The organism is Thermomonas carbonis (genome assembly GCF_014396975.1).
Classification (GTDB): domain Bacteria; phylum Pseudomonadota; class Gammaproteobacteria; order Xanthomonadales; family Xanthomonadaceae; genus Thermomonas; species Thermomonas carbonis.
Genome location: NZ_CP060719.1, coordinates 450572 through 495000 on the forward strand (window position 1 = coordinate 450572; position 44429 = coordinate 495000).

Here is a 44429-nt window from a genome sequence, read left to right on the forward strand (position 1 = left end):
CAAGCAAATAGCCGGCATTGAGGATTGACAATGCCATCGAGCCGGCATTGGCTCCGACAAGGGCCGCGGGCAGGTTGGTCATCAAGCCGCGAGTGATGCTGGATGCGGAGAGGACCGGAGCCGGCAACGGCGGCTGACCTTCCAGTGCACGCTCCTGGTTTTCCACTTGCCAGTCACGAATCGAGTTCGCATTCGCAATCTGGGTCGCCACATCGGCGTTGCGATTGACCGAGTTGGTGCCAAGGTCACCGCTGAAATAGGCATTGTCCTTGCTGCCGCTGATACCGAAGCGTGCGCCCAACTCCCTAGCCACGTTTTCGTTGGCGATCACGATGCGGGCTTCGATGACAACCTGATCAACCGGCTTGTCGAGCTGCTGGACCAGGTTGCGGATGTTTGCCACCCGTTGCGGGATATCGATCGCCAGCAAGGTATTGGTGCGCTTGTCGTAGCTCAGGCTGCCGCGAGGCGACAGGAAACCGCGATCCTGCTGGCCGCCGCCACTGGCACCGCCACCACCACCTCCGCCGCCGGCACCTTGGCTGCTGAGGCTTTGCTCCGTCAGGAGTTTGGCGATGTCCTCGGCGCTCGCATAGTTGACCGGGATGTACTCGGTCACCGTCTCCGCGCGATTTTCGAGGTTGATGCGTGCATCTTCCTTGTCCTGCTCGAACTGCGCGATCTCTTTCTGCGGTGCGACCCAGACCACGTTGCCGCTGCGACGCTTGTCCAGCGACTTGGCCTGCAACACGATGTCCAGCGCCTGATCCCACGGCACATTGATCAGGCGCAGGGTGACATTGCCCTGCACGGTATCGGCGGCCACGATGTTGAGGTTGGATTCCTCGGCGATCAACTGCAGGACGGTCCGCACCGGCACATCCTGGAAGTTGAAGGTCACCGGCTTGCCGCTGTAGCGAACCGTTGATGCACTGGTGACAGCACCCATCGCGGTAGCACCCATCGCCGGAGCAACCGACTTCGGCTTGGCGACGCCCGCCGTGCTGGCGCGCGGCACGATCTCGACGATGTATTCGTTGCCGCTCTGGTAGGCCATCGACTCGAATTCGCCCTGCGTGCCCAGCACGAGTTGCGCGCCGCTGCTGGTGGCACGCGCATCGATACGCTGCACTGGCGTGGCGAAGTCGGTCACGTTGATCGGGCGCTGCAGGGCCGCTGGCAACTGCGCGTTGCCGATATCGACCACGACGCTGTTACCCATCTTGCGAAGATCGGGAGCTGCACCCGCGCCGGAGAACCGGAGCACGAGCTTGCCCGAACCGCCATCGCCGCGCTTGAAGTCGATTGCAGCTACCGTGACGGCATCCGGCGTGCGCTTGGCCGGATCGGCCATCGCTCCAGTGGCGGACTGGCCCATCGCGACCAGCGTGGTGACAGGCAGGGCACTCGCGCCCGCGGCATAGAGGCCGACGGCAAGCCCGATTGCGCAGGTACCGAGGGAAAGGGGGCGCCGGAGAGGACGCTGTTGCTTGGCGTTGGTGGCGGTCATCGGTCTATCCCCAATCAATTGTCTTCGAGCAAGATGGTCGCCGGCCGTTCGAGCCAGCCACCCGCGCCATCCGGAACAAGTTCGACCAGTTCGACCCGGTCTTCGTTAATGGCGGTCACCCGCCCATCGCTTTGCCCAAGGTAGGCACCTGGCTGTACGCGGTAGGTCACCTTGTCGGGGGCCATCACCAGCGCGACCAGATTCTTGCCGTTACCCAGCGTGCCGACCATGTCGAAGCTGTCGAGCGGGAACTGCTCGAGTGTCTGCTTGCGCCGGCCAGCATCCGGACGGGGGCCGCTGCCCTCGCCACCGTTGAACATTTCGCTGAAGGGGTCGCGCAGATTCTGCGCGTCGTACTCGAAGGTCTCGAACTGCTGCATCACCGGCAGTGGATCAAGCGGCGGTGCGGGTTTCGCCCTGACTTCGGCAACCCAATTCTCGAGATCGCCCTTGCTGCCGCCACAGGCCGCCAGTGCGGTCGCCAACGCTGCGATGCCGGCCCAGCGGCTACTCTCGCGAAAGTATCCTTTCATGCGCATGTCAGACCCCTCCCTTGGCGGGCGTCGCTGCCGGCGCGGGCGCTGCCGCTGCAGGCGCGGCTGTCTCGTCTTCGTCGAGGTATCGGTACGTCTTCACGGTTCCTGCCAGCTCAAGCGGACTGTTAGGCCCGATCCGGGCATTCGGGTTGGTCTTGACGTCTTTGGGCTGCAGCGAGATGTCATGCATGGTCATGATGACCACACGCGGCAGCGAAGCGACGCCGCTGACAAAGGCACCGAACTGGTGATAAGTCCCCACCATGCGAAGTGCGATCGGCTTCTCGGCGTAAAACTCCTTCTTGGTCTCGCCAGCGGGCTGGAACAGCTCGTTCTGGATGCCCGTCGCCAAGGCAGTCTGCGAGATGTCCACGATCAGATCCGGCATCTCGGTCTTGCTGGGCAGCTGGCGCAGCATCTGTTGCAGCTGCTGCTCCATCTGCGCCAGTTGCTGTTTGAGCGGCTCCAGATTGGAGGCCCGTCCCTGCTTGTTCTCGAATTCGGTACGCAGCTCGGTTTCCTGGCCTTCCAGCTTCTCGAGCTCGGCCTGCTTGCCGCGAACGAACAACCACCATCCCAACAGGATGATGATCAAGGCCAGAATCACGCAGAACCCCATCTGTGCTTGGCGAGGCCAGCCACCGATGTTGTTGATGTCCAGTTCTTTCAGGTTGATTTTCTTGTTGGTGCTCACGGGGCGGCTCCTCCTGCGGCAGGCGCGGCTGCCGCAGCGGCAGGCACAGTGGCCTCACCACCCTCGCCTTCTTCCTTCGGCGCGTTCGGATTGGCCAACGTGACCTTGAGGGTGAACTCGTACGGCAACCCGGGGTTTGCTCCCTTCGCCTCGATGATGTTGAGATCCGGCTTGGTCATCCAACCCGAGCTTTCGAGGGTGCGCATGTAGGTGGACACTCGCGCATTGGATTGCGAGCGACCGCTCAAAGTGAGGATGTCGCCCTCCTGCTTGATCGCGGTAAGCGTCACGCCATCCGGGATGGTGCGCACCAGCGAATCGAACAGGTGAACCATCTGCGAGCGATTGGACTGCAGTTGCTCGATGACTTCCTTGCGCGCCAGCAGCTTGGACTTCTTCTGGTCGAGCTCTTCGATTTCCTTGATCTGCGTGTCGACCTTGGCGATCTCGGCGCGCAGGTATTCGTTGCGTCCGTTCTGACTGCTGATCCGCCCGTTGTAGAGACTCACAATCAGGAAGGCGACCAGGATGCCTGCCAACGCCGACAAGCCCAGCATGCCGGCGAATTCCTTCTGCCGGGACTTGCGGCGCTCGGCGCGCCACGGAAGGAGATTGATCCGTGCCATCAGTCGAAGCTCCTCAGTGCGAGCCCGCAGGCGATCATCAGCGCCGGGGCATCCTGCGCCAGCGCATGCGCCTGCACGCGCGGGCCGAGGGTCATCTGCGCCAGCGGATTGGCGACCACCGTCGGGATCCCGAGTTGTTCCTCGACCATCGCGGCGATGCCGGGAATGGACGCGCAACCGCCAGCCAGGACCACGTTGTCCACCCGGTTGAACTCGCTGCCGGCGTAGAAGAACTGCAGCAGTCGGCTGACCTGCTGGACCATGGCTTCCTTGAACGGATCCAGGACCTCGATCTCGTAGCTTTCCGGCAGCCCGCCCTGGCGCTTGGCCAAGCCTGCTTCTTCGTAGCTCAGGCTGTAGCGGCGCATCACCTCGTCGGTGAGTTGCTTGCCGCCGAACACGTTCTCGCGCGTGTAGATGCTGCGACCGCCGCGAAGCACGTTCAGCGTGGTCATGGTGGCACCGACATCGACCAGCGCGGCCAGGCCATCCCGCGGCACGTTCAGGCTGCCCGCCATCAGGGCGTAGGCATTCTCGATGGCGAAGGCTTCGACATCGATCACCTTGGCGGTGAGCCCGCCCAATTCCAGCGCGGAGGCGCGAACCTCGACATTCTCCGAGCGCGAAGCCGCCAGCAGCACCTGCACCATCTCGCTGTTGCCGGGCATCGGCCCCATCACCTCGAAGTCGAGGTTCACTTCCTCGATCGGGTACGGGATGTAGTTGACCGCCTCGAGTTCGATCTGGGATTCCAGATCGTCCTCGTTGAGATCGGCCGGCATCGGGATCACCTTGGTGATCACCGAGGAACCGGAGACCGCGGCGGCGGCATGCTTGATCCGCGAGCCCGAGCGCGCCACGGCGCGGCGGATCGCCTCGCCGACAGCCTCGACTTCGACCAGGTTCTTTTCCACCACCGCATTCGGCGGCAGCGGTTCCACGGCGTAGTGCTCGACCCGGTAACGGTCACCGGTACGGGCAAGCTGAAGCAGCTTGACCGCAGTCGAGCTGATATCCACGCCGATCAACGGCGGTTGTGTTTTCGTCACCAGACCCACGGTATCTCCCCTTCCCACGGGCGCTTACGCGCACTAGGTGCTGCAGTACATGAATAACGGACTTTTCACGATATGGCAACCGGCCCCTTGGTTCCCACCCCGCAAACACCCTCTCCACCGCACCCGGCACCCGGGTTAACGGAAGCCTTGGGGGAAACCGGTCGCCCCCTGTAGGCCCGGCATCACGAATGCCTACTCTATACTCCGCGGCCTGCTCGGCTGCAATCGGAATTCGCCCCAATGCCCCGCCTCCCCCGCATGCTGCGCTGGTTTTTGCTGGGCGTGGTCGCACTTTGCCTGATCGGAATGCTGTCGGTCGGTATCCTGATCTACGTGGTCAGCGCGCGCTTGCCGGACGTGCAGAGCCTGCGCAACACCGAGCTGCAGGAACCGCTGTACGTCTATGCCGCCGATGGCCGGCTGATGGGCCTGTTCGGCGAAATGCGCCGCTATCCGGTGGATATCGCCAAGGTCCCGGCGCGGGTGAAGCAGGCTTTCCTGGCCGCCGAGGACGCCAATTTCTACGAACACAACGGCATCGACGTCAACGGCGTGGCCCGAGCCGTATGGCTGCTGGCCAAGACCGGCGGACAGGAACGCGTGGCCGGTGGGTCGACCATCACCCAGCAAGTCGCCAAGCAGTTCTTCCTGAGTTCCGAGTACAGCTTCCGTCGCAAGTTCGCGGAGATGCTGCTGGCGATGAAGATGGAGCGCGAACTCGGCAAGGACGAGATCTTCGAGCTTTACCTCAACAAGAGTTTCTTCGGCAATCGCGCTTACGGCGTGGCTGCCGCGGCCGAGTTCTATTACGGCAAGACCCTGGACCAACTGACCCTGGACGAAGCCGCCACCCTGGCCGGCATCCCCAAGTTCCCGTCCAGCGGCAACCCGCTGAGCAACCCGGAACGCGCGCGGATCCGTCGCGACAACTACATCCTGCCGCGCATGGCCGAACTCGGCCATGTCAGCAGGGCCGACGCCGACGCAGCCCGCGCGGTGCCGATGCACGCCAGCCCGCACGAACGCCAGATTGAGGTCTATGCGCCCTACGTGGCGGAAATGGTGCGCCAGCAGATGATCGAGCGCTTCGGCGGCGACGTGCTCACCAAGGGCTACCACGTCACCACCACCATCGATCCGTCGCTGCAAGCGGCGGCCGACAAGGCGGTACTCGACGGTTTGCGCGTCTATGACCACCGCCACGGCTGGCGCAAGCCGGAACAGGGCGTCGAGATCCCGGCGGGCGCGGACAGCGCCGCCATCGCCAGTCTGTTGCGCGGCACGCCGCCGCAGGGCGGCCTGCTGCCCGCGGTGGTGACCGGCAGCGAAGGGGCCAGTTGCGCGTGGTGCTGGCCGACGCCAGTGAGCTGAGCCTCAGTGGCAGCGCGATTTCGTGGACCGGCAAGTCGGCGGCGGGACTGGCCCAGCGCGGCGACGTGGTGCGCGTGCGCCGATTGCCTACTGACAAGCCCGATGCCGCCCCGCAATGGGCGATCGACCAGTTGCCGCGCGGCCAGGCCGCATTGGTCTCGCTGGATGCCGACAACGGCGCGATCCGCGCATTGGTCGGCGGCTTCAGCTTCGCCGGCAACAAGTTCAACCGCGCTACCCAGGCCCGCCGGCAGCCGGGTTCCAGCTTCAAGCCGTTCGTGTATGCGGCGGCGTTCGAGCGCGGCTTCAATCCGGCCTCGATCGTGCTGGATGCCCCGGTGGTGTTCAAGGATCGCCGCGGGCACATGTGGCGCCCGCAGAACGACAGCGGCAATTTCGCCGGCCCGATGCGCGTGCGCGAGGCCCTTGTACAGTCGCGCAACCTGGTGTCGGTGCGCCTGCTCGATGCGATCGGGGTGGAATACGCCCGGCGCTACATCAGCCATTTCGGCTTCGATGAAGCCAGCTTGCCGCCAAATCTGTCGATGTCACTGGGCACCGCCTCGCTGACCCCGCTGTCGGTGGCCCGCGGCTACACCGCGTTCGCGAATGGCGGCTTCCTGACCACGCCTTGGGTCATCGCCCGGGTGCGCGACCGCGATGGCAAGGATGTCTTCACCGAAAAGCCGCCAACCGCCTGCCCCGGTTGCGCGGTGACCACGATCCCGGGCCAGGCTGCGCCCGTGGCCGCGCCGTCGAAGGTGGACGGATTCGACCTCGGCCCGGCTGCAGGCACCGCGACAGCCACGCCTGCCGTCACGACGGCCAGCACCGGCAAGCAGCCCGAAGCGCAACGCCCGCGCGAGCCCAAACCCATCGATCCCGAAATGGTCGTCGCCCCGCGCGCGATCGACCCCCGCGTGGCCTGGCAGCTGCAGTCAATGATGCGCGACGTGGTCAAGCGCGGCACCGCGACCGATGCCAAGGTGCTCGGCCGCGAGGACGTCGGCGGCAAGACCGGTTCCACCAACAACCACCGCGACGCCTGGTTCTCGGGTTTTGGCGGCCCGGTAGTAACCACGGTGTGGGTCGGCCGCGACGATTTCCGTTCGCTCGGCTACCGCGAATACGGCGGCAAGGCCGCGTTGCCGATCTGGATCAGCTACATGAAGACCGCGCTGAAGGATCAGCCCGAGCGCAACCTCGACCCGCCCGACGGCATGGTCAAGGTCGGCGTGGGTGCGAACGGCCGCTTGTTGCCCGCCGGTGGCGGGATCACCGAATGGGTGAAAGTCGAGGACCTGGAGCGCATGGAAACAGACTTAGGACCCGAAGAAGATCCGAACGCGCAACCCGCGGAAGAAGCCTTCGACATCTTCTGATCGGCGCGATGGCGGGGTCACACCCGCTCGGCTACAGTCCGGGCAGGCCATCCCGGGATTGCGCGATGCCGAACAGCCGCCAGCCCCCCGATTCCCATGCGCACATGCATGCGCAGACCCGCACCCGCGAACGCCGTCAGCGGCTTGCCCACGAAGCCGCACGACTGATGGCCGAGGGCGGCATCCGCGACTACCACCAGGCCAAGCTCAAGGCCGCGCAGCGACTCGGCATCCACGACGATGCCTCGCTGCCGCGCAACCGCGAGATCGAGGACGCCCTGCGCGAATACCAGCGCCTGTTCGCCAGCAGCGGGCAGCCGGTCGAACTGCGCCGCCGGCGCGAGGCCGCGCTGCGGGCGCTGGACTTCTTCCGCCAATTCGATCCGCGCCTGGTCGGCACCGTACTGGACGGCACCGCCGACGCCAATGCCGCCGTCGCCCTGCACCTGCACGACGACGATGCCGATGCGGTCCCGCGCTGGCTGGAGGAACACGGCGTACCGGCGGAAGCGCGCAGCCGCCACCTGCGCCTGGACCGCGACCGCGAGGGCGACTTCCCGGTCTGGCTGTTCAGCGCGGAAGGACTGAGCTTCGACGTTACCGTACTGCCCGCCGACGTACTGCGCCAGGCACCGCTGTCTAGCGTCGACGCAAAGCCGATGCGCCGCGCGTCGGCATCGCAACTGCAGGCGCTGCTGGCCGAGGACGAGATCGCCGGCTACGAAGATTCGTAAGCGCGTCCCCGCAGGAGGGGCTTCAACCGCGAACGCCTGGCATCGAGGCTGAAAGCCCCTGCCAGTACCCGCATTGCCCGCAAACGGAAACGCCCCGCACCGCGGGGCGTTTCCGTCGAATCGAGCCGACGCGATCAGCGCCCGTTGATGCCCACGTAATCGCGGGTCGGCGCGCCGGTGTATATCTGGCGCGGACGACCGATGCGGTTCTCCGGATCCTCCTGCTGCTCCAGCCAGTGGCTGACCCAGCCGGCGGTGCGGGCGATCGCGAACATCACGGTGAACATCTCGGTGGGGATGCCCAGCGCCTTGTAGATGATGCCGCTGTAGAAATCGACGTTCGGGTAAAGCTTGCGCTGGACGAAGTACTCGTCCTGCAGCGCCGCCTCTTCCAGGCGCACCGCCACTTCCAGCAGCGGGTCATCGACGTTGAGCGCACCCAAGACCTCGTGGGTCATCTTGCGCACCAGCGCCGCGCGCGGGTCGTAGTTCTTGTAGACGCGGTGGCCGAAGCCCATCAGGCGGAAGCCCGACTCCTTGTCCTTGGCCTTGTCGATCGCCGACTTCACGTTCTCCGGGCGGCCGATCTCGGCCAGCATCTTCAGCACCGCCTCGTTGGCGCCACCATGCGCCGGACCCCACAGTGCAGCCACGCCGGCAGCCACGCTCACGTAAGGATTTGCGCCGGTGGAACCGACCAGGCGCACGGTCGAGGTCGACGCGTTCTGCTCGTGGTCGGCATGCAGGATGAACAGCAGGTCCATCGCCTTCGCGGCGACCGGATTCAGCTCCAGCGGCTCGCTCGGCACTTCCATCATCATGTGCAGGAAGCGGGTGGTGTAGTCGAGGTTGTTGCGCGGATAGCGGATCGGCCAGCCGATCGAATAACGATGGCAGGCGGCGGCGATCGTCGGCACCTTGGCGATCAGGCGGATCGCGGCCAGCCGGCGCTGTTCCGGGTCCTCGAGGTCGAGGTCGTTGTGGTAGAAGCTGGCCAGCGAACCGAGCATGCCGGTCAGCATCGCCATCGGGTGGGCGTCGTGGCGGAAGCCGTACAGGAAGGTGCGGAAGGCCTCGTGCATCATCGTGTGATGCGTGACCTCGTGCTCGAACTTGCCGAGCTCGCCTTGGGTCGGCAGTTCGCCGTGCATCAGCAGGTAGGCGACCTCGGTGAAGGTCGACTTCTCGGCCAGTTGTTCGATCGGGTAACCGCGATACAGCAGCACGCCGGCATCGCCGTCGATGTAGGTGATCGCCGACTTGCAGCTGGCAGTGGCACCGAAGCCCGGGTCGTAGGTGAAGCAGCCGGTTTCCTTCGGCAGCTTGGCAATATCGATGCAGGGCTGGCCCAGGGTCGGGTGCAGCACGGGCATGGCGACGGATTTGTCGCCCGCGGTCAGGGTGATCTGCTCAAGTTCAGGCACGACGCAACTCCAGTGGGGTATGCGCGTCGCCGGCCCGCAGGCCATGCGCCTGCGCATGGGGAACCGAAATTATCGCACAGGCCATCCGGACCAGGCCCCGGACGAAAGTCGCAGATCGTGGCCCGGCAGCACTTCCGGACCGCCCACAGCGAAACGGCCACCGCAAGGGTGGCCGTTCGTCAACGCATGGCGCGGACGCTTACTTGCCGTAGCGCTTGCGGAATTTGTCGACGCGGCCGCTGGTGTCGATCAGCTTGTTCTGGCCGGTGTAGAACGGGTGCGACGACGACGACACTTCCACCTTGATCAGCGGGTATTCGTTGCCGTCTTCCCACTTCACGGTGTCCTTGGAGGCCAGCGTCGAGCGGGTCAGGATCTTGAAATCGGAGGTCACGTCCTGGAAGACGACGTCACGGTATTCGGGGTGGATGCCGGCTTTCATGGATTGAACCTGTGTATTGGAGCGGGACAGAGCCGCGCATTATAGCGACCTGGCGGATTTTGGCGCAAGCATCGGCCGATCTGGGTTGCCATGTGGCCGCAGCGAGGCTGCCGGGTACTCGCTACGCTGCTCGAAATGCCGCTGCGCGAATACCCGGCAGGCTCGCTGTCCCGGCGTTATTTCGCCGCTAGCGCGGCTTGGATCAGGCTTTCGAACTGCGCCTGGTCGTAGCGCATCAGGATCGCGGCGTTGTCCGGCTGGCCGGACTGGCGGTTCCAGTCCACCACGGTGGCGCCGCGGGTGTGCAGGCCGGCCATTTCCACGGCCAGCGGACGTTCCAGCGTCTCCGTGGCCCACTCGGGTCGCAGGGCCAGGGCCATCGCCAGCGCATCGGCGGCATGCCAGCGTGCGCCCCGCCCGGCCTTCGACCATGCCCGGGTATGCGCCGAGATCCCGGCGTAGAACCGCGCCCGCGGCGAATCCGCAGCCAGCCAGCGGTCCGCGTCATCGTGCTGGAAACCATGCGCCACCACCGCCTCCCAGTCGGCCAGCTCGAACTGCGGGAACGCGCTGCAGACGATGTGCGCCGCCTCCGGGTCGAAGGCGATGTTGAACTCGGCCGCCGGGGTGATGTTGCCGTGGGCGGTCACCGACCCGCCCATGATCACGCAGCGCGCGACCCGGCTCGGAAGCGTCGGATCCAGCTTCAGCGCCAGCGCGACATTGGTCAGCGGACCCAGCGCCACCAGCAGCAACCTTCCGGCGTGCTCGTGCGACAACCGCAGGATCGCCAGCGCGGCGTGTTCGGCCTCTGCCTGGCGCGATGCCGGCACATAACCGGTGTCGCCGAAACCGTCGCGGCCGTGCACGTAGGCGGCGTCGCGCGCCGGATGCACCAGCGGGGCATCGGCACCGGGGAACACCGGCACGTCGACATCGCAGATTTCGCAGAGCTTCAACGCGTTGGCAACAGTGTGGTCCAGGCCGACGTTGCCGGCGGCGATGGTCAGCCCGACCACATCGAAGCGCGGATCATTGAAGGCCATCAACAGGGCCAGCGCGTCGTCCACGCCGGGGTCGGTATCGATCAGGAGGGGGATGCGGGTATTGGTCATCCGGCCATTATGGCGTCCCGACGAGATCCGGCATCACTCGCCGGCGTCGAGCAATTCCCTGACCCGCGCCTCGGTGCTGCCCATGCCGGCACTGCGGCCGAACTCGAGCGCCTGCTCGGCCGTCATCGTTCCCGATCGCGCTTCCATCAGCGCCAGCAGGCCGCCCACTCGATTGCCGCTGGCGCAATGCACCAGCACCGGCCCATTCGCCGCCTCCAGCGCCGCGCGCAGGGCGTGCGCGTGCGCGTCATCGATAGCGGCCGCGCCGGCCACCGGGATCGCGATGTAACGCATGCCGGCCGCGCGCACTTCGGCGGCCTCATCGCGATCCTTCAACTCCCCCGGCGCACGCAGGTCGATCACCGTGCCGACGCCGCGTGCGGCGATCACCGACCAATCGCCGGCTGCAGGCTGCGCTGCCGTGTACAAGCCGGGGCGCCGTTCCCTGAGCTCGACGGTGGGTGCGGGGATTGCCATCGCGTTCGCGACCGGCGCGGTATCGCGGTGCGCATGGCAGCCTGCGAGCAAGGCCAGGACACAGGCCAGGGCCAGGGGAAGCGCGTGGGTCTTGTGCATGGCGATCCTCAATCGGGAAGGTGGTGGCGTGCCCAGCGCACGATGTCGGCCGTACCCATCGCGCCCGCTTGGCGCGCCAGTTCGCGGCCCTGCCGGAAGAGCACCAGGGTGGGAATACTGCGGATGCCGAAGCGGCCACCCAGCGCAGGCTGCGACTCGGTGTCGAGTTTGGCCAGCCTCAGCGCGGGCTCCAGTTGCGCGGCGGCGGCCTCGAACTGCGGTGCCATGGCCACGCATGGACCGCACCAAGGAGCCCAGAAGTCCACCAGCAACGGCAGGTCGGCACGCTCGACATGGGCGTGGAAACCGGCGGCGTCCAGGGCCAGCGGATGGCCATTGAACAGTGCAGCAGCGCATTTGCCGCAGCTCGGCGACTCCCGTAGCCGCAGCTTCGGCACCCGATTGATCGCGTTGCAACGCAGGCATGCCACCAGCTGTGTCGCAGTCATGGCGTGGTCTCCTTCGTCGCCGCGGCCCGACGCGCTTCGCGGGCTTGCAGCACGTAATACAACACGGGAATCACCACCAGCGTGAGGATGGTGCTGACGAAGATGCCGAAGATCAACGAGATCGCCAGCCCGTTGAAGATCGGGTCGTCGAGGATGAAGAACGCGCCCAGCATCGCCGCCGCACCGGTCAGCGCGATGGGCTTGGCGCGCACCGCGCAGGCATCGATCACCGCCTCCGCCAGCGGCACGCCGCGCGCGACCTCGTGGTTGATGAAGTCCACCAGCAGGATCGAATTGCGCACGATGATTCCGGCCAGCGCGATCATGCCGATCATGCTGGTCGCGGTGAACTGTGCGCCCAGCAGCGCATGCCCGGGCATCACCCCGATCACGGTCAGTGGGATCGGCGCCATGATCACCAGCGGCACCAGGTAGCTGCGGAACTGGGCGACCACCAGCAGGTAGATGAGGACCATGCCGGCGGCGTAGGCGATGCCCATGTCGCGGAAGGTTTCGTAGGTGATCTGCCACTCGCCATCCCACTTGATCGCGTAACCACTGCCACCCGGCGGTTGCGAGATGAAGGTCTGCGCCAGCGACTGACCGTCGACCCTGGTGTCGCGCAGCTCGCCGACGATGGAGAACATCCCGTACAGCGGGCTGTCGAGGTCGCCGGCTTCGTCCGCCATCACGTAGGCCACCGGCAGGCCGTCCTTGTGGTGGATCGCGCCATCCCAGGCCCCGCGTTCGACGCGCACCAGTTCCGACAGCGGCACCAGCTGGCCCTGGCCACCGCGCACCTTGACCGCCAGCAGCGCGTGGAGCGACGCCTGCTCCTGCGCGGGCAGGCGCAGGCGCACGGGGCGCGGATATTTGGAGGCGCCGTCGTGGACGTAGGTGGCGTCGCTACCCGACACAGCCATGGCGACCGCGTCCGCGACGTTGGCCTGGGCCACGCCCAGCCGCGCCGCACGGGCACGATCCAGCACCAGGGTTTCGCGCGGCGCATCGGCTTCGACGCTGGTATCGATATCGACGATGCCCTCGGTCTTGGCGAACGGACCGCCCGCCAATGCGCGCGCGATGCGCCGCTGGCCGGCGTAGTCGGGGCCATAGACCTCGGCCACCAGCGGCGCCAGCACCGGCGGCCCCGGCGGCACCTCCACCACCTTCACGGACGCGCCATGGCGCTTGCCGATGACTGCAAGCGCCGGGCGGATGGCGCGGGCGATGTCATGGCTCTTGCGGTCGCGATCGTGCTTGTCGACCAGGTTGACCTGCAGGTCGCCGACATTGCTGCCGCTGCGCAGGAAATACTGGCGGACCAGACCGTTGAAATTGATCGGCGCAGCGGTGCCGGCGTAGGCCTGGTAGTCGAGTACTTCAGGCACGGTGTCGAGCTGCGCGGCCAGTTCGCCGAGCAGCGCATTGGTCTGCTCGAGCGTGGTGCCCTCGGGCATGTCGACCACGACCTGCACTTCGGACTTGTTGTCGAACGGCAGCATCTTCAGCACCACCAGCTCCAGCACCGCCAGCGACGCCGCCAGCAGCACCAGCCCGGCCATCGACGCGAACAGCAGCCCGCGCTTGCGGCCGGCGCGCTCCCCGAACAGGAACGGCGACATCACCCGCCGGAACAGCCGGTGCAGGCGACCCTGTCGTTGCGATTCGGGCGCGTGGGCGGCATCGGCTCCATCGCCATGCCGGCGCAGCAACTTCAGCGACAGCCACGGGGTCACGATCAATGCGATCAGCAGGGACAGCAGCATGCCCACCGAGGCATTGATCGGGATCGGCCGCATGTACGGGCCCATCAGGCCCGAAACGAAGGCCATCGGCATCAGCGCCGCGATCACCGTGAACGTCGCGAGGATGGTCGGCCCGCCCACTTCATCCACTGCCGGCGGGATCACTTCGAACAGGCTGCGCTCGCGACCGTCGGTGCCCGGTATGGCAAGGTGCCTGTGGATGTTCTCGACCACCACGATGGCGTCGTCGACCAGGATGCCGATCGAGAAGATCAGCGCGAACAGCGAGACGCGATTGAGGGTGAAGCCCATCACGTGCGAGGCGAACAGGGTCACCGCCAGGGTCAGCACCACCGCACTGCCGACCACGATGGCCTCACGCCAGCCCAGCGCGAACAGCACCAGCAGCACCACCGAGGCGGTGGCGAACGCCAGCTTCTGGATCAGCTTGGAGGCCTTGTCTGCGGCGGTCGCGCCGTAGTCGCGGGTGACGGTGGCGCGCACGCCGTCGGGGATCAGTTCCCCCTGCAACTCGCCGATACGCTCGGTGATTGCCGAAGTAATGTCGGATGCATTGCTGCCCGGCTTCTTGGCGATGGCGATGGTGACTGCCGGCGCGATGCCCGCTTGGGGACCAGCGCGGCCGGCGGGCGCGCCATGCGAGGCGTAGCTGGTGGCGAGGTCGCCGCGCGGTTCGATGCTGGCGACGTCGGCCAGCAGCAGCGGCTTGCCGGCGTTGTTGCCGATCACCAGCGACGCCACCTCTTCCGCCGAAGCGAGGAAGCGCCCGGCGGTGACCGGCACCGCACCGGAAGCGCCTACGCGCTCGCCGGCCTGGTGCACCACGTTGGCGGCGCGCAATGCCTGCACCAGGTCGCCGGGGGCGAGCCCGTAGGCGGACAGCTTCGCCGCGTCGAGGGTGACCAGCACGGTGCGATCGGGCGCGCCGATGGTGTAGACGTCGCGGGTACCCGGGACGCGCTTGAATTCGGTTTCGAGGGTATGCGCGACTTCCGCCAGCCGGCTGGCATCGGTGGCCGGATCGTCGCTCCACAGGGTCACCGCCATCACCGGCACATCGTCGATGCCCTTCGGCTTGATGATCGGCTGGCCGACACCGACGCCCTGCGGCAGCCAGCCCTGGTTGGAGAACACCTGGTTGTACAGGCGCACCAGCGCCGGCTGGCGCTGCACGCCGACCAGGAACTCGACGGTCAAAACCGCCATGCCGGGGCGGCTGATCGAATAGACGTGCTTGACGCCCTCGATCTCGGACAGCTTCTGCTCCAGCGGGGTTGCCACGAGTTGTTCGACGTCGCGCGCGCTGGCGCCATCGAACGGGACGATGACATTGGCCATCGTCACGTCGATCTGCGGCTCTTCCTCGCGCGGGGTGATCGCCGCCGCCAGCAGGCCCAGCAGCAGGCCCATGATCGCCAGGATGGGGGTCAGCGGATTCTTCTGGAACGCCGCTGCCAAGCGCCCGGATATTCCGAGCCGCGCGGGAGTCGACGACTCACTCATTGGCCGTACCCGCCTGCTTGCGCTGCGCGGCCAGCGCCTGCATCGCCGCCACCGGATCGCGCGCGACCTGATCGCCGGCCTGCAGGCCGCTGATCACCTCGACGCTGTCGCCGACCCGCGCGCCTAGTCGCAGCTGGCGCAGCAGCAGCCGGTCGCCCTGCTTCACGTAGGCACCGCTGAGTTCGCCGCGCTGGGCGACCGCGGACAGCGGGATGCGCAGCGGCGCGACGCCGCCATCACCTGCCGTGCCCGCTTCGGCATCGAACACCACCTTGGCGGTGGTGCCGGGTGCCGGCGGCGGATCCAGGCCTGGCAGCCGCACGCGCACGTTGACGCTGTGGCTGGCGGCATCCGCGGCCTGGAACACGGTGACCTCCGCCGGCACAACTTCGCGGCCGCCGGGCAACACGACGCGCGCGCGCGGATCGCGACGGATCGCCTCGGCGCGGGTTTGCGGCACGGAAACTTCGATGCGCAGCTCGCGCGGCTCATACACCCGCATCAACGATTGGCCTGGTGCCACGGTTTCACCGGGCTCGACGTCGCGGCTGGCGACTACGCCCGCGAACGGCGCGCGCACCACGGTGTACGCCGACTGTTGCGCGGCTTGCGCGACCACCGCGCGGGCAGCGTCGCGCGCTGCCACGGCGGAATCGCGGGCGGCGCGGGCCTGGTCGATCTGCGCTTTCGACACGAATTGGCCATTCGCCAGTGCGGCGAAGCGGCGATAGTTCTGCTCAGCCTCGGCCGCGGAAGCTTCGGCCGCGCGCAGTTGGGCACGCGCGGCGTTCGCCGCGGCGTCCTGTTCCACGGCACTGATGCGCAGGAGCACGGCACCGGCGGCGACGCGGTCGTTGACGTCCACCTCGACCGCGATCACCCGACCCGCAGTCTGCGCGCTCAGGTCCGAACGGCGCACCGCTTCCACCACGCCGTCCCAGCCGCGGCCGGCCCCACCGTTGGCGGCCACGACCTCGAACGTCGCAACCTCGCCTAATGACGGTAGCGTCGCCGGCACGTGGCCGCCGCATGCGGCGAGCGACGCTGCCAACCCGGTCACCAGCAGCACGCGCTTCATTTGAACGCACATCCCGGGGCAAGGCGGAACTTGCGCAGCACGATGGCCGCCGGGCAAAACCCGGTGACGCTGGACTGCAGCAGGTTCAAGCCGACGAAGGCGGTCAGCCACAACCACAGTGGCGACACGAAATGCGCCAGCGCCAGGCTGGCCAGGATCATCGTGCCGGCGAAGGCGAAGATGGCGCGGTCGATGTTCATCGCGGTGATTCCTTCAGTTGTTGACGGACGGTGCTGGAATTAATATTAGATATCTCTTATATTAGTGTCAACTGATATTTAAATTCACTGTCCAAGGAGTCCGCCATGAGTGCATCCACCGCCGCCGCCGACCTCGTCGCCGAGGCCCGTTCGAAGATTCGCGAAGTCGCCCCGCGCGAATTCCGGGCGACCGCTGGCGATGCGGTCGTCATCGACGTGCGCGAGCCATCCGAATTCGAGACCGGCCACATCCCCGGTTCGATCAACATCCCGCGCGGCGTGCTCGAATTCCGGGTTGATGCCCACCCCGCGGTCGCCAACGTCAGCGACCCCGCGCTGTCGCACAAGGAGCGGCCGATCGTGGTGGTGTGCCGTACCGGCGGGCGGGCGGCGCTTTCGGCAGTGAACCTGCAGCGGCTCGGCTTCGTCGATGTGCGTTCGATCGCCGGTGGCGTGCTGGCCTGGGGCGAAGCCGGCCTGTCGCTGGTGGTACGGTAAGGCCATGGCCCAGGCACGTCGCAAACCCGCTCCGCCCGTGATGGATCCCGAGGCCATGCGCGTGCATGCCGCCGATGCCGCGCGCCTGTTGCGCGCGCTGGCCAACGAGAAGCGGCTGATGCTGCTGTGCACGCTGGTGGAAGGCGAGCAGTCCGTCGGAGAACTCAACGCGCAGGTCGACCTGAGCCAGTCGGCGCTGTCGCAACATCTCGCGGTCCTGCGTGCGGACGGGTTGGTCGCCACGCGCCGCGAGGCGCAGACGATCTACTACTCGCTGGCCGATGGCCCGGCGCACCGGATCATCGAAACCCTGCATGGCATCTATTGCGGCGGCGCGCCGTTGTGCGCGCCATGAACATGCCGGCCAATCCCGTGGTGACGCCGTTCTTTCACGCGAGCAGCAATACCTGGAGCTACGTGATCCGCGATCCCGCATCCAGCGCGGCGGCGATCATCGATCCTGTGCTCGACTTCGATGCGCCATCCGGACGCACTTCGACCACTTCAGCGCAGGCAATCGTCGACCATGTCGCCGGCGAGGGACTGGACGTTCGCTGGCTGCTGGAGACGCATGCGCATGCGGACCATCTCAGCGCTGCACACTGGCTGAAAGCCACGCACTATCCGGGTGCCACGCTCGCCATCGGCGAAGGCATTCGCGCGGTGCAGAAAGCGTTCCGGCCGATCTTCAACCTCGGCGAACATTTCCCGGTCGATGGCTCGCAGTTCGATCATCTGTTTACCGATGGCGAGACCTTCGCGATCGGCGGATTACAGGCGCAAGTGATCGCCGTGCCGGGCCACACCAGCGACAGCAATGCCTATCTGATCGGCGATGCGCTGTTCACCGGCGACTCGCTGTTCATGCCGGATGGCGGCACCGCGCGTTGCGATTTCCCGGGTGGCGATGCCGCCACGCTGTACCGCTCGATCCAGCGCCTGTTCGCACTGCCCGCGTGCACCCGCGTGTTCGTCTGCCACGACTACGGCCCGGGTGGGCGCGAAGTCGCCTGCGAAACCAGCATCGACGCGCAGAAGCGCGGCAACATCCACGTGCGCGATGGGGTTTCCGAAGCCGAGTTCGTGGCGGTGCGAACCGCGCGCGACGCGACCCTTGCGATGCCGGCACTGCTGCTGCCATCGGTGCAGGTGAACATCCGCGCCGGCGCCTTACCGGAGCCGGAAGGCAACGGCATCCGTTACCTCAAGTTGCCGATCGACCAGTTCGACTGAGCCTGGTCACGCCGCGGCGAAACGGGCCGCGCCACCGACCCAGCGATCGATGATGCGGTTCGCCGCGTCGGGCGCGTCCTGCAGCAAACGATCTGCCAGGGCATGCACCTGCGGCAGCAAATCCGCATCCCGCGCGAGATCAGCGATGCGAAACGCGGCGAGGCCGGTCTGGCGGGTGCCCAGCAACTCGCCGGGGCCACGCAATTGCAGGTCTTTTTCGGCGATGGCGAAGCCGTCGTTGGTCTGCCGCAAGGTGTCCAGCCGCTGGCGCGCCATCGCCGACAGCGGCGACTGGTAAAGCAGCACGCAACTCGACGCCGCGCTGCCGCGCCCCACCCGCCCGCGTAGTTGGTGCAATTGCGCCAGCCCGAGTCGCTCGGCGTTCTCGATCACCATCAGCGAGGCATTCGGCACGTCCACGCCGACTTCGATCACCGTGGTCGCCACCAGCAGGTCGATGCTGCCGTCCTTGAACGCGCGCATGGTCGATTGCTTTTCCGCCGCCTTCAGCCGGCCGTGGACCAGGCCGATGCGCGCATTCGGCAACGCGGCCTGCAAGGTCTCGAACGTCGATTGCGCGGCCTGCGCCTCGATCTCGTCGGAGTCGTCGATCAGCGTGCACACCCAGTACGCCTGGCGGCCTTCGGCGCAGGCCTGGCGGATGCGTTCGACCAGCTCCGCGCGGCGTTCCGCCGACAGCGCGATGGTGGTAATCGGCGTGCGTCCCGGCGGCAATTCGTCGATGGCCGACACGTCCAGGTCGGCATACGCGCTCATCGCCAGCGTGCGCGGAATCGGGGTGGCGGTCATCACCAACTGGTGCGGGACATTGCCCTTGCCCTTGTCGCGCAACGCCAATCGCTGATGCACGCCGAAGCGGTGTTGTTCGTCGACGATGGCCAGCGCGAGGTCGTCGAACTCGACGCCCTCCTGCATCAACGCATGCGTACCGACGACGACCTGCGCCGCACCCGACGCGACCTCGTCCAAGGCCTTTGCACGCGCCTTGCCGGTGACTTTGCCGGCCAACCAGCCCACCCGGATCTCGAGCGGCTCCAGCCAGCCACGCAGGTTCGCCAGGTGCTGTTCTGCGAGAAGCTCGGTCGGTGCCATCAACGCCGCCTGGCGACCATCCGCCACCGCGAGCAGGGCCGCCATCGCCGCGACCACGGTCTTGCCGCTGCCGACGTCGCCCTGCACCAACCGCAGCATCGGCCGCGGCTGCGACAGGTCCTCACGCAATTGCGCGTACACCCGCGCCTGCGCGTTGGTGAGCGCGAACGGCAATGCATCACGCAGGCGTGCGACGTGGCGTTCATCGCCGACCAATGCGCGCGTGCCTTCGGCCTGCAGCGCGAGTCGCTGCCGGCGCAGGCTGAGTTGGTGGGCCAGCAATTCTTCCAACGCCAAGCGACGCTGCGCCGGATGCAGGCCGGTCTGCAAGGCGGTGACATCGGCCTCGCGCGGTGGCGCGTGCAGGGTCAGCAGCGCCTCGCGCAACGTGGGTAATCGCATCTCGCGCAGCCATCCGCGCGGGAGCAACTCCAACACGTCCTCGTCCGGCAAACGCTGCAGGGCCAGGCCGATCAGCTTGCGCAGGTTGGCCGGGCCGATCCCTTCGACCTCCGGATAGACCGGATCCAGCGCCTCGCCCAGACCGTGCTCGCCGGCATCGAGGACGCGATAACTCGGATGCACGATCTCCAGCCCGAGCTGGCCCGCGCGTGGCATGCCGTAGGCGCGGATGCGCGCGCCCGGCACGAACTGCGACAGCTGCTGGGCGCGGAAATGGAAGAAGCGCAGCACCAGCGTGCCGCGCGACTCGTCGGACAGCGCGACGCGCAACATCGGCCGGTAGCGAAAGCCGCGTTCGACCGCTTCGACCTTGCCCTCGACTTGCGCGGCCACACCCGGACGCAGGTCGCGGATCGCGGTCAGCGCGGTGCGATCTTCGTAGCCGCGCGGCAGGTGCAGCCACAAGTCCTGCAGGTTGGCCAACCCGCGCGCGGCCAGTTTCTCCGCGACCGCGGGGCCCACGCCCGGCAGCACCGACAGCGGCGTCGCGCTGGCCGCCAGGGCGGGTGCGGGTCCCGAAGGGCGTGGCACGCCGGGCTCAGTCCGCCTGTGGCAGGACCATCAGCGCATCGACCTCGAACGCGGCACCTTTCGGCAGCGCCGGCACCTCGATGGTCGAGCGCGCCGGATACGGTTGCGCGAAGTACTCGCCCATCACCGCGTTGACCGCGGCGAACTGCGACAGATCGGTCAGATACAGACCGACACGGGTGATGTCGTCCATCGTGCCGCCCGCGGCATCGCACACGGCCTTGAGGTTGTCGAAGGCGCGGCGTGCCTGCGCGGTGATGTCGCCGGCGACGAGTTCGCCGGTAGCCGAATCAAGCGGGATCTGGCCGCTGAAGAACACCAGGTTGCCGGCGCGGGTGGCTTGCGAATACGGACCGATCGCGGCGGGCGCGCGGTCGCTGTGGATGGCGGTGCGGGGCATGCGGGCTGGTTCCGTCGGGGAAGTCGACAGTGTAACGACGCTACAGCCGGCCGACCCCGTGGACCACGCCTAGCCGGCGGATGCGGCGCATCACTTCGGCCAGGTGCTTGCGATCGCTGACCTCGATCGAGAAACGGATCGCCGCGGTATGGGTGTCGCGCTCCAGGTACTCGACACGGTCGATGTTGGATTCGGCGTGCGCGATCGCCGCGGCGACCTGGGCCAGCACGCCGGGTCGGTTCTCGACTTCGATGCGCAACGCCGCATCGAAGTCGCCGGAGACGGCGCGATCCCAGCCGATCGCCACCCAGCGCTCCGGCGACTTGCGGAACTCGGCCACGTTCGGGCATTCCAGCCGGTGCACCACGATGCCCTTGCCGGCGCTGTGGTAGCCCATGATCTCGTCGCCCGGGATCGGCATGCAGCATTGCGCGAAGCTGATCACCCCGCGCTCGGAACCGGTGATCAGGATGCGCTCGCCGGGCACCGCATCCGGTTGCAGCAAGTTCGGCGGCTGCTCCTGCGCGAGCGTCAGCGCGACCTGCGTGGGCATGCGGTTGCCCAGGGCGATGTCGGCCAGCAACGCTTCCAGCCGAGGGAAACGGTTCTCCGCCAGATAGCCGTCCAGGCGCGCCAACGGCAGCCGATCCAGCGAAGTGCCCCGCTCGCCCAGCGCGCGATCCAGCATGTGGTGGCCGACGCGGACCGCATCCTCGTGTTCGAGATGCTTGAGCTGCTGGCGGATCGCGGTGCGCGCCTTGCCGGTGACCACGTATTCCAGCCACTGCGGGGCCGGCGAGGCCGACTTGGCGGTGATGATCTCCACGGTCTGGCCACTCGCAAGCTGCGCACGCAGCGGGGCCAGCTTGCGGTCCACCCGCGCGGCGACCGCATGGTTGCCGACATCGGTATGCACCGCATAGGCGAAGTCGAGCGCGGTGGAATTGCGCGGCAACGACAGGATGTCGCCCTTCGGACTGAACAGGTAGACCTCGTCCGGGAACAGGTCGACCTTGACGTTCTCGAGGAACTCGAGCGATGAACCGGTACCGCGCTGGCTTTCCACCAGGCCGGCGATCCACGCCGAGGCGCGGCTCTGCGCGCTGTTGCCGGCGTCACCGCCATGCTTGTACGCCCAGTGGGCGGCGACGCCGCGCTCCGCGACAAGGTCCATTTCCCGCGTGCGGATCTGCACTTCGATCGGCGAGCCGTAGGGCCCGAACAGCACGGTGTGCAGCGACTGGTAACCGTTCGCCTTGGGGATCGCGATGAAGTCGCGGAAGCGCGCGTCCAGTGGCTTGTATACGGAGTGGACGACGCCGAGCGCGTGGTAGCAGTCCGGCACGCTATCGACGATGACCCGGTAGCCGAACACGTCCATGACCTGGTCGAAGCTGCGGTTCTCCGCGTGCATCTTGGTGTAGATGCTCCAAGGCGTCTTGATCCGCCCGACCAGCCGGTGCGGCAGTTTCTCCAGCGCCAGTTTCTGCGCCAAGCGCGCTTCGATCTGCGCCAGCGCCTCGCGGCGCACGACCGGCTGGCTGCGGATGCGTTTCTCGATTACCGCGTGCCGCCACGGATGCAGCGCGCGGAAGCCGAGGTCCTGCAGCTCGGACTTGATCAGGTTCATGCCCAGCCGCTGGGCGATCGGCGCGAAGATTTCCAGCGTTTCCACCGCGATGCGCCGGCGCGCTTCCGCGGACTGCGCACCCAGCGTGCGCATGTTGTGCAGGCGATCGGCCAGCTTGATCAGGATGACCCGCAGGTCGCGCGACATCGCCAGCAGCATCTTGCGGAAACTCTCCGCGGCGGCTTCCTGGCGGTCGGCGAAGTGCAGCTTGTCGAGCTTGGTGACGCCATCGACCAGTCCCGCGACGGTCTCGCCGAACTGCGCGGCCAGGTCCTGGCGGGAGAGCGGCGTGTCCTCGATGGTGTCGTGCAGGATCGCGGCGACCAGGGTCTCCACGTCCAGGCCCTGCTCGGCCAGCACCTGCGCTACCGCGACCGGATGGGTGATGTAGGGCTCGCCTGACTTGCGGGTCTGCCCGGCGTGCGCCGCCGCGCCGACCGCCCATGCCCTGCGCAGTTGCGCCCTCTGGGCCTGCGGCAGGTAATTCGCGGCGCGTTCCAGCGACTGCACATAGTCCGGCACCGCATCCTCATCGGGCGCGGTCAGCGGCAGGGCAAGCGCAGGATCGCCGGGACTCATGCGGCGAGCCTAACCGGGCCGTATGGGAGCCGTAAACCCCTGTCCCGGAAACGAAAAACGGCCCCTCGGGCCGTTTTTCTGCGCCATGAAAGCTGACGATCAGTCGTCGCCCTTCATGTCGTCGTCGCCGGCCACCACTTCGGCCGCGGCCCACTCCATCGCCTCGCGCTCCTTGCGCTCGCGCTCAGCCTTTTCGACCGCGTTGATGTAGTCGGTATCGATCTCGCGCGCGGCGATCTCGCGCAGGGCAAGCACGGTCGGCTTGTCGTTGGCTTCGCTGTTGTCCAGCTTCGGCTCCACGCCGCCTGCCAGCTGGCGCGCGCGCTTGGCGGCCATCATCACGAGATCGAAGCGGTTGTCGACCACTTCCAGGCAATCTTCCACGGTAATACGGGCCATGTATGTCCTGCGGCCGCTGGGCCGCTGAAGTGTTCGAGAGGGGCCGGAATTCTAGCCGGGGAACCCCATGAAGGCAAGCTCATGCCTTGAAAATCAGAAACTTAGGCCCTCGACGACGCCTGCTTCCGCCTACTCGTCGACCAGCAGCGAGGTGATCAGGCGGGCATGTCGCGCCACCTGGGCGTCCTTGCGCAGCCGGCTGGCGGTGAAGATGCTGCACATCTCGGCGACCGCGGTCTCGAAATCCTCGTTGACGATCACGTAGTCGAATTCGCCGTAATGGCTCATCTCCTCGCGCGCGGCATCCAGCCGCTGGCGGATCACGTCCTCGGAATCCTGCCCGCGCTTGCGCATGCGCTCTTCCAGCGCGGCCCGCGACGGCGGCAGGATGAACACGCTGACCGCGTCCGGGATCTTGTTGCGCACCTGACGCGCACCCTGCCAGTCGATTTCCAGCAGCACGTCGCGACCGGCCGACAGCTGCGGATCCACCGACTGCCGCGCGGTGCCCTTCCAGTCGCCGTGCACCAGCGCGTGCTCGAAGAAGTCGCCCTCGGCGACCATCGCCTTGAACTCCTCGGCACCGATGAAGTGGTAGTGCTCGGCATGGCGTTCACCCGGTCGCGGCTGCCGCGAGGTGAACGAGATCGACAGGCTGATGTTCGCATCGCGCGCCAGCACCGCGTTGACGATGCTGGATTTCCCGGCACCCGAGGGCGCGGCGACGATGTAGAGGGTTCCGCGCATGGACTACTCGACTTCTTTCATTCGATGTTCTGGATCTGTTCGCGGATCTGGTCGATCAGCACTTTCAGTTCGACCGCGGCGTTGCTGGTGCGCGCATCGACCGACTTGCTTCCCAGGGTATTCGCCTCGCGGTTGAATTCCTGCAACAGGAAATCCAGGCGGCGACCCACGGGGTCTTTCTGCTTGAGGGTGCGACGCAATTCGGACAGGTGGCTGTCGAGGCGGTCGAGTTCCTCGTCCACGTCGAGTTTCTGCAGCCACATCACCAGTTCCTGCTCGATCCGGCCCGGGTCCGCGGGTTGCGCGAGGTCGGCCAGTCGCGCATCCAGCTTGTTGCGCTGGCCGGTGCGGATCAGCGGAATCAGGTTGCGCACCTCGGCGGCGATCGCGGCGATCGCGGTGGCGCGCTCGCCGATGACTTCGGCCAGCTTGCCGCCCTCACGCTCGCGCGAGGCCACGAAATCGTCCAGCACCGCATCGAGCAACACCATCGCTTCGCGCTGCAATGCGTCCGCATCGACGCCACGCGTCTGCAGCACGCCGGGGAACTGCAGCAATTCGGTGAACTGCACGCGCAGTTGCGGGAAGCGTGAATCCAGTTGCTGCGCGAGATCGCCCAGCCGCGCAACCAGCGCTTCATCGACCTGCAGCGCATCGCTGCCGTTCGCCGGGCGCAGCCGCAGCACCAGGTCCAGCTTGCCGCGCGAGACCCGCGTGGCCACGCGTTCGCGCAGTTGCGGCTCCAGCACGCGCAATTCGTCGGGCAGGCGCACGCCGAGTTCGAGGAAGCGATGGTTGACCGCGCGCATCTCGCAACCGAGCACGCCCCATTCGGTGCTGCGCTCGCCGGCGGCGTAAGCGGTCATGCTGCGGATGGGCATCGTGCTGCGGCCGGGAGAACGGAACGTGGATGGTAGTCTAGCGACCCGCCGGCTGCCGGCGTTCGTTGCCGGAATCCCGATGTCGTTCGTTCGTCCCAGCGGCCGCACTGCCGACCAGATGCGCACCGTGTCCATCACCCGCGGCTTCACCCGTCATGCCGAGGGCTCGGTGCTGGTGGCGTTCGGCGACACCCGTGTGCTGTGCACCGCCAGCGTCGACAACAAGGTGCCCGGATTCATGCGCGGCAAGGGCGAAGGCTGGGTCACCGCCGAATACGGCATGCTCCCGCGCGCCACGCATACCCGCAACGACCGCGAGGCCTCGCGCGGCAAGCAGGGCGGCCGCACCCTGGAGATCCAGCGCCTGATCGGGCGCAGCCTGCGCGCGTGCGTGGATCGCGCGGCGCTGGGCGAACGCACCATCACCCTGGATTGCGACGTGTTGCAGGCCGATGGCGGCACCCGCACCGCGGCGATCACCGGTGCCTATGTCGCCCTGGTCGATGCGGTGCGCTGGATGCAGAAGCGCAAGGACATCACGAAGAATCCGATCATCGGCGCCGTCGCGGCGGTCTCGGTCGGCGTGTATCGCGGCACCCCGGTGCTGGATCTCGACTACGCCGAGGACAGCGACTGCGACACCGACATGAACGTGGTGATGAACGACGGCGGCGGTTTCATCGAGCTGCAGGGCACCGCCGAGGGCCACGCCTTCCGGCGCGATGAACTCGATGCGTTGCTGTTGTTGGCGGGCCACGGCTGCAACGAGCTGTTCGCCGCGCAACAGGCGGCACTGGCACAGGCGTGAAGCTGGTCCTGGCCAGCAGCAACGCCGGCAAGCTGTTCGAGTTACGCGAGTTGCTGGGCGATGCGTTCGAGTTGCACGCGCAGTCCGAGTTCGGCGTGGAGGATGCCGAGGAAACCGGCCTGAGCTTCATCGAGAACGCGATCCTCAAGGCGCGCCACGCATCGAGTGCCACCGGCCTGCCGGCATTGGGCGACGATTCCGGCCTGTGCGTCGATGCGCTCGATGGCGCGCCCGGTTTGTACTCGGCGCGCTACAGCGGCGTGCACGGAAACGCTGAAGCGAACATCGACAAGTTGCTGGGCAACTTGCTGGGTGTGGCGGACGATGCGCGCACGGCGCGCTTCGTCTGCGTGCTGGCATTTGTACGCCACGCCACCGATCCGCAACCGCTGGTCGCCGAAGGCATCTGGGAAGGCCGCGTGCTGCATGCGCGCCGTGGCAGCAACGGTTTCGGCTACGACCCGGTTTTTTTCTCGCCCGCGCACGGTTGCAGCGCGGCGGAATTGCCGACCGCGACCAAGAATCGCGACAGCCATCGCGGGATCGCGCTGGCGAAGTTGCGCACGCTGCTGCAGGCGTAATGCTCACCACGCCGCCGCTCTCCCTGTACGTGCACCTGCCCTGGTGCGTGCGCAAATGCCCGTACTGCGATTTCAACTCGCATGAATTCCGTGGCGAGGGCGGGCGCGGCGCGTTGCCGTTCGATGCCTACGTCGATGCATTGATCGCCGACCTCGACTTCGACCTGCCGCTGGTCTGGGGCCGCACCATCCAGACCCTATTCTTCGGCGGCGGCACGCCCAGCCTGTTCCCGCCGGAGGCGATCGACCGGTTCCTGCAACTGGCCAGCGCGCGCCTGCGCTTCGCGCCGAATGCGGAAATCACCCTGGAAACCAACCCGGGCACGGTCGAGCACGGCCCGTTCGCCGGCTATCGCGCGGCCGGCGTCAACCGCCTGAGCTTCGGCGTGCAGAGCTTCGACGACGACTGCCTGCAGCGGCTCGGGCGGATCCATTCCAGCGGCGACGCGGAACGCGCGGTCAAGGCCGCGCAGGATGCCGGCATCGACAACCTCAACATCGACCTGATGTATGCGTTGCCGGGGCAATCGTTGGCGATGGCGCTGGTCGATGTCGAAAGCGCACTGGCGCTGCAGCCCGCGCACATGAGCCATTACCAGCTGACCCTGGAACCGAACACCGTGTTCGCCGCCCGCCCGCCCGCGGGGATCCCGGACGAGGACGGTGCCTGGGACATGCAGGACGATTGCCAGGCGCTGTTGGCCGCGGCCGGTTTCGCCCAGTACGAGGTCAGCGCCTATGCCCGCGAGGGTCGCCAGTGCGCGCATAACCTCAATTACTGGCGCTTCGGCGATTACCTGGGCATCGGTGCCGGCGCGCACGGCAAGCTGACCCTGGGTGCCACGCAGCAGGTGATGCGCCGCTGGAAACACAAGCACCCGTCGCAGTACCTGGCCACCGCCGGCAGCGAAGCGGCGATCGGCGGCGACGAGATCCTGGACGCCACCCGCCTGCCCTTCGACTTCATGTTGAATGCGCTGCGGCTCAACGAAGGCGTGCCGTTGGCGATGTTCGAGGCGCGCACCGGCTTGCCGCGCAGCGCGATAGAAGCGCCACTCCAGCGCGCGCGCGCCAATGGCTGGCTGGAGGACGATGCCGACTGGCTGCGCCCGACCGAACTCGGCCGCCGTTTCACGAATGACGTGATTGGCCTGTTCCTCGTGTGAATTGCGTGACGTCGGTTCCAGTTGAGAGCCGACTGCGCAACGCATACCATCGCGTGTTCGCCGACGCGCAAGGGGACGCCGATGGCCGCAGTACTCACTCCGCACGGATCGACCACCGCCAGGACCCTCGCGCAGGCCGAGTTGCCGCGCCGTGTGCGCCAGGTGCTGGAACATGTCCAGCAGGAAATCCGCAGCGACATGGGCCGGCAGTTGCAGACCGTCCTGCTGGAAACCGAACTGGCGTTGTCGCGCCAAGGCAGTCCGGTCAACGATCCCAGGGTCGAAGCGGCGAAGTTCGTATCGCTGAATAACCTGCGCGTCGGCCAGCAACGTTTCACCCACCGTTTCATGGCCGACATCGAAGCCGGCCTGGCCAGCCTGCGCGAGCCACGCCGCAATCGCCGTCTTGAAGAGCAGCAAGCATCCGGCTTGGGCTTGGCCCTGCTCGACGACGATGCGATGAGCGACCAGGCGATGCTCAACAACATCGCCAGCCGCATCGAATCGCGCAACAGCCTGGCCCTGCAACTGATGGGCCAGCGCTTCGGCGTGCTGGCTGGTGCTCCTGCCTTCGATGGCGAACACCTGCCGATCGGCCCGTACGCGCTGTGCCAGGCATTGCACGACGCCAGCGGCGAACTGGAGTTCCCGCCGCACGCCAAGTTCGAGCTGTACCGGCAGTTCGAGAAAGTGCTGATGGCGCTGTACTCGACCTTGCTGGAGGCCTTGAACAACAAGTTGGCCAGCGACGGCATCCTGGCGCACCTGAGCTTCGTGCCGGTGCGCGCGCGGCCGGCGTCGGCGGGGTCGGGCTCACCGCGCACCACCGCGGCGATGCCCGCGCTGGGCGCAGCCGACGGCGGCCCGTCACCCGCGTCCAGGGGCGCGGCCGGCATCGACCTGCCCTCGACGCTGAGCATGGAAGGCAGGGGGCGGGCGAACTTCATGCCCAGCGGCGCGCAGCCTCCACAGCAGCAACCGGCGCCCACGCCCATGCCGGCCAGCACACCGGCCAAAGCTGGCGGCCTGGGGGCCGGTTTCGCCGCCTTGCAGACTTTGCTCAAGCGCCGCCGCGTGTTGCTGGCCAAGCTGCGTCCCGGCGGCCAGGACGAGCGCGTGCGCGAGCCACTGCGCCGCGACGAAGTTCTGGGCGCGTTGCAGCGGATGCGCGCCAACGCGACCAAGGCGGACAGCGTCGGCGATTTCCGCCAGATCCTGCTGGCCCAGGCACGGCAGATGCACGGTCATGGCGTGGCCTTGGCCGATCCCGACAGCGACACCTTCGAATTGCTCGCCCTGTTCCTGGCCCAGTTGCAGCGCGAAATGCGCAAGGGCAGCGACGGCGAAGCGCTGGTCGAACGCCTGCGCCTGCCGATGCTGCAGCTCGCCCTGCGCGACCATCGTTTCTTCGTCGATCCGAGCCACCCCGGGCGGATGCTGCTGGATGCGGTATCGCGCGGCGGTGCACGCTGGCTGGCCGAGGACGATGCCGACCTGCAATGGCTGGGCTTGCTGCAGCGCGCGGTGGCCACCGTGCAACAGGACGCGGAGGGCACCTTCGACACCTTCGCCGAGGCCAACCAGACCCTGCAATCCGGCCTGCAGGCGCTGGCCCGCAAGACCGAGATGTCCGAACGCCGGCAAGTGGAAGCCGCGCGCGGACGCGAGAAACTGGAAGTCGCCAAGCAGCGCGCCAACAACGAGATCGCGCGCCTGCTCGGTGGGCGCAGCCTGCCCCGCTTCCACGCCATCCTGATGGATCAGGCGTGGGCCGACGTGTTGTCGCTGACCTATTTGCGCAACGGCGAACAGTCCGCGACCTGGCGGGAATTGCTCGACACCACCGCCACGATCATCGACGCCAGCACCAGCACCGGCCAGCCGCATGCGGATCCGGCATTCGTGGCACGCGTGCAAGGCGCGCTGGAGCAGGTCGGCTATCACGCCGACGACGCCACCGCAATCGCCCGCCAGCTCGCCAACGGCCGCGCCGAAGATGCGGATCTGGCCTCGCGCACCGAGTTACTGGTGCAACTGCGCGCGCGCGCGCGTCTGGGCGAAGGCAACGCTGCGTCGCCCGGTACCGAGCTGCCCACTCGCAGCACGCAGGAAGAGGCCGCGTTCCGGCAACTGCGGGCACTGCAGGAACCGGCCTGGGTGGAATTCGACGAGGACGCCGACGACACCACCGTCCGCCGCAGGCTGGCCTGGACCAGCCAGCACACCCACCAGACCCTGGTGGTCAACCGCCGCGGACTGCGCACCCTGAGCGAAGACCTCGACGTGCTGGCGCGCAAGCTGGCGGCCGGCAAGCTGCGCGTGCTGGATGCCGACATCGCACCTGCCGAGACCGCATGGGAAGCCACCATGGCCAACCTGCAGAGGATCGCCGAAAACGAAGGCCAGCAGGCCCGGGAGGACGGCCATGGGCATTGAATCGCGCCGACAGGCACGCCGCACCGTGCCCGGGATGATGGAGGTCTACGACACCATCACCGAGGAACCCGTGGGCTACGTGGGCAATGTCTCGGTGGGCGGCATGCTGCTGATCGCCAACCGCACCCTGACCGACGACGCGCTCTACCAGTTCCGCTTCGCCCTGCCGGACGACATGGGCGACACCCTGCCGCTGGAAGTCGGCGCGCACGTGCTGTGGGTAGACGATGCCAGCGCGCCTGGGCAGTCCTGGGCAGGGCTACGCTTCCTCGGCCTGTCGCCGGAGGTGACCCGCCGCTTGCGCTGGTGGACCGAGCAGGAATCGCAGACGCCCTGAACAGGCAGGACTTCACGCACTGTGCGCACCACCGGGATCGGTCAAAATTACCGATCCGCACCGCGAGACGCCTGCCATGTCCCCGACCACGCCCGCCGCCCTGTACCCGCAACATCTGGCCGAATTGCAGGCACGCGCGGCGGAAGCGCTGAAACGCGGCGACTTCGACCACCTCGTGGTGCCCAGCGGCAGCCTGCATTACCAGTTCTTCGACGACCGCGACTATCCGTACGCGGTGAATCCGCAGTTCAAGGCCTGGCTGCCGCTGACCCGCGCGCCCGGCAGCTGGCTGGTCATCACCCCTGGGCATCGTCCGAAGTTGCTGTTCATGCAGCCGCACGACTACTGGCACGTGGTTCCGGCCGCGCCCAGCGGGTACTGGGTCGAGCATTTCGACATCGTCACCATCCGCACGCCGGAAGACGCTGCGCGCCACTTGCCGAAGGACGCAGCGCGTTGCGCGATCCTCGGCGAACCGCAGGGTGCGGTCGGCGACTACATTCCCGGGAACCCGGTGCCGGTGGTGGACTACCTGGAGTACCACCGCGCGTTCAAGACGCCCTACGAGATCGCGATGATGCGCGAAGCCAGCCGCATCGGCGCGCGCGCGCATCGCGCCGCCGAGCGTGCGTTCCGTGCCGGTGCCAGCGAATTCGGCATCCACCTAGCTTATTGCCAAGCCGCCGGCCAGGACGCAAACGACCTGCCCTACGGCAACATCATCTGCCTCAATGAACACGCCGCGGTGCTGCATTACACCGACCGCGACCGCCTGCCGCCCACGCCGGTGCGCAGCTTCCTGATCGATGCCGGCGCCAGTTTCGACGGCTACGCCTGCGACATCACCCGCACCTATTCCGCCGATGCCGGCGACGACTTCCAGGCGATGGTCGATGCCGTCGATGCCGCGCAATTGAAGATGTGCGATGCGGTGCGCGCCGGCTTCGACTACAAGCAATTGCACCTCGACGCGCACCTCGCGCTGGCCGGCATCCTCAAGGACTTCGGGGTGATCAAGGTCGGTGCCGAGGACGCGCTCGCCAGCGGTGTCTCCAGCGCGTTCTTCCCGCACGGCATCGGCCACGGCATCGGTCTGCAGGTGCACGATGTCGCCGGCTTCGCCGCCAGCGACAGTGGCGGCACGATTTCCAAGCCGGAAGGCCATCCCTACCTGCGCCTGACCCGCGTACTGGAGCCGGGCATGGTGGTCACCATCGAGCCTGGCCTGTACTTCATCGACATGCTGCTGGACGAGTTGAAGCAGAAGGGCCTGGCCGATGCGGTGGACTGGAACCGCGTGGACGCGTTCAAGCCTTACGGCGGCATCCGCATCGAAGACGATGTGGCCTGCACCGAAGCCGCGCCGATCAACCTGACGCGCGAGGCGTTTGCGGGCGCCTGAGGTCTCCCGCACGGCGACTGCACCCCGCCTGGGGAATGACGATCGCGAAGATCACCCCGCCATCAACCCTTCCACGTCATCCGCACTGCGCTCCAGCGCCGCGGTCAGCACGCGATGGCCGTCGGCGGTGATGAGCACGTCGTCCTCGATGCGGATGCCGATTCCGCGCCACTTCGCCGGCACGCTCGCGTCATCGGACGGGATGTACAGCCCGGGCTCGAGGGTGAACACCATTCCCGGTTCGAGCAGGCGCGATTCGCCGTCGATGCGGTATTCGCCCACGTCGTGGACGTCCAGGCCCAGCCAGTGGCCGGTCTTGTGCCGGTAGAAACGCTTGTAGTCCCCACGCTCGATCGCAGTCTCCAGCCGGCCCTTCAGCAGCCCGAGCGACAACAGCCCTTCGGTCAGCGTGGCCACTGCGGCGTCATGCCCGGCTTCGTACGCCACGCCGGGTCGCGACTGCGCCAACGCGGCGGCCTGGGCGGCGCAGACCAGGTCGTGCAGGGCGCGCTGTTCCTTCCTGAAACGGCCATTGACCGGAAACGTGCGAGTGATGTCGGCCGCATAGCCGCGGTATTCGGCGCCGGCGTCGATCAGCACCAGCTCGCCGTCGCGCGACTTCGCGTTGTTGTCGCGGTAATGCAGCACGCAGGCATTGGCACCGGCACCGACGATGCTGGCGTACGCCGGCTGCGCGTCGTGCATGCGGAACACGCGCTCCAGTTCCGCCTGCAATTCGTATTCGTGGATGCCGGCGCGGGCCGCGCGCATCGCTGCGCGATGGGCCTCGACGCTGATGTCGGCGGCGCGCTGCATCAGCTTGATTTCGTCGGCGGACTTGAACAGCCGCATCTCGTCCAGCAGGTGGCCGAGCTCGAGGAATTCCTGCGGCGGCTGCGCGCCCTGCCGGGCCTGCGCGCGCACGCGGTTGAGCCAGCCGATCAGGGTGAGGTCGAAGTCGGCATCGCGGCCCAGGTGGTAATGCACGCGGCGACGCCCTTCGAGCAGGCCCGGAAGGATGTCGTCGATGTCCGAGATCGGATAGGCATCGTCCATGCCCAGCAGTTCGACCGCGCCGTCAGGCCCGAGGCGCGGTCCGTCCCAGCCCTCGCGTTCGGGGTCGCGTTCGCGGCAGAACAGGATCGCCTCGCCATGCTTGCGACCGGGCACCAGCACCAGCACCGCATCGGGCTCGTTGCAGCCAGTCAGGTACCAGAAATCGGAATCCTGCCGATAGGGATAGTGGGTGTCGCGGCTGCGGATGCGCTCTGGCGCGGCCGGCAGGATCAGGATCGAACCGTCGCCGGCCGCCTGCATCAACTGCCTGCGGCGCCGCGCCAACGCCTTGCGACTGCTCGTGGTCGGCGCTGTCATTCGCTTGCACGCCTCAGTGCAGGCGCTGCCGGCTGCGCGGCCCGAGCGCGCAATCCGCATGCAGCAGCAGGACCGCCATGCGCAGGTATTCCTCGATCTCGGTCAGCGATTCCTCGTCCTGCTCGGGATCCACTTCCTCGATCCGCGCAGCGGCCAGGTTGGCCAGGTCGGCCAGCGCTTCCTGGCCTTCTTCCGACAAGGCCTTGTCGCCAACCGCCAGCCCAAAGCCGCCCAGGAAGGACCGGCACCAGGCGAACAGCCCGCCGGCACGCACCTGCACGTCGTCAGCGTCCGGCAGCAGCAGTTCGAAGCCGAAATCCGCATCGCCCAATTGCTTCGCACTGGCGGCGCGCAACCGGTCCAGCGTATCGCCGGGCACGGGTGACGGCAGGTCGGGATCGGCCATTACCGTGGCGATCCAGCCGGGCTGGTCCGCGCCACCCGCCGCCAGCCAACCGCACAACGCGCCATGCAGTTCGGCCGGGGTGCTGGCCAGTTGCAGCTGGTCGGCGGCGCTGGCCACGTCGGTCCAGGCCGGCAGCTCGGTTTCGCTCACGGGGATGCGCCTTGGTGCGGGGCCGCCCAGTTTAGCAATCCATGCCCCGGCCGGCTTGTTGCCAGTGCCGGCCCGTGCCTACACTGGCCGGATGGGGATTCGCGCCATCACGCCATCAAGCTTGGCCGGCGCCGGTGCGCCGCTGCCGGCGTCCTCTTCGATGCTCGACATGCCGTCCAGCCACGTCCTCGCCCTGCTCGTCGCATTGCTGGTGCTGGCGATGGCCGGCATGGCGATCGCCGGGCATCGCCGGCGCGAACGCGAACAGCGCGACCACCTGCGCGCCATGCGCGAACGCGAGCAACGCCTGCGCCTGTCGCTGTGGGCGTCCAACGAGATCTACTGGCAGTACGACCTGGAAAAGCGCGAGCTGGAGCGCACCCGGGTCGAACCCGACCTCAGCGACGACCTCGCCGTGCAGGTCGACCTGGACAAGGACCACCAGATCCATCCGGAAGACCTGCCGCTGGTGCTGGATCGCCTGCGCGAGTACGTCACCGGCGGCACCCAGATGTTCCTCTCCGAACACCGGATCATGGGCGAAGGCGGCCAGTGGCAATGGATGCGCGCGCGCGGCCGTGCGATCGCTCGCAACGAGATCGGCCACGTCACCCGCATCGCCGGCACCGCGCGCAACGTCACCTCGATCCGCGAGAAAGAGCGCGAGCGCCGCATCGCCAACGAGGTCATGCACAACATGGCCGAATCGGTGGCGGTGGTCGATGCCGAGTTCCGCTTCGTCGCGGTCAACCCCGCCTTCACCCGCATGAGCGGCTACGAAGCGGCGGACGTGATCGGCAAGGATGGCTCGATCATCAACAGCGACCAGCAGGACGAGGCCTTCTACGAAAAGTCGCGCGACGCGATGCAGCAGCAGGGCTGCTGGAGCGGCGAGATGTGGCAGAAGCGCAAGGACGGGCGCGATTTCCTGTGCGCGGTGCAGTTCAACGCGATCGTCGAACCGGGCAGCCGCAAGCGCCTGTACGTGGTGGTGGCCAGCGACATCACCGACCGCCGCCGGATCGAGCAGGAACTGCGCTACCTGGCCAACTACGACACCCTGACCAACCTGCCCAACCGCACCCTGCTGGCCGAGCGGCTGTCCCGCGCGATCGTCCGCGCGCGCCGCCAGGGCAGCCGCATGGCCCTGCTGTTCCTCGACCTGGACCGCTTCAAGGACATCAACGATTCGCTGGGCCACGCCACCGGCGACCGCATCCTGCGCGCCACCGCGCAGCGCCTGCAGGAGGTTGTCGGCGACGGCCACACCGTCGCCCGCATCGGCGGCGACGAATTCACCGTGCTGCTGGAAGATCTTTCCGGCGGCGACGAGGCCGAACGCTGCGCACAACGCATCATCGATGCCTTCGATGCACCGCTGCGTCTCGACGACCGTCACGAGATCGCGATCTCGCCGTCGATCGGCATCAGCCTGTTCCCCGACCACGCGCAGGTGCCCACCGACCTGCTCAAGCACGCCGACACCGCGATGTACCAGGCCAAGGCGGCCGGCCGGCGCACCTTCCTGCGCTACGCGGATGCAATGGATGGTGATATCCGCAGGCGCGCCACCCTGATCGCCGCGCTGCGCAAGGTCGTCGAACGCGGCGAATTGCGCCTGGTCTACCAACCGCAGCTGGTGCTGGCCGATGGCCGGATCGGCGCGGTCGAAGCGCTGCTGCGCTGGAACAGCCCGGAGCATGGCGACGTCCCGCCCAGTCAGTTCATCCCGCTGGCCGAGGAAAGCGGGCTGATCGTGTCGATCGGCGAATGGGTGCTGCGCGAAGCCTGCAACACCCTGGCCGACTGGCGTCGCGACGGCATCGACAATGTGCTGATGTCGGTCAACGTGTCGGCCGTGCAACTGCTGCGCAGCGACCTGGCGCAGACCGTGCAGCAGGTGCTGCGCGAAACCGGCGTCCCGGCCAACCAACTGGAACTGGAACTCACCGAAAGCGTGCTGATGGCGAACGCCGAACACGCGACCGAACGCCTGCAGACCTTCCGCCGATTGGGTGTGTCGATCGCGGTGGACGATTTCGGCACCGGCTATTCCTCGCTCGCCTACCTGCGCCGGCTGCCGATCACCACGCTGAAGATCGACAAGGCCTTCATCGATGACCTCGGCCGTCCCGGCGACAGCGAGGACGCGGCGATCACCACCACCGTCATCGCGATGGCGCATTCGCTCGGCCTGCGCGTGGTCGCCGAGGGCGTCGAAACCGCCGAGCAACAACGCTTCCTGCTGCAGCACGGCTGCGACATGGTGCAAGGCTATCTGCTGTCGGGTCCGCTGAATTCGCTGGACTGCCTGCGCTTCCTGCAGGACTGGCAAAACACGCCGCAGGTGGTGTCGGCCTCGGCGCGCCTTGACCCCGCCGCATCGCCTCCCTAAGGTGCCCGGATGGACAACCGCGACCTGCACGGCGAACTGCAACGGCTGCTGGTGCGCATCGACCTGCTGGCCACGCGCATGCAACGCCTGCAGGACGAGAACCGCAGCCTGCGCCAGCAACACGAGCAGATGGCCACCGAACGCGCGCAATTGCTGGCCAAGCAGGAACAGGCGCGCAGCCGCGTCGAGGCGATGATCAGCCGCCTGAAATCGCTGGAGCAGCACACGTGAGCACACCCGAGAGCGGCAAGAGCGAGCCGGTCAGCGTTCGCGTGCTGGATCGCGAATACACCGTCGGCGTCACCGAGGCCGAACGCGCGAGCCTGACCTCGGCCGCGCGCCTGCTCGACACCCGCATGCGCGAGTTGCGCGGCAGCAACAAGATGGTCGCCCCGGATCGCCTGGCCGTGCTGACCGCACTCAATCTGGCGCATGAACTGCAACAGCGCGAGGCCGTTGGCCAAGTCCGCAGCGACGACGACCTGTTCAAGCTGATCGATGCCGCCAATGCCAGGCTCGACGGCTTGCTCGTGTCGAACAGCTGAACGCCTGAATCCCCGCAGCACCTGCCGACCGATGGCGCTTGCCACGATCCGTCGCCTGCCTATACTGGTTACGTCCTCTGCCGTGAGCGACGGCGTGCGCAACATTCGCCTTGTCCCTTAATAACGACACCGGGGGCGTACTGGTTGCCGGGCGTGCAAGTCCGCCTAGAGCGGGAAGCCCGATGGCCGCCACGCGTTCCCACTTGAACCCCGGGTTCAAGGTCGTTTCGCATGCATCGCCACGGCGGAGACCCTTCTCCGTAACGCACCACCCCTCTTCGCAGCACGGTTTGCCTCCCGCGTGAGTTCCGCCCCCGACCGCGCCGTGCTGCGCCGCGAGCTCCGCCAACGCCGGCGCGACCTGCCCGCTGCGACACGCATCGCCGCTGCCGAATCGCTGGCGAATCGTTTGCTCGCCCTGCCGCTCCTGCCATCGTCTGGACACGTCGCCGGCTACTGGGCGATGGACGGCGAAATCGGCTTGCACGTGTTCCAGTTGCGCCTGCCGCCAGCGCTTACGTATTGCCTGCCTCTGCTGCATGCCGACGAATCGCTGCGGTTTGCGCCGTGGCGCGCGGGTGATCCGCTGGTGACCAACCGCTTCGGTATCCCCGAACCCGACATCGATCCCGACACCGCATTGCCCGCCAGCGACATGGCCATGCTGGTGCTGCCGCTGGTCGGCTTCGACGCACGCTGCAATCGATTGGGGATGGGCGGCGGTTGGTACGATCGCAGTCTCGCGTTCAGGCATGCGCGACGAGCGCCGCCGCTGTTTGTCGGTGCCGCGTTCGCCGTCCAGCAATGCGATGCCATCCCGATGCAGCCATGGGACGTTCGCCTGGACGCGGTGTGCAGCGAAGCCACTGCCCATTTCTCCGAGGACATCGCGTGAGCAAGCCCAGGCGCTACTGGATGATGAAGTCCGAGCCGGACGCCTTCGGCATCGACGACCTGGAGCGCGTCGGCACCGAGCCCTGGAACGGCGTGCGCAACTACCAGGCGCGCAACTTCATGCGCGACGGCATGCGCGAAGGCGACGGGGTGATGATCTATCACTCAAACTGCAAGGTGCCCGGCATCGCCGGTATCGCGAAGGTGGCCAGTGCGGCCTACCCGGACGAGACCCAGTTCGATGCCGCATCGAAATACTTCGACGAGAAGGCCACCCGCGAGCAACCGCGCTGGTTCTTGGTCGACGTCGGCTTCGAACGCAAGCTCAAGCGGCTGATCCCGCTTGAAGAGATCAAGCGTCACACCGACCAACTCGGCGAAGGCTTCGCGTTGACCGCGAAGGGCAGCCGGCTGTCTGTGTTTCCCGTTACCTCCGCGCAATGGAAATTGCTGCTTTCACTGGAATGATGCGATGAGCGAAGCGAAGCGACTGGCCGCGGTGAAGGCGATCGATTACGTCGAGGACGGCATGATCGTCGGCGTCGGCACCGGTTCGACCGTGGCCTATTTCATCGATGCACTGGCGCCTTGGCGCGACCGCATCGCCGGAGCGGTTTCCAGCTCCGAGCAGAGCACCGCGCGGCTGAAATTGCATGGCATCGAAGTGATCGACCTCAACACCGCCGGCACGCTCTCGCTGTACGTGGACGGCGCCGACGAATGCGATCCGCATAAGCGCCTGATCAAGGGCGGTGGCGCGGCGCTGACCCGCGAGAAGATCATCGCCGAGGCCAGCAAGACCTTCGTCTGCATCATCGATGCGAGCAAGCAGGTGCCGATCCTCGGCAAGTTCCCGTTGCCGGTGGAGGTGATTCCGATGGCGCGCAGCCTGGTCGCCCGCGAGATCCTGCGCACCACCGGCGGCCAGCCGGTCTGGCGCGACGGCATCGTCACCGACAACGGCAACGTGATCCTCGACATCCACAACCTGTCGATCGTCGATCCGGTGGGCATCGAACGCGAACTCAACCAGTTGCCCGGCGTTGTCAGCGTGGGCCTGTTCGCACGCCGCCCCGCCGACGTGGTGATCGTCGGCGCTGAACCGCCGATCGTGCTCTGAGCCTGCACGCCCCGGGCGTCGCGCACTGAATCTAGCGATGCGCTTCCTCCTTGCCGCCATCCTCGCGTGCAGCATGGTCACGAGTGCCGTCGCTGGCATGCCCGCCGACCCGGTCATGCGTCCGTCCGTGGAGCACTTGCCGCCCGCACTGCTTCGCGCCAAAGGCTGAGCTGCGCGGCATCGTCGCGCGGCGCGACATGGCGGCCCTGCTCACCAAGGTCCGTCCGGAAACCAAGCTTGATTTCGGCGGCAGCGAATTCCAGGCAGCCTGGAACGCCGCGACAGCGGCTGTGGTCGACGCTGCAAGAGATTCTCGCCTTGCCCGGAATATCGCGCAGGTTCGACCACGGCGACGAATGCTGCGCGCCCTGCGTGTTTTGCACGGGCTTGCCCGTCGACATCAATCCATGCTGACGGCAAGCGATGATCCCCGCAGCGTGCCGACGCCGGACTGGGCGCGGGTCAGCCTCGCCGATGGCACGGCCGGCTACATCAGTCGCCGCTGGCTTCGCAGCCCCATCGATTTCAGGCTGGTGTTGCGGGTGGACGACGGTACCGAACGCTGGTGGCTGGGGTTTCTGCTGGTCGGCCACTGAGCGCATGCTCGTCGTGGCGCGAATCTCCACTGGCGAGACCGCCAGCCTGCACCGTTAGTGGAATCGTGAAGTTTCGCAACGCCTTCGGAGACGTTGCGGATCGACACTGCTTTCCCAAGTGGACCTCGCCATGACCCTGCGTTGCCTGTTCGTCGACTTCGACTCGTTCTTCGCTTCGGTGGAGCAGCATGACGACCCGAGCCTGCGCGGCCGGCCGGTCGCGGTGATCCCGGTCGCCAGCACCACGACCTGCTGCATCGCCGCCAGCAAGGAAGCCAAGCGCGATTTCGGCATCAAGACCGGGACCGGCGTCGCCGAAGCGCTGGAGCGCTGTCCCGACATAGCCCTGCAACTCGCGCGCCCGGCCCGCTACGTGCGCGTGCATCACCAGTTCCTGGCGGCGATCGCCACCTGCATCCCGCACGGCAAGGCGGCATCCGTGGACGAAGTGCCGTGCTGGCTGATCGGCCGCGAACGGCAACGCGGCAATGCCACGGCCATCGCCCGCAACATCAAGCAGGCCCTGCGCGATATCGGCTTCGGCGACACCCTGAGCTGCTCGATCGGCATCGCCCCGAACAAGTTCCTGGCCAAGACCGCGTCCGACATGGACAAACCGGACGGGCTGACCGTCATCGAGGAAAGCGACCTGCCGAACGCCTTGCACGGACTGTCGCTGCGCGACCTGTGCGGCATCGGCCCCTCGATGGAAGCGCGTCTGGTGCGCGCCGGCATCGGCACGGTCCAGCGGTTGTGCGGTGCCTCGCGCGACCAGTTGCGCCGTGCCTGGGGCAGCATCGAAGGCGAACGCTTCTGGCTGCAGCTGCGCGGGTACGAGCTTCCGGAACGCGAAACCGCACGTGCTTCGGTCGGACATTCGCACGTGCTTGGGCCCGACCTACGCAATGTCTCCGGGATGCGCTCCGTGCTGTTCAAGTTGCTGGCCAAGGCGGCAATGCGGCTGCGCGACGAGGAACTGCTGGCCGGCGGGATGGCGATTCGCATCCGCTTCGTCGGCATGGACGCCCGCTTCGAGCGCGACCTGCGCTTCGCCCCGCTGGACGATACGCCAGCGTTGCTGCACCTGCTGGGCCGCCACCTGCAGGGCCTTGAGCGTGCAGCGACGGACGGTCGCTGGAACCAGAAACGGCATCCGCCTTTGTCGGTGGCGGTCACGCTCGTCGGTCTCTTGCCGCGCACCGCCACCTGCGGCGAGCTGATGGCCGACCGTCGGCAGGCGCACGCCGCCAGCGCCCTGCTGGACCGTGTGAACCGCAAGTACGGCAACAGCGCGCTGTACCTCGGCTCGATGGCCAAGGCGGTCGACCGCAACGCCGCCCCGATGCGGATCCCGTTCCAGCAGATTCCGAAGCCGGCGCTGGAAGAAGAAGCCGGCCTGCACGGCATCGAGCAGTCCCCCACCAATGCAGCCGACCTGCTGCAGGTGCGGATGAACCAGTTCAAGGTGCTGGCGGAGAAAACCCATCGCGAACGCGATGCGAAGCGGCATCGCCCATCCGGTGCCGGCGGCTGGAGCGTTATCGATCCGGCTCCGATCTCGCCGCAGGCGGCGCTGTTCTGAGCATCAACTTCAATGAATTCGAATCAATTTCCCAGCCTTGGCTGGCGAGGTTGATTAAGTTTTTCTTTGGTTTGTCCAAAGAAAAACCCCGCTTCGACTGAAGCGGGGTTTAGGGTAAAGACCCTGGCGATGACCTACTCTTGCATGGCTTGAGCCACACTACCATCGGCGCAGCTGTGTTTCACTTCCGAGTTCGGGATGGGATCGGGTGGTACCACAGCGCTTTTGTCACCAGGGAGAGGGTGGAGGGTCGCCGGCTTCGGATGAAGTAGCGCCACGCTCTCAGAGGGTGGGAAGAAGAGTGACGAGCGTTTGTTGCAAGCCATCAACGTGTTGAGGCCAAGGGTTTCATTCGACTAAACGAAGAAACTTGAGGTGATATGGTCAAGCCACACGGATCATTAGTACAGGTAAGCTCAACACATTACTGCGCTTACACACCCTGCCTATCAACCACCTGGTCTTGATGGTTCCTTTAGGGGACTTGTGTCCCGGGAGATCTCATCTTGAGGCGCGCTTCCCGCTTAGATGCTTTCAGCGGTTATCGCTTCCGAACGTAGCTACCCGGCAATGCCACTGGCGTGACAACCGGAACACCAGGGGTTCGTCCACTCCGGTCCTCTCGTACTAGGAGCAGCCCCTCTCAAATCTCCAACGCCCACGACAGATAGGGACCGAACTGTCTCACGACGTTCTGAACCCAGCTCGCGTACCACTTTAAATGGCGAACAGCCATACCCTTGGGACCGACTACAGCCCCAGGATGTGATGAGCCGACATCGAGGTGCCAAACACCGCCGTCGATATGAACTCTTGGGCGGTATCAGCCTGTTATCCCCGGAGTACCTTTTATCCGTTGAGCGATGGCCCTTCCATACAGAACCACCGGATCACTAAGTCCTAGTTTCCTACCTGCTTGATCCGTCGATCTTGCAGTCAAGCACGCTTATGCCTTTGCACACAGTGCGCGATGTCCGACCGCGCTGAGCGTACCTTCGAGCTCCTCCGTTACACTTTGGGAGGAGACCGCCCCAGTCAAACTACCCACCATACACGGTCCCCGACCCGGATTACGGGCCCAGGTTAGAACGTCAAGCACATCAGGGTGGTATTTCAAGGTTGGCTCCACCCCGGCTAGCGCCAGGGTTTCACAGCCTCCCACCTATCCTACACAGACGAACTCAACGTTCAGTGTAAAGCTATAGTAAAGGTTCACGGGGTCTTTCCGTCTTGCCGCGGGAACGCTGCATCTTCACAGCGATTTCAATTTCACTGAGTCTCGGGTGGAGACAGCGCCGCTGTCGTTACGCCATTCGTGCAGGTCGGAACTTACCCGACAAGGAATTTCGCTACCTTAGGACCGTTATAGTTACGGCCGCCGTTTACCGGGGCTTCGATCAAGAGCTTCGCCTTGCGGCTGACCCCATCAATTAACCTTCCGGCACCGGGCAGGCGTCACACCCTATACGTCCACTTTCGTGTTTGCAGAGTGCTGTGTTTTTGATAAACAGTCGCAGCGGCCTGGTCACTTCGGCCGACCTCAGCTATTCACCATGGTCGGCGCACCTTCTCCCGAAGTTACGGTGCTATTTTGCCTAGTTCCTTCACCCGAGTTCTCTCAAGCGCCTGAGAATTCTCATCCTGCCCACCTGTGTCGGTTTACGGTACGGTCTGCGTAAGCTGAAGCTTAGGGACTTTTCCTGGAAGCGTGATATCGGTGACTTAATCCTATTGGACTCGTCCTTGACCTCAATGTTGCACCCCCGGATTTGCCTAAGGGCACCACCTCAGTCCTCTCACCGGGACAACCAACGCCCGGCTCACCTAACCTTCTCCGTCCTCCCATCGCACTTACGCGAGGTGCTGGAATATTAACCAGCTTCCCATCGACTACGCATTTCTGCCTCGCCTTAGGGGCCGACTCACCCTGCGTCGATTAACGTTGCGCAAGGAAACCTTGGGCTTTCGGCGTGCGGGCTTTTCACCCGCATTATCGTTACTCATGTCAGCATTCGCACTTCCGATACCTCCAGCAGACTTCTCAATCCACCTTCAACGGCGTACGGAACGCTCCTCTACCGCGTACACATAAATGTGCACACCCCAAGCTTCGGTTTACTGCTTAGCCCCGTTAAATCTTCCCCGCAGACCGACTCGACCAGTGAGCTATTACGCTTTCTTTAAAGGGTGGCTGCTTCTAAGCCAACCTCCTGGCTGTCTGTGCCTTTCCACATGGTTTTCCACTTAGCAGTAATTTGGGACCTTAGCTGTGGGTCTGGGTTGTTTCCCTTTTCACGACGGACGTTAGCACCCGCCGTGTGTCTCCCGGATAGTCCGTGCTGGTATTCGGAGTTTGCAATGGTTTGGTAAGTCGCAATGACCCCCTAGCCATAACAGTGCTCTACCCCCAGCAGGATTCGTCCGAGGCGCTACCTAAATAGCTTTCGAGGAGAACCAGCTATCTCCGGGTTCGATTAGCTTTTCACTCCTAATCACAGCTCATCCCCGTCTTTTGCAACAGACGTGGGTTCGGGCCTCCAGTTGATGTTACTCAACCTTCACCCTGGCCATGACTAGATCACCCGGTTTCGGGTCTACTGCCCGCGACTATGCGCCCTTATCAGACTCGGTTTCCCTTCGCCTCCCCTATACGGTTAAGCTCGCCACGAACAGTAAGTCGCTGACCCATTATACAAAAGGTACGCCGTCACCCCGAAGGGCTCCGACTGCTTGTACGCACACGGTTTCAGGGTCTATTTCACTCCCTTCACCAGGGTTCTTTTCGCCTTTCCCTCACGGTACTGGTTCACTATCGGTCGGTCAGGAGTATTTAGCCTTGGAGGATGGTCCCCCCATGTTCAGACAGGGTTTCACGTGCCCCGCCCTACTCATTTTCATCGATCAGGCCCTTTCGCATACGGGGCTGTCACCCGCTATGGCCACACTTTCCAGAGTGTTTTGCTAGAACAAGATCGACTTTTGGGCTAGTCCGCGTTCGCTCGTCGCTACTGACGGAATCTCGGTTGATTTCTTTTCCTACGGTTACTTAGATATTTCAGTTCACCGCGTTCGCCTTGCATGGCTATGTATTCACCATGCAATACCCTTGCGGGTGGGTTTCCCCATTCGGACATCGCCGGATCAAAGCTTATTGCCAGCTCCCCGACGCTTTTCGCAGGCTGTCACGTCCTTCATCGCCTCTGACCGCCAAGGCATCCACCATGTGCGCTTATTCGCTTGACCATATCACCCCAAGTTGCCTCGGAATGACACGCATACCAGCGAACGGTACGACTTATCACTTGATAAAGATGGCTTTCGCCATCTCGCCTCAGCCTCGACACGTTGCAAGACTTGCGTCTCAAACGCTCGTTTGACTCTTCTTCCCGATTTTCAAAGAACATGCCCCAGCCTCAACGCCAGGGCATCTCAAAGTGTGTGTGCGCAGTCATTCAGAGATACATCGTGGTGGGTCTGGGAGGACTCGAACCACCGGCCTCGCCCTTATCAGGGGCGCGCTCTAACCACCTGAGCTACAGACCCAATGTGTCGTCGCCAGATGGTGGAGCCTGTCGGGATCGAACCGACGACCCCCTGCTTGCAAAGCAGGTGCTCTCCCAGCTGAGCTAAGGCCCCGTGTGTCACGGGACACGGCACCCCTCTCGGGCCACCGTTCTCTGAATGCAGGTCACTTGTG

38 protein-coding genes, 2 tRNA genes, 2 rRNA genes, 1 other RNA gene and 3 pseudogenes (1 of these 46 cut by a window edge) are annotated in these 44429 nt (G+C 66.1%); 20 read left to right on the forward strand and 26 right to left on the reverse strand.

Going from position 1 to position 44429, the window contains the following annotated elements:
- The 5 genes and pseudogenes from H9L16_RS02190 to H9L16_RS02210 all read right to left on the reverse strand — a co-directional run.
- Positions 1–1510, reverse strand: a pseudogene (locus tag H9L16_RS02190) (type IV pilus secretin PilQ) (it extends 520 nt beyond the left edge of the window).
- Between the two features lie 14 nt (positions 1511–1524).
- A complete protein-coding gene (locus H9L16_RS02195) occupies positions 1525–2043 on the reverse strand; it encodes a pilus assembly protein PilP (RefSeq protein WP_425507212.1) in 519 nt (172 codons plus the stop codon).
- Between the two features lie 7 nt (positions 2044–2050).
- Positions 2051–2740, reverse strand: a complete 690-nt coding sequence (locus tag H9L16_RS02200) for a type IV pilus inner membrane component PilO (protein WP_229796516.1) — start codon at positions 2738–2740, stop codon at positions 2051–2053.
- A pseudogene (locus tag H9L16_RS02205) lies at positions 2740–3366 on the reverse strand (PilN domain-containing protein); the annotation flags it as partial. The gene H9L16_RS02200 and the pseudogene H9L16_RS02205, both read right to left, overlap by 1 nt.
- Positions 3366–4424 (reverse strand): pilus assembly protein PilM, encoded by a 1059-nt coding sequence (locus tag H9L16_RS02210; RefSeq protein ID WP_187552981.1) that lies wholly within the window; start codon positions 4422–4424, stop codon positions 3366–3368. The pseudogene H9L16_RS02205 and the gene H9L16_RS02210, both read right to left, overlap by 1 nt.
- A 240-nt stretch (positions 4425–4664) precedes the next feature.
- Here H9L16_RS02210 and H9L16_RS02215 point away from each other — a divergent pair.
- Together H9L16_RS02215 and H9L16_RS02220 are read left to right on the forward strand one after the other, a co-directional pair.
- A pseudogene (locus tag H9L16_RS02215) lies at positions 4665–7177 on the forward strand (penicillin-binding protein 1A).
- 65 nt (positions 7178–7242) lie between these two features.
- Positions 7243–7911 (forward strand): hypothetical protein, encoded by a 669-nt coding sequence (locus H9L16_RS02220; protein ID WP_425507213.1) that lies wholly within the window; start codon positions 7243–7245, stop codon positions 7909–7911.
- A 134-nt stretch (positions 7912–8045) separates the two neighbouring features.
- On the opposite strand, the gene H9L16_RS02225 is transcribed toward H9L16_RS02220, so the two are convergent.
- The 8 genes from H9L16_RS02225 to H9L16_RS02260 all read right to left on the reverse strand — a co-directional run bounded on the left by H9L16_RS02225 (position 8046) and on the right by H9L16_RS02260 (position 16467).
- Positions 8046–9284, reverse strand: a complete 1239-nt coding sequence (locus tag H9L16_RS02225) for a citrate synthase (RefSeq protein ID WP_425507248.1) — start codon at positions 9282–9284, stop codon at positions 8046–8048.
- Positions 9285–9534: 250 nt separating this feature from the next.
- On the reverse strand, positions 9535–9777 hold the full coding sequence (locus H9L16_RS02230; RefSeq protein ID WP_187552984.1) for a type B 50S ribosomal protein L31: 243 nt from the start codon (positions 9775–9777) through the stop codon (positions 9535–9537).
- A 176-nt stretch (positions 9778–9953) separates the two neighbouring features.
- On the reverse strand, positions 9954–10892 hold the full coding sequence (locus tag H9L16_RS02235; RefSeq protein ID WP_187552985.1) for a nucleoside hydrolase: 939 nt from the start codon (positions 10890–10892) through the stop codon (positions 9954–9956).
- A gap of 33 nt (positions 10893–10925) precedes the next feature.
- A complete protein-coding gene (locus tag H9L16_RS02240; protein ID WP_187552986.1) occupies positions 10926–11468 on the reverse strand; it encodes a protein tyrosine phosphatase family protein in 543 nt (180 codons plus the stop codon).
- 8 nt (positions 11469–11476) lie between these two features.
- Positions 11477–11917, reverse strand: coding sequence for a thioredoxin TrxC (gene trxC, locus H9L16_RS02245; RefSeq protein WP_187552987.1), 441 nt, complete (start codon positions 11915–11917; stop codon positions 11477–11479).
- Positions 11914–15189: an efflux RND transporter permease subunit gene (locus H9L16_RS02250; RefSeq protein ID WP_187552988.1), complete on the reverse strand. Its 3276-nt coding sequence runs from the start codon at positions 15187–15189 to the stop codon at positions 11914–11916. The genes trxC and H9L16_RS02250 overlap by 4 nt, the downstream gene beginning before the upstream one ends.
- Positions 15182–16267, reverse strand: coding sequence for an efflux RND transporter periplasmic adaptor subunit (locus H9L16_RS02255; protein ID WP_187552989.1), 1086 nt, complete (start codon positions 16265–16267; stop codon positions 15182–15184). The genes H9L16_RS02250 and H9L16_RS02255 overlap by 8 nt, the downstream gene beginning before the upstream one ends.
- Positions 16264–16467, reverse strand: coding sequence for a YgaP family membrane protein (locus tag H9L16_RS02260; protein WP_187552990.1), 204 nt, complete (start codon positions 16465–16467; stop codon positions 16264–16266). The genes H9L16_RS02255 and H9L16_RS02260 overlap by 4 nt, the downstream gene beginning before the upstream one ends.
- Positions 16468–16572: 105 nt before the next feature.
- Here H9L16_RS02260 and H9L16_RS02265 point away from each other — a divergent pair, with 105 nt between their 5' ends.
- From H9L16_RS02265 to H9L16_RS02275, 3 genes are read left to right on the forward strand one after another with little or no spacing between them, the layout of a single operon-like run.
- On the forward strand, positions 16573–16965 hold the full coding sequence (locus tag H9L16_RS02265) for a rhodanese-like domain-containing protein (RefSeq protein WP_187552991.1): 393 nt from the start codon (positions 16573–16575) through the stop codon (positions 16963–16965).
- A gap of 4 nt (positions 16966–16969) precedes the next feature.
- Positions 16970–17320: an ArsR/SmtB family transcription factor gene (locus tag H9L16_RS02270; protein ID WP_229796517.1), complete on the forward strand. Its 351-nt coding sequence runs from the start codon at positions 16970–16972 to the stop codon at positions 17318–17320.
- Between the two features lie 2 nt (positions 17321–17322).
- Positions 17323–18198 carry an MBL fold metallo-hydrolase gene (locus H9L16_RS02275; RefSeq protein WP_187552992.1) on the forward strand — a complete coding sequence of 292 codons (876 nt, stop codon included), beginning with the start codon at positions 17323–17325 and terminating at the stop codon, positions 18196–18198.
- A gap of 6 nt (positions 18199–18204) precedes the next feature.
- Here the strand turns inward: H9L16_RS02275 and recG are convergent, their stop codons facing one another.
- The 6 genes from recG to H9L16_RS02305 form a co-directional block, all read right to left on the reverse strand.
- Positions 18205–20304: an ATP-dependent DNA helicase RecG gene (recG, locus tag H9L16_RS02280; RefSeq protein WP_187552993.1), complete on the reverse strand. Its 2100-nt coding sequence runs from the start codon at positions 20302–20304 to the stop codon at positions 18205–18207.
- Positions 20305–20311: 7 nt separating this feature from the next.
- Positions 20312–20704, reverse strand: a complete 393-nt coding sequence (locus H9L16_RS02285; RefSeq protein ID WP_187552994.1) for a RidA family protein — start codon at positions 20702–20704, stop codon at positions 20312–20314.
- 40 nt (positions 20705–20744) lie between these two features.
- Positions 20745–22913: a RelA/SpoT family protein gene (locus H9L16_RS02290; protein ID WP_187552995.1), complete on the reverse strand. Its 2169-nt coding sequence runs from the start codon at positions 22911–22913 to the stop codon at positions 20745–20747.
- A gap of 99 nt (positions 22914–23012) precedes the next feature.
- Positions 23013–23312, reverse strand: coding sequence for a DNA-directed RNA polymerase subunit omega (gene rpoZ / locus H9L16_RS02295; RefSeq protein WP_187552996.1), 300 nt, complete (start codon positions 23310–23312; stop codon positions 23013–23015).
- Between the two features lie 129 nt (positions 23313–23441).
- Entirely contained in the window at positions 23442–24059 is a 618-nt protein-coding gene (gmk, locus tag H9L16_RS02300) for a guanylate kinase (RefSeq protein ID WP_187552997.1), read from the reverse strand.
- A gap of 17 nt (positions 24060–24076) precedes the next feature.
- Positions 24077–24925: a YicC/YloC family endoribonuclease gene (locus H9L16_RS02305; protein WP_187552998.1), complete on the reverse strand. Its 849-nt coding sequence runs from the start codon at positions 24923–24925 to the stop codon at positions 24077–24079.
- 94 nt (positions 24926–25019) lie between these two features.
- On the opposite strand from H9L16_RS02305, the gene rph reads away from it, so the two are divergent.
- The 6 genes from rph to pepQ all read left to right on the forward strand — a co-directional run bounded on the left by rph (position 25020) and on the right by pepQ (position 31670).
- A complete protein-coding gene (rph, locus tag H9L16_RS02310) occupies positions 25020–25748 on the forward strand; it encodes a ribonuclease PH (protein ID WP_187552999.1) in 729 nt (242 codons plus the stop codon).
- The gene (gene rdgB / locus H9L16_RS02315; RefSeq protein WP_187553000.1) at positions 25745–26329 is read left to right on the forward strand and encodes an RdgB/HAM1 family non-canonical purine NTP pyrophosphatase; all 585 of its coding nucleotides are present in this window, start codon (positions 25745–25747) and stop codon (positions 26327–26329) included. The genes rph and rdgB overlap by 4 nt, the downstream gene beginning before the upstream one ends.
- Complete coding sequence (gene hemW / locus H9L16_RS02320) at positions 26329–27495, forward strand: radical SAM family heme chaperone HemW (protein WP_187553001.1); 1167 nt, start codon at positions 26329–26331, stop codon at positions 27493–27495. The genes rdgB and hemW overlap by 1 nt, the downstream gene beginning before the upstream one ends.
- Before the next feature lie 81 nt (positions 27496–27576).
- On the forward strand, positions 27577–29931 hold the full coding sequence (locus H9L16_RS02325; RefSeq protein ID WP_187553002.1) for a DUF1631 family protein: 2355 nt from the start codon (positions 27577–27579) through the stop codon (positions 29929–29931).
- Positions 29921–30268, forward strand: coding sequence for a PilZ domain-containing protein (locus H9L16_RS02330; RefSeq protein WP_187553003.1), 348 nt, complete (start codon positions 29921–29923; stop codon positions 30266–30268). Before H9L16_RS02325 ends, H9L16_RS02330 begins: the two co-directional genes overlap by 11 nt.
- Positions 30269–30344: 76 nt before the next feature.
- Positions 30345–31670: a Xaa-Pro dipeptidase gene (gene pepQ / locus H9L16_RS02335; protein ID WP_187553004.1), complete on the forward strand. Its 1326-nt coding sequence runs from the start codon at positions 30345–30347 to the stop codon at positions 31668–31670.
- Positions 31671–31721: 51 nt separating this feature from the next.
- Here pepQ and H9L16_RS02340 read toward each other — a convergent pair whose 3' ends face one another.
- Both H9L16_RS02340 and H9L16_RS02345 read right to left on the reverse strand, forming a co-directional pair.
- Positions 31722–33044, reverse strand: coding sequence for an aminopeptidase P N-terminal domain-containing protein (locus tag H9L16_RS02340; protein WP_187553005.1), 1323 nt, complete (start codon positions 33042–33044; stop codon positions 31722–31724).
- A 13-nt stretch (positions 33045–33057) separates the two neighbouring features.
- Positions 33058–33600: a UPF0149 family protein gene (locus tag H9L16_RS02345; protein WP_187553006.1), complete on the reverse strand. Its 543-nt coding sequence runs from the start codon at positions 33598–33600 to the stop codon at positions 33058–33060.
- A 91-nt stretch (positions 33601–33691) separates the two neighbouring features.
- On the opposite strand from H9L16_RS02345, the gene H9L16_RS02350 reads away from it, so the two are divergent.
- The 7 genes from H9L16_RS02350 to rpiA all read left to right on the forward strand — a co-directional run bounded on the left by H9L16_RS02350 (position 33692) and on the right by rpiA (position 38554).
- Positions 33692–35995 (forward strand): putative bifunctional diguanylate cyclase/phosphodiesterase, encoded by a 2304-nt coding sequence (locus tag H9L16_RS02350; RefSeq protein WP_229796518.1) that lies wholly within the window; start codon positions 33692–33694, stop codon positions 35993–35995.
- 9 nt (positions 35996–36004) lie between these two features.
- Positions 36005–36226, forward strand: a complete 222-nt coding sequence (locus tag H9L16_RS02355) for a TIGR02449 family protein (protein ID WP_187553007.1) — start codon at positions 36005–36007, stop codon at positions 36224–36226.
- Complete coding sequence (locus H9L16_RS02360; RefSeq protein WP_187553008.1) at positions 36223–36540, forward strand: cell division protein ZapA; 318 nt, start codon at positions 36223–36225, stop codon at positions 36538–36540. Before H9L16_RS02355 ends, H9L16_RS02360 begins: the two co-directional genes overlap by 4 nt.
- Positions 36541–36611: 71 nt before the next feature.
- Positions 36612–36795, forward strand: a non-coding RNA gene (ssrS, locus tag H9L16_RS02365) — 6S RNA.
- A gap of 46 nt (positions 36796–36841) precedes the next feature.
- Positions 36842–37435: a 5-formyltetrahydrofolate cyclo-ligase gene (locus H9L16_RS02370; protein WP_187553009.1), complete on the forward strand. Its 594-nt coding sequence runs from the start codon at positions 36842–36844 to the stop codon at positions 37433–37435.
- Between the two features lie 20 nt (positions 37436–37455).
- On the forward strand, positions 37456–37902 hold the full coding sequence (locus H9L16_RS02375) for an EVE domain-containing protein (RefSeq protein WP_425507249.1): 447 nt from the start codon (positions 37456–37458) through the stop codon (positions 37900–37902).
- 4 nt (positions 37903–37906) lie between these two features.
- Positions 37907–38554, forward strand: a complete 648-nt coding sequence (gene rpiA, locus H9L16_RS02380) for a ribose-5-phosphate isomerase RpiA (RefSeq protein ID WP_187553011.1) — start codon at positions 37907–37909, stop codon at positions 38552–38554.
- Between the two features lie 113 nt (positions 38555–38667).
- Here the strand turns inward: rpiA and H9L16_RS02385 are convergent, their stop codons facing one another.
- Positions 38668–38955, reverse strand: a complete 288-nt coding sequence (locus H9L16_RS02385; RefSeq protein ID WP_187553012.1) for a hypothetical protein — start codon at positions 38953–38955, stop codon at positions 38668–38670.
- A 6-nt stretch (positions 38956–38961) separates the two neighbouring features.
- On the opposite strand from H9L16_RS02385, the gene H9L16_RS02390 reads away from it, so the two are divergent.
- Together H9L16_RS02390 and H9L16_RS02395 are read left to right on the forward strand one after the other, a co-directional pair.
- Complete coding sequence (locus tag H9L16_RS02390; protein ID WP_187553013.1) at positions 38962–39150, forward strand: hypothetical protein; 189 nt, start codon at positions 38962–38964, stop codon at positions 39148–39150.
- Positions 39151–39280: 130 nt separating this feature from the next.
- Positions 39281–40732, forward strand: a complete 1452-nt coding sequence (locus tag H9L16_RS02395; protein WP_187553014.1) for a DNA polymerase Y family protein — start codon at positions 39281–39283, stop codon at positions 40730–40732.
- A 121-nt stretch (positions 40733–40853) separates the two neighbouring features.
- Here H9L16_RS02395 and rrf read toward each other — a convergent pair.
- The 4 genes from rrf to H9L16_RS02415 all read right to left on the reverse strand — a co-directional run bounded on the left by rrf (position 40854) and on the right by H9L16_RS02415 (position 44368).
- Positions 40854–40968 (reverse strand): 5S ribosomal RNA (gene rrf / locus H9L16_RS02400).
- A 144-nt stretch (positions 40969–41112) separates the two neighbouring features.
- Positions 41113–43975: ribosomal RNA gene (locus tag H9L16_RS02405) — 23S ribosomal RNA — on the reverse strand.
- Between the two features lie 223 nt (positions 43976–44198).
- Positions 44199–44275, reverse strand: a tRNA-Ile gene (locus tag H9L16_RS02410).
- Positions 44276–44292: 17 nt separating this feature from the next.
- Positions 44293–44368 (reverse strand) — tRNA-Ala (locus tag H9L16_RS02415).
- Positions 44369–44429: the final 61 nt, after the last annotated feature.

Excerpts from the sequence above, each read along its gene's own strand:
- H9L16_RS02195 (WP_425507212.1), bottom strand. The coding sequence starts at position 2,043 with ATGAAAGGATACTTTCGCGAGAGTAGCCGCTGGGCCGGCATCGCAGCG.
- H9L16_RS02220 (WP_425507213.1), top strand. The coding sequence starts at position 7,243 with ATGCCGAACAGCCGCCAGCCCCCCGATTCCCATGCGCACATGCATGCG.
- H9L16_RS02225 (WP_425507248.1), bottom strand. The coding sequence starts at position 9,284 with ATGCCCGTGCTGCACCCGACCCTGGGCCAGCCCTGCATCGATATTGCC.
- H9L16_RS02230 (WP_187552984.1), bottom strand. The coding sequence starts at position 9,777 with ATGAAAGCCGGCATCCACCCCGAATACCGTGACGTCGTCTTCCAGGAC.
- H9L16_RS02235 (WP_187552985.1), bottom strand. The coding sequence starts at position 10,892 with ATGACCAATACCCGCATCCCCCTCCTGATCGATACCGACCCCGGCGTG.
- H9L16_RS02240 (WP_187552986.1), bottom strand. The coding sequence starts at position 11,468 with ATGCACAAGACCCACGCGCTTCCCCTGGCCCTGGCCTGTGTCCTGGCC.
- trxC (WP_187552987.1), bottom strand. The coding sequence starts at position 11,917 with ATGACTGCGACACAGCTGGTGGCATGCCTGCGTTGCAACGCGATCAAT.
- H9L16_RS02250 (WP_187552988.1), bottom strand. The coding sequence starts at position 15,189 with ATGAGTGAGTCGTCGACTCCCGCGCGGCTCGGAATATCCGGGCGCTTG.
- H9L16_RS02255 (WP_187552989.1), bottom strand. The coding sequence starts at position 16,267 with ATGAAGCGCGTGCTGCTGGTGACCGGGTTGGCAGCGTCGCTCGCCGCA.
- H9L16_RS02260 (WP_187552990.1), bottom strand. The coding sequence starts at position 16,467 with ATGAACATCGACCGCGCCATCTTCGCCTTCGCCGGCACGATGATCCTG.
- H9L16_RS02265 (WP_187552991.1), top strand. The coding sequence starts at position 16,573 with ATGAGTGCATCCACCGCCGCCGCCGACCTCGTCGCCGAGGCCCGTTCG.
- H9L16_RS02270 (WP_229796517.1), top strand. The coding sequence starts at position 16,970 with ATGGCCCAGGCACGTCGCAAACCCGCTCCGCCCGTGATGGATCCCGAG.
- H9L16_RS02275 (WP_187552992.1), top strand. The coding sequence starts at position 17,323 with ATGCCGGCCAATCCCGTGGTGACGCCGTTCTTTCACGCGAGCAGCAAT.
- H9L16_RS02285 (WP_187552994.1), bottom strand. The coding sequence starts at position 20,704 with ATGCCCCGCACCGCCATCCACAGCGACCGCGCGCCCGCCGCGATCGGT.
- H9L16_RS02290 (WP_187552995.1), bottom strand. The coding sequence starts at position 22,913 with ATGAGTCCCGGCGATCCTGCGCTTGCCCTGCCGCTGACCGCGCCCGAT.
- rpoZ (WP_187552996.1), bottom strand. The coding sequence starts at position 23,312 with ATGGCCCGTATTACCGTGGAAGATTGCCTGGAAGTGGTCGACAACCGC.
- gmk (WP_187552997.1), bottom strand. The coding sequence starts at position 24,059 with ATGCGCGGAACCCTCTACATCGTCGCCGCGCCCTCGGGTGCCGGGAAA.
- H9L16_RS02305 (WP_187552998.1), bottom strand. The coding sequence starts at position 24,925 with ATGACCGCTTACGCCGCCGGCGAGCGCAGCACCGAATGGGGCGTGCTC.
- rph (WP_187552999.1), top strand. The coding sequence starts at position 25,020 with ATGTCGTTCGTTCGTCCCAGCGGCCGCACTGCCGACCAGATGCGCACC.
- hemW (WP_187553001.1), top strand. The coding sequence starts at position 26,329 with ATGCTCACCACGCCGCCGCTCTCCCTGTACGTGCACCTGCCCTGGTGC.
- H9L16_RS02325 (WP_187553002.1), top strand. The coding sequence starts at position 27,577 with ATGGCCGCAGTACTCACTCCGCACGGATCGACCACCGCCAGGACCCTC.
- H9L16_RS02330 (WP_187553003.1), top strand. The coding sequence starts at position 29,921 with ATGGGCATTGAATCGCGCCGACAGGCACGCCGCACCGTGCCCGGGATG.
- pepQ (WP_187553004.1), top strand. The coding sequence starts at position 30,345 with ATGTCCCCGACCACGCCCGCCGCCCTGTACCCGCAACATCTGGCCGAA.
- H9L16_RS02340 (WP_187553005.1), bottom strand. The coding sequence starts at position 33,044 with ATGACAGCGCCGACCACGAGCAGTCGCAAGGCGTTGGCGCGGCGCCGC.
- H9L16_RS02350 (WP_229796518.1), top strand. The coding sequence starts at position 33,692 with ATGGGGATTCGCGCCATCACGCCATCAAGCTTGGCCGGCGCCGGTGCG.
- H9L16_RS02355 (WP_187553007.1), top strand. The coding sequence starts at position 36,005 with ATGGACAACCGCGACCTGCACGGCGAACTGCAACGGCTGCTGGTGCGC.
- H9L16_RS02375 (WP_425507249.1), top strand. The coding sequence starts at position 37,456 with ATGATGAAGTCCGAGCCGGACGCCTTCGGCATCGACGACCTGGAGCGC.
- rpiA (WP_187553011.1), top strand. The coding sequence starts at position 37,907 with ATGAGCGAAGCGAAGCGACTGGCCGCGGTGAAGGCGATCGATTACGTC.
- H9L16_RS02385 (WP_187553012.1), bottom strand. The coding sequence starts at position 38,955 with ATGTCGACGGGCAAGCCCGTGCAAAACACGCAGGGCGCGCAGCATTCG.
- H9L16_RS02390 (WP_187553013.1), top strand. The coding sequence starts at position 38,962 with ATGCTGACGGCAAGCGATGATCCCCGCAGCGTGCCGACGCCGGACTGG.
- H9L16_RS02395 (WP_187553014.1), top strand. The coding sequence starts at position 39,281 with ATGACCCTGCGTTGCCTGTTCGTCGACTTCGACTCGTTCTTCGCTTCG.